Origin of the sequence: Rhizobacter sp. SG703, assembly GCF_012275445.1 — a bacterium.
Taxonomy (GTDB): domain Bacteria; phylum Pseudomonadota; class Gammaproteobacteria; order Burkholderiales; family Burkholderiaceae_C; genus Rhizobacter.
Map to the genome: position 1 here is coordinate 1 of NZ_JAAZQK010000007.1, position 55,867 is coordinate 55,867.

A 55,867-nucleotide genomic window follows, 5' to 3' on the forward strand; every position below is an offset into this window, starting at 1 on the left:
CGCCGTCTTGCTTTGCTGTTCGATCTGTCTCGTTCAGCGCAGCCTTAGACTGTAGCACCTTTTTGCTCGACTTCAACAACTTGTTTTGATTTTTTTCCGCTCGCCGCTTTCGCCGCCCGCCGAAACCCAATCTGTTGTCTTGGTCGCTTCGTTGATTTGTCATCAGCGAAGCCCACGATTATGCACAGACCCTTTTGAATCGTCAACACCATCAACCCTCTGATTTAGTCGGGATTCTCTGAAATGCCGCGACACACCGAGAGCCCCTCGATTCCGCATCCGGGGCTTCGCAGGCGGCGAGCCATCGGCGAGAATCCGCGCCCTGCCCCCGTTGGGAGGCGCGTCCGGCCGTCTGGTGGCAAACAGCGGTCGGCGTCGACAGAGCCAACATACAAGAGAAGACCCCGATGTACGACACGACCTACGTCAACAACCCCTTCGAATCGACCATTGACCCCGGTACCGTCCTGCAACGCGTTGAACAGTCGGCTGGCATCGCCCAGCTGCAACGCCGCGTGTTCGCGCGTGCCGACAAGCTCCGCGGCGTCGCCGCCGACCTGATGGAGCACGACGCCAAGATCGAGGCCCTGTTTGCCAACGGCCCCCGCGCCAGCACCGCTGCCAAGAAGACTACGAAGACGAAGGCCGAAGCCTGATCCGTCTCACCCCCGCACGGGCCCGGTTCACCCTCGAACCGTGGCGCCCGGCGGACCCCAGGGCAACAATGCGGGAGCATGACGGCCCTCTCCTCTTTCTCCACCCCTGCTAGAGATCCCGACGACGCGCCAGCGATGCCGCGTCTCGCCTTCGGCATCGCCTGGGGGCTGTTCTGGGCGCTGATGCTGACCATCGGCGTGCAGGACCACCTGCGCCAGGGCGGCACCGCCGTCTGGAAGCCGCTGCTCTGGGAAGGCAGCTCGATGCTGGTGTCCAGCCTGATCGTCTGGCTGCAATGGCGCCGCGCCGGGCGTCTCGATGCGCTGCTGAACCGCCCGTGGCGCTGGTTCGCCGCCAGCCTGGCATGGCTGCCGCTCGCCGCGCCGTGCTTCATCGCCGCGGTGTTCGCGCTGCGCCATGCGGTCCATGCACTCGCCGGCGAGCCTTACATGCACGACCCGTGGCCGGTGGTGTTCCGCTACGAGACGCTGAAGTTCTCGATGTTCTACCTGCTGTTCGCCGCGATCGTGTTCGGGCTGCGCTCGCATGCGGCGCTGGCCTCGGCGCGGCTGCGGCTCGAACGCGAACGGCGGCTCGCGCAAAGCGCGCAGCTGCTGCAGCTGGCGCAGCAGATCGAGCCGCATTTCCTGTTCAACGCGCTCAACACGATCGCCTCCACGATCCACACCGACCCGGCCCTGGCCGACACGCTGCTGATGCGCCTGGCGGCGCTGCTGCGCGCCGCGACCGACCTGGCGCGCCACCCCGAGAGCACGCTGGCCGACGAACTCACGCTGCTCGAAGCCTACGCGTCGATCATGCGCGAGCGCTTTGCCGAACGCGTCGACATCGCCTTCGACGTCGATCCCGCCACCCACCCGTGCAAAGTCCCGTCGCTGCTGCTGCAGCCGCTGCTCGAGAACGCCTTCCGCCACGGCGTCGAGCGCCGCCTGGCCCCCACCCGCATCGTCGTGCGCGCGCGCCGCGCCGATGCGCGCCTGCACCTGGAGGTCGAGGACGACGCCGGCGAGCTGCCCGCTGCGCCCGCGGGCTCCACCTGGGGCGTGGGCCTCGGCAACCTGCAGCAGCGCCTTCGGACTCACCATGGCGACGGCGCCTCGCTGACGCTGCAGCCGCGCGACGGCGGCGGCGTGCTGGCCCGCGTCGAGCTGCCATGCGTGTGCTGATCGTCGACGACGAAACGCCGGCACGCGAGCGCCTGCGCCGCCTGCTGCTCGCGTTCGCCGACGTCGAAGTGATCGGCCAGGCGCGCGACGGCGAAGAAGCGCTGGCGGCGATCGCCGCGCAGGCGCCCGATGCGCTGTTCCTCGACGTGCAGATGCCGGGCGCGAGCGGCCTCGACATTGCCGCGTCGTTGCCCGAGCCGGCCCCCGCCATCGTCTTCGTCACCGCACACGACCGCTATGCGGTGCAGGCCTTCGACGCCGCTGCGGCCGACTACCTGCTGAAGCCGGTCGAGCCGCAACGCCTCGCGCAGGCGCTGCAACGGCTGCGCGAGCGGCTCGGCGCGGCGCGCCCGCCGCTGCAGCCGGCGCAGCTGCTGGTGGCCGACCGCGGCCGCACGCAGGTGGTCGCGGTCGCCGACATCCTGTGGCTGGAAGCCGCCGACAACTACGTCGTGCTGCACACCGCCGATCGGGCGCCGCTGCTGCGCCGCACCTTGTCGGGCCTGCTCGCCGACCTGGGCCCCGGCTTCGTGCGCACGCACCGCGGCGCAGCGGTCGCGCTGGCCCACGTGACGCAACTCGAACCGCTCGGCAAGGGCGATGCGCGCATCACGCTGCGCGGCGGGCAGGCCGCACCGTGCAGCCGCCAGTACCGCGAAGACCTGGTTGCCAGCCTGGCCGCCAGGCGCTGATCCGCTTCGCCCCGCGTCCGGGGCGCTTCGTCCCGCCGCGCTGTCCGCCTGCGCCGCCTGGCCCCAGCCTTGTCGCACTCTCCCGCGAAAGGCTTGCCATGACGGACACCCCGACCCCACCCGCGCACCCGTACCACCGCCAGTACCACCTCGACTGGCTGCGCATCGCCGCCTTCGGGCTGTTGGTGCCGTACCACGTGGGCATGTACTACGTGAGCTGGGACTGGCACGTCAAGAGCTCGCAGTGGCACACCGCGCTCGAGCCGTGGATGATGCTCAGCTCGCCCTGGCGCATGGACCTGCTGTTCATCGTCTCCGGCGCCGCCACCGCGCTGATGCTGGGCAGCGGCCGCCCGCCCTCGTTCGCCTGGCTGCGCCAGCGCAGCGCCCGCCTGCTGCTGCCCCTGCTGCTCGGCATGCTGGTGATCGTGCCGCCGCAGTCCTGGCTGGAAGTGCAGCGCCGCTACGGCTACGCCGGCAGCTACCTCGACTTCATCCCGCTCTACCTGCGCGGCGGCAGCGGCTTCTGCGATGCGGTGCACGGCTGCCTGGTGCTGCCGACCTGGAACCACCTGTGGTACCTGCCCTACCTGTTCGCCTACACGCTGCTGCTGTGGGGGGCGCTACGCTGGCGGCCGGGGCTGCTGCAAGGCATCGCGCAAGGCGGCGCCCGCGCACTGGCCGGGCCGCGCCTGCTGTGGCTGCCGCTCGCGCTGCTGTTCGGGTGGCGCCTGCTGATGGCGCGCCGCTTCCCGGCCACGCATGCGCTGCTCGACGACTGGTTCCTGCACGGCCAGTACCTGGCGATATTCGCGTTCGGTGCCGCCTTGGCGCACGCCGGCAGCCTGTCGCAGGACGCGCAGCGCTGGCGCTGGTGGGCCCTGCTGTCGGCCGTGACCGGCTGGCTCGCGCTGCAAGGGCTGCTGATGTCGGGGGCCGGGTGGCCGTGGCTGCGCGGGCTCGCGTTCTCGGTGCTGCAGTGGGGCGCGCTGGTCGCCGCGATCGGCTTCGCCCGCCGGCACTGGAACGTCGACCATCCATGGCGCAAGACCCTCGCCGAAGCGGTGTTTCCGCTCTACCTGCTGCACCAGACGCTGATCATCCTGCTGGCGCACGCACTGCGGCCGTGGGCGCTGCCGTTCGAGGCCGAGGCGCCGCTGCTGGTCGCCGCGACCTTCGCGCTCGGCTGGCTCGGCTACCGCCTCGCGCTGCGCAGCGGGCCGCTGCGGATCGGGTTCGGGCTCAAGCCGGCAGCAGCAGTTCGCGACGCTCGCCAAACTGGCGCCACCCGCCGCGCGTGAAGGCCCGGGCCATGCCGGTGTTCGCGCGGTCGGTGTCCGCGACCAGTCGCGGCAGGCCGGCATCGCGCAGCAGGGCCGTCGCGACGGCCAGCAGCACATCGACATGGCCGCGCCCCCGGTGGGCCGGCAGCACGCCGATGTAGCCGATGCTGCCGAAGTCAGCGCCCGCCACCGGCAACACCAGGCCGACGGCGGTGCCCTGCGCGTCAAACGCGATCTGCCACCAGCCCGGGTCCACGCGCATGCTGCGCAGGTCGGCGATCAGCTCGGCTGCATGGGCCTGCGCACCGCGCGCCGCGACGGCCTCGATGTCGATCTGGTCGCGCGAGGCCATCGCCACCGCGGCCACCATCTGCTGCAGCAACGCCTCGTCATCGGCGGTCGCCGCGCGCAGGCGCAGCGCGCCGGTGTCGACCGCGCCCGCCGGCACCGGCGCGGTCTCGAAGCGAAGCGTGTCGCGCTGGGTCCGAAACCCCATGCCGGCCAGCCAGGCCAGGCGCGCGTCGCCGTGCGTCTGCCATTGCGGCGCGCGCGGCGGGTGGTCGTGGCAATGGCCCACGGTCGTCAGCCCCGTGGGGATCATCGCCTGCCGCGCGGCCTCCAGCAGCGCCCGTCCGATGGCATCGGCATCGCCGTCCCATGGCAGGTTCAGCAGCACGATGTCGAGCGGCCGGCCGACCCGGGGCAAGGCCCAGAACGCGACACGCCCGCAGGGCCGGCCGTCGCGCCATGCGACGAAGCACCACTCGGGGCGCGAGGACCCCGATGCGAACAGCCCTTCGAGGTAGCGCGCGGTGTCGTCGACGTGTTCATCCGCGGTCTCCACTGCCGCGAACTGCCGCACGCCGTCCGCGAGCCGGATCTCGATCGTCATGCAGCGGCCCCCTCGAAGCCTTCCAGCACGTTGACCGCGTTGACGCCGACCTCGGCCACCGCATAGCCCCCCTCGAACACGAACACCGTCGGCAGCCGCAGGCTCGCGATGTCGCGCCCCACCTGCAGGTAGTCGGGGCTGCGCAGCGCGAAGCTGGAGATCGGATCGCCCTCGAAGGTGTCGACGCCGAGCGACACCACCAGCGCCTGCGCGCCGAAACGGCCGACCGCCGCCATCCCGGTGTGCAACGCGGCACGCCAGCGCGCGAAGTCGGTGCCGCGCGGCAGCGGCAGGTTCAGGTTCGCGCCGGCGCCGGCGCCGTCGCCGCTGCCGCGCTCGTCGGCATGGCCGAGGTAGAACGGGTACTCGGTGCGCGGATCGCCGTGCAGCGACACCGTCAGCACGTCGCCGCGCGCATAGAAGATGCTCTGCGTTCCGTTGCCGTGGTGGTAGTCGACGTCGAGCACCGCCACGCGGTCGATGCCGCCGTCGCGCAGCGTCTGCGCGGCCAGCGCCGCGTTGTTCAGGAAGCAGTAGCCGCCGAAGAAATCGGCCCCGGCGTGGTGGCCCGGTGGGCGCGTCAGCGCAAAGGCGCTGCGCTGTGCCCCACCCGCCACCGCCCGCGCCGCCTCGACCGCGCAGGCCGCGCCGGCGCGCGCCGCCTGCCAGGTGCCGGCCGTCAGCGGCGTGCCGGCATCGAACGAGAACAAGCCCATGCGCGCCGCGAAGTTGTCGGGCAGCACGTCGTCGCGGAACCCGCGCACCGGCCACACCGACGGCAGCGCGTCGACCTGCGCATTCGCCGGATCGAGCGCCACCCAGTCGTCCCACGCACGCGACAGGAAATCGAGGTAGCGCCCGCTGTGGATGCGGCGCAGCACGTCCATCGGCACCTCGCCCGGCGCGCGCAACGCGCCGAGCGGGCGCCGCCGCAGTTCGGCCAGCACGTGGTCGAGCCGGTCGGGCACCTCGTGGCAGGGCACCAGCCGGCCGCGGTACATCTCCTGGCGCCCGGCGTGCAGGTGGTGGACCGGGTTGTGGATCGTCAGCATTCAGCCACCCTCCTTCGGCGCGCCATCGGACAGCGGCTTGAACAGGTCGTCGAAGTCTTCCGCATTCAACGCCGCATCGCTCGCCACGCCCTTCAGCAGCAGGTCCGCGAGCCCGGCCTTGCGGGCCTGCAGCTCGATCATCTTGTCTTCGACCGTGCCGCTGGCCAGCAGCTTGTAGACGAACACCGGCTTGTCCTGGCCGATGCGGTACGCGCGGTCGATCGCCTGCTGCTCGACCGCCGGGTTCCACCACGGGTCGTACAGGATCACGGTGTCGGCCGCGGTCAGGTTGAGCCCGACGCCGCCGGCCTTCAGGCTGATCAGGAACAGCGGCACCTCGCCCTGCTGGAACTGCTCGACCAGCCCGGCGCGGTCGTCGGTCTCGCCGGTCAGGATCAGGTAGGGCAGCTTCAGCCGCGCCAGCTCGGTCTCGATCAGCGCCAGCATCTCGGTGAACTGCGAGAACAGCAGCACGCGCCGGCCGTCTTCGACCAGCGTGGGCAGCAGGTCGAGCAGCAGCTCCAGCTTGGCCGACGGCGCGGCCTTGCCGGCAGCCGCCTGGGCCTCGCGCGCATCGCCCTTCAGCAGCCGCGGGTCGCAGCACACCTGGCGCAGCTTCAGCAGCGCGTCCAGCACCATGATCTGGCTGCGCGCCAAGCCCTGCTTCTCGATCGCATCGCGCAGCTTCTCGTCCATCGTCGCGCGAACCGTCTCGTACAGGTCGGCTTGCGCACCGGACAACTCGACGCGCAGCAGCGTCTCGGTCTTCGCCGGCAGCTCCTGTGCCACCTGCTGCTTGGTGCGGCGCAGGATGAACGGCCGCACGCGCCGCGCGAGATGCTGGGCCTGCAGCTGGTCCTGGCGCTTCTCGATCGGCTGGCGGTAGCGCTCGCGGAACTGCAGCTCGCTGCCGAGCAGCCCCGGGCAGACGAAATCCATCAGGCTCCACAGCTCGCCCAGGTGGTTCTCCAGCGGCGTGCCGCTCAGGCACAGCCGGTGCTGCGCGCGCAGCCCCTTCAGCGCGAGCGCGGCCTGGCTGCGGCTGTTCTTGATGCGCTGCGCCTCGTCGAGCACGACGTAGTGCCAGTCCTGCGCGGCCAGCACGTCGATGTCGCGCACGGCCAGCGGGTAGCTGGTGATCACCAACTGCGCCTGGCCGAGGCGTTCGAAGTGCTGCATGCGGCGGGCACCGTGCAGCACCAGCGTCTTCAACTGCGGTGTGAAGCGCTGGGCCTCGGTGTGCCAGTTGTCGACCAGGCTGGTCGGCACGACGACGAGCGACGGCTTGTCGAGCCGGCCGGCATCGAGCTCGCCCTGCAGCAACGCGAGCGTCTGCAGCGTCTTGCCGAGGCCCATGTCGTCGGCCAGCACGCCGCCGAGCCGCGCCCGGCGCAGGAAGTCCATCCACGCCAGGCCGTCGAGCTGGTAGTGGCGCAGCGTCGCATGCACGTTCGGGGACGGCTCGACCGGCGGCAGCCCGTTGCCGTTGCCCAGCCCGCGCAGCTCGCGGATCAGCGCATCCAGGCTCGGCGGCGCCACCACGCGCGCGCCGGTGGTCAGCGCATCCAGCGTGCCGAGGTCGAAGCGCGACAGCTGCAAGCTCGCGTCGGCGGCCTTCATCGTCGGCTTCTCGAACACGCCGCGCAGCCAGTCGAGCAGCGGCGCGATGCGCTGCACCGGCACGCGCAGCAGCCGCTGCCGCGCCGGGGCGCCGAGCGGCAGCGGCGCCGACGGCGGCGTCTCGCCCGGCCACGGCACCAGCACCTCGCCGGTGCCGGCGCGCAGCGCGCTGTCGACCTTGAGCCAGCCGCTCTGCACCAGGCCGACCAGCAGCGGCACCAGGTTCACCGGCTGGCCTTCGACCGTCAGCTTCAGGCCGAGGCGGAACCACTCGCTGCCCGGGTCCTGCTGCAGGTCGACGGTCCAGTCGTCGGCCTCGTGCAGCTCGAACGGGAAATCGTCGTCGATCTCGACCAGCCAGCCCTGCTCCTTCAGGCGTGGCACCTCCTGCGTCAGCAGCTGCGGCCACTGGTCGCGCTGCTGCGGCACGAAGATCATCGGCTGCCCTTCGAGCGCCACGCCATACCCGGCGCTGACGATGCGGCCGCTGCCGAAGCTCGACTGCCGCTGCATCGCCGCGCCTGCCGCCAGGCTCCACGGCCGCAGGCGCAGCGGGTCGACCATCGTGCGCACTGCCGCGGACTCGGCGTCGGCATCGCGGTCGAAGCGCGTCAGCTGCGCGGTGGTGGCACCGCTGACGCGGGTCGCGTCGAGGAAGGTCGTCTCGGCATGCCCGGCCGGCAGGTGGTAGTCCACCGGCGGCATGCCCGGCACCCGGTAGCGCAGCAGCAGCTGCACCGAAGCCTGGCGCGGCGCGTGGTCGCTGACCAGCGGGCGGCTCGCGCGGGTGCCGAAGCGCTGGTGCAGCATCGCCTCGGAGGCAGCGTCGACACAGGTGCCCAGCCGCAGCACCGGCACCAGCGCCAGCGTGCCGAGGTTGCGCAGCGCGCGCGCCTGCTCGTCGGGCACCGGCAGCTGCACCCCGCGCTGCACCGCGATGCCTTGCAGCCGCTCGGTGAAGCTCGACAGCAGCTCGGCTGGCACCGGCGGCATGCGCGCCAGCCAGTCGATCACCGGCGCATCGGGCGACACGCCTTGCAGCGCGGCCGGCCGCAGCGTCAGCCCGCCGAGGTCGATCGCCTGCGGCTCGGGCAGCATCACGATGACCACAGGCTCGTCGCCGGGACCGCGCCACTGCGTGTGCCAGTCGCCCATCTCGTCGGCGAACCAGTGCAGCGAGACCGGCAACGGCTCGTCGATGCGCCGCGCGACCGCGCCGGGCGGATGCGGCAGCTCGCCGAGCAGCGGCGGCACGATCCAGGCGCGCCCGCTGCGCAGGATCAGCTCGACCACCGCCAGCGCGTCGCGGCCGCGCATCGGCAGCGACCCGGTATTGACGTTCGGCCCGAGCAGCGGCAGCAGCGCGGCGAGGATCTCCAGGTCGGCCGGCACCAGGTAGGCGGGCCGGTTGCGCAGCATGTCGATCACGCTCGGCGAATGCGGCCGGTGCGAGCCGAGCTCGCCGGTGCGGCGCAGGCTGCCGAGGTGCAGCGTCAGCACCAGCGTGCCGCCGCGCGCATTCAGCACGTACATCAGCGTGCGCTGCGGCGCGCTGGCGGTGCTCGGTGGCGGCACCGGCCGGCCGGCGATGTCGGCCAGCTCGGCCAGCCACAGGCGCACCGGGCGCGGCCAGTCGTCGGCCGTCGGCACCGGCGCGGCGCGCGCCGCCGGGGTCGGAATCGGGTCGAGCCGGTGCGGCGGCGCGAGGTCGGGGTTCTTGCGGCGGCGCAGCTCCAGCGCCTCGAAGGCCATCAGCGCGGCCGCCACGTGCTTGCAGTTCAGCCCGACCGGGCACGAGCAGACGCCGCGCACCTGCAGGCCGAGGCGCCGGTCGATCGGCAACTCGATGCGCTGCTCGTACACGTGGGCGCCGCTGCCGCGCATCCGCGTGAGCAGCGCCTGGCCGTCGATCTGCATCGCCAGCAGCGCCTGCTCGGGTTGGAGCGCCATCGCCCGCGTCAGCGTCACGCGGTCGAACTGCTGGCCGAAATCGAACTCGGGGGGAATGAAAAATTCGGTCATGGGCTGCGGGACATTGTCGTTCAGCCGGCGGGCTCAACCATGCGATGCTCGCGCCCCATGCAAAGACGCGAATTCATCGCCATGGCCGGGGCCGCGGTGTCGCCGCTGGGGTCGCCCGAGACGGCCTTCGCCGCCCCGGCCGACACCAGCGTGCGCCCGCGTCCGCTGGTCTTCCCGGCCGACTTCGGCGCCCACCCGGCGACGCGCACCGAATGGTGGTATGCCACCGGCTGGCTGCAGGCGCAGGACGCGGCCTCCGCCGGGAATGCGACGGCGCAAGGCGCGGCGCCCGCGCTGTACGGCTTCCAGGTCACCTTCTTCCGCTCGGCCACCGGCCTGCCGGCATCGCCGAGCCGCTTCGCTGCGCAGCAACTGGTGTTCGCGCACGCGGTGGTCGGCGACGTGGCGGGCCGCCGCCAGCGGCACGACCAGCGCATCGCGCGCGCCGGCTTCGGCATTGCCGACGCTGCCGAGGGCGACACCGGTGTTCTGCTGCGCGACTGGTCGCTGCGCCGCGCGGGCGCCGCCGACGCGAGCCGCTACACGACGCGCGTGGCCAGCGAGCGCGGCGGCTTCGCGTTCGAGCTGGCGTTCGCCGCCACGCAGCCGGTGCTGCTGCAGGGCGAAGCCGGCTTTTCGCGCAAGGGCCCGAAGCCGTTCCAGGCGAGCCACTACTACAGCGAGCCGCAGCTGCGCGCCAGCGGCACGCTGACGCTCGACGGCAAACCGCTCGCGGTGCAGGGCCGGGCCTGGTTCGACCACGAATGGAGCGACCATGCGCTGGCCGACGACGCGGTCGGCTGGGACTGGATCGGCATCAACCTCGACGACGGCAGCGCGCTGACCGCGGTGCGGCACCGGCGCGCCGACGGCACGCAGTTCTACGCCGGCGGAAGCTTCCGCGCGGCGGGCGGGCCGGTGCGCAATTTCGGGCCGGACGAAGTGCGCTTCGTCGCCGGCCGCCGCTGGGCCAGCCCGGCCTCGCAGGCGAGCTACCCGGTCGAGTGGGCGGTCGAGACGCCGGCCGGCCGCTACCGGGTGCGGGCCCTGTTCGACGAACAGGAACTCGACAGTCGCGGCAGCACCGGCGGCTTCTACTGGGAAGGGCTCAGCGAGGTGAGGGACGAGTCGGGCCGCCGGGTCGGACTCGGCTACCTGGAAATGACCGGCTATGCAGGGCGGTTGAGAACGTGATGGGGCGGGCGCCGGGAATTTGTCTTTTGCCGCAAGGAGGCGGGGCACCCCACCTCCTCACGGCGCGAGCCGCTCCTTCACTTCCGAGAAAAAGACGGCGCCCGCTCTCTGAATTTCGCTGAGGGAGAAGTGCGCTGTACCGCGCGGGGAGCTGGGGGGGTTCCTCGGAGGGAAGTAAAGGAGGAGCGCCTTGATGGCCGAGAGGCTGTCAAGGCGCGGGGGACATGACCGCAGAGGAGCCCCCCAGCTCTCCGCGTCGCGCACAGCTCCGTCAGCCCGTCAGCCCGTCAGCGACCGAGGGGCCGGCATCAAAGTTTCTGCGCCTGCATGAAGTCGTCGAACGCGGCTTCGGCAAAGCGGAACCACAGCACCTGGTCGGCGCGGAACTTGTTGTAGTCCTCGTAGACCTTCTTCCACGCCGGGTTCTTGCCCGACAGCTCGGCGTAGTACTCCATCGACACCTTGAAGCAGGCTTCCATCACGTCCTTCGGGAAGCGGTGCAGCTTGGTGCCGGCGCCGACCAGCTGCTTCAGCGCGCCCGGGTTGCGGGCGTCGTACTTGGCCTGCATGTCGACGTGCGCATGCGACGACGCGGCTTCGACGATGGCCTTGTACTCCGGCGTCAGCGCGTCCCAGGCCTTGGTGTTGATGAACAGGTCGACCTGCGGGCCGCCTTCCCACCAGCCTGGGTAGTAGTAGTGCGGCGCGACCTTGTTGAAGCCGAGCTTCTGGTCGTCGTACGGGCCCACCCATTCGGCGGCGTCGATCGTGCCCTTCTCGAGCGCGGGGTAGATGTCGCCGCCCGGCAGGTTCTGCGGCACCGCGCCCAGGCGTTCGACGATGCGGCCGGCAAAGCCGCCGATGCGGAATTTCAGGCCCTTCATGTCGGCGACGGTGTTGATTTCCTTGCGGAACCAGCCGCCCATCTGCGCACCGGTGTTGCCGCCGGGGAAGTTGACGATGTTGTAGTTGCGGTAGAACTCGCGCATCAGCTTCAGGCCGTTGCCTTCGAGCATCCACGCGGTCATCTGGCGCGAGTTCAGGCCGAACGGGATCGATGCGCCGATCGCGAAGGTCTCGTCCTTGCCGAAGAAGTAGTACGGCACGGTGTGCGCCATCTCGACGGTACCGTTCTGCACGCCGTCGACCACGCCGAAGGCCGGCATGATCTCGCCGGCCGCATGCACCGAGATCTGGAACTTGCCGCCGGTCATCTCGCCGACCTTCTTCGCGAAGACTTCGCCGCCGCCGTAGATGGTGTCGAGCGATTTCGGGAAGCTGGAGGCCAGGCGCCAGCGCAGCGCCTGCTGCGCATGCACCACGGCCGGCGCGATGCCGGCGGCCAGCACGCCGGCGAGGCCGGTTTGACGGATGAAGGAACGGCGTTCCATGCGGTGTCTCCTGTGAATTGGGGTGATGCGGGCGAACCGCGGAATTCTAGAAGTCGCCCTGCGCCGCACGCTGCGGTGTTTCCCCGTCAGCGAAACTACGCACGGCGGCCCGGCCGCCTACAGGCCGGCGATCTTCATCTCGGGGATCAGCACCGAGCCGATGGTCTTGGTGCCCATCGTGTACGCATCGGCACCGACCGCGACGATGTTCTTCAGCATCTGCTTCAGGTTGCCGGCGATCGTGATCTCGTGCACCGGGTACGCGATGCGGCCGTTCTCGACCCAGAAGCCGGCGGCGCCGCGCGAGTAGTCGCCGGTCACGTAGTTCACCCCCTGCCCCATCAGCTCGATCACGAACAGCCCGCGGCCGAGCTTGCGCAGCATCTCGTCGAGGTTGTCGCCGGGCTTCGTCAGCCGGCTGGTGAAGGTGAGGTTCTGCGAACCGCCGGCATGGCCGGTGGTCTTCATGCCGAGCTTGCGCGCCGAATAGCTGGACAGGAAATAGCCCTGCACGACACCGCCGGAGACGACGTCGCGCACCCGCGTGACCACGCCTTCGTCGTCGAACGGCGCACTGCCCTTGCCGCCGCGCAGGTGCGGGTTCTCGCGCAGGTCGATGTGCGGCGCGAGCACCTCCTTGCCGAGGCTGTCGAGCAGGAAGCTGGAATTGCGGTATAGCGCGCCGCCGCTGGTGGCCTGCACGTAGCCGCCGAGCAGCCCGGTGGCGAGCGTCGATTCGAACAACACCGGCACCACGCAGGTCTTGATCTTGCGCGACTTCAGGCGCGACAGCGCGCGCTCGGCGGCGTAGCGGCCGATGGCCTCGGGGCTCGCCAGGTCGGCCGGCGAGCGCATCGAGCTGTACCAGGCGTCGCGCTGCATGTCGTCGCCGCCGCGGCCCGGCAGCGACGCGATCGGCGCCACCGACACCGAATGGCGCGAACTGGCGTAGCCGCCGCGAAAACCGCGGCTGTTGCCGGCGAAGAAGTGCGACTGCTGCGCCGACACGCCGGCGCCTTCGGAATTGGTGATGCGGCGGTCGGTGCCGATGGCCGCGGCCTCGCAGCGCTGCGCGATCTCGGCGGCGGCAGCGGCGTCGATGTCCCACGGGTGGAACAGGTCGAGGTCGCGGGTGGCGGCTTCGCCGAGGGCCAGGTCGGCATCATCGGGCAGCCCGGCGGCCGGGTCTTCGGCGGTGAAGCGGGCGATGTCGTAGGCGGCCTTCACCGTCTGCTCGAGCGCGGCCGGCGAGAAATCCGAGGTGCTGGCATTGCCGCGCCGCTGGCCGAGGTAGACGGTGACGCCGATCGACTTGTCGCGGTTGCGCTCGACGTTCTCGATCTCGCCCTTGCGCACCGACACCGACAGCCCCGCGCCTTCGGACACCTCGACCCCCATGTCGCTGGCGCCGAGCGTCTTGCCGAGCGCCAGCGCGTCTTCGACCAGTTGCTGGAAGCGCTCGCGCGAATACGCGAAACCGTGGGTGGTGAGTGCGGGCTGGGTCATGGGATTCGTGTTTTTGGCGGCCCGGCGTGGGGTGGCCCCGCGGGCGCGCAACAGAGGGCGAGGGCTATCATACCGACGCCCTTGCCCGTGCAGCCCTCGTTTCCCCTCATGGCCCCTCGAACTCCCAAGAATCACCTGCCCGACCCCGTTGCCTCCTCCGAAGGCGACGATGAATACGACGGCCCCAGCAAGACGCAGCTGAAGAAGGAGATGCACGAACTGCAGGCGCTGGGCGAGGCCTTGGCGGCCTTGCCCGAGAGCCGCATCGTCGGGCTGGCGGTCTCCGAATCGCTGATCGGCGCGGTGATGGAATACCGCCGCACCCGCTCGCACGAAGGGCGGCGCCGCCAGATGCAGTACATCGGCAAGCTGATGCGGCGCAACGATGTCGAGCCGATCCGCGAGGCCGTCCTCGCGATGCAGCTCGGCCAGGCCAAGGATTCGCTGGCGCTGCACGAGGCCGAACGCCTGCGCGCCGAACTGATCGCGAGCGACGACGCGCTGACCGCATGGACCCAGAAGCACCCCGGCAGCGACCTGCAGCAGCTGCGCAGCCTGATCCGCGCGGCCCGCAAGGATGCCGCGGTGGCGCCGGAGCAGCGCAGCGGCCGCGCGTACCGCGAGCTGTTCCAGTTCATCAAGGCGCAGACGCTGGCCGATGACGGCGCCGATGGCGCCGGAGATGGCGCGCAGGACGGTGACCGCGATGACGAATGAAGCCGCCCGCGCACCGCTCGACACGGTGCGGATCGGCCTGGTGTCGATCAGCGACCGGGCATCGAGCGGCGTCTACGAGGACAAGGGCCTGCCCGCGCTGCAGGCCTGGCTGGGCCGGGCGCTGCGCAACCCGATCGAATGGGAAACGCGGTTGATTCCCGACGAGCAGGCGCAGATCAGCGACACGCTGAAGGCGCTGGTCGACGCGAAGCACTGCCACCTCGTGCTGACCACCGGCGGCACCGGCCCGTCGCCGCGCGACGTCACGCCGGAGGCGACGCTGGCGGTGGGCGACCGCGAGATGCCCGGCTTCGGCGAGCAGATGCGCCAGATCAGCTTGCGCTTCGTGCCGACCGCGATCCTGTCGCGGCAGGTCGCGGTGCTGCGCGGCAAGGCGCTGATCATCAACCTGCCGGGGCAGCCGAAGTCGATCGCCGAAACGCTGGAAGGGCTGCCGACGGCCACGCCGCCGGCGCCGGGGATCTTCGCGGCGGTGCCGTATTGCATCGACCTGATCGGCGGGCCGTTCATCGAGACCGACGAGGCGGTGTGCCGCGCCTTCAGGCCGAAGCGCTGACGGGATTCACTTGACGAGTTGGTTCATCCGCTCGGCGTCGAAGTGCTCGGTCTTCTGGGCATCCGTCGGCACGCAATCCGGCTTCGTCGGCGACAGCTTCTCGATCGCCGCCCACAGCAGCGCGATCTGGTGCTCGTGGCCCGACGCGTTGTCGATCAGCCCCTTCATCGCCTGCGACACCGGGTCGTCGCCCTGGGTCACGCCGTAGGCGGAGAAGCCCTTCGCGTTGTCCGCCGCGGCATGCGACGGATCGTCCTTCGCGAGGATGATGCGCGCCGGATTGCCGACCGCGGTCGCGCCCGGCGGCACCGGCTTCGTCACCACCGCGCCCGATCCGACACGCGCGCCCTCGCCGACCGTGAAGCCGCCGAGCACGCAGGCGTTGGCGCCGATGATCACGCCGCGCCCGAGCGTCGGATGCCGCTTCGCGCCCTTCACCAGCGAGGTGCCGCCGAGCGTCACGCCTTGGTAGATCGTGCATTCGTCGCCGATCTCGGCCATCTCGCCGATCACGACGCCCATGCCGTGGTCGATGAAGACGCGCCGGCCGATCGTCGCGCCGGGGTGGATCTCGATGCCGGAGAAGAAGCGCCCGAGGTGCGAGATGAAACGCGCCAGCCAATGCCAACCGTGCTTCCAGCAGGCGTGCGACCAGCGGTGCATCAGCAGCGCATGCAGGCCCGGGTAACAGGTGAGGACCTCCCAGGTGCTGCGCGCGGCGGGGTCGCGCTCGAGGATGCAGGCGATGTCTTCTCGGAGGCGGTCGAACATGGGGGTGGGGTGAGACCGGGGCGGACCAGTTTATCTGGCAGCTTGAAAGTCCATGGCCGTCAGGGGCAAGCGTGCACGCCCCGGCGAATGCTCAGCCGCGCCGCTGCATCGCGCGGGCGATGCCGCGCAGCAGGTGCACCTCTTCCGCGCTGAGCCCGGCGCGGTTGATCAGCTGGTGGAGCCGCGGCATCAGCTTCTTCGGCGCTGCCGGGTCGAGGAAGCCGATGTCGGCCAGCGCCCGCTGCCAGTGGTCGAGCAGGCCCTGCACCTGTGCGCCGTCGGCCAGCGTCGGATCGGGCACGCGCGGCAGCACGTCGAAACCGCCGAGCGCCTGGCGCCAGTCGTAGGCCAGCAGCTGCACCGCCTGCGCGAGGTTCAGCGAGCCGTAGCCGGGGTGGGTCGGGATGCTGATGCAGGCGTGGCAGCGGTAGACATCGTCGTTGGCCATGCCGAAGCGCTCGGAGCCGAACACGAAGGCCACCCGGTGCTCGCTGCGCGCCAGTTCGGCGAACAGCGGCCGCGGCGCGTGGGTGGGCGGGCCGAAATCGCGCGGCGTCATCGCGGTGGCGCAGGCGTAGCTGACGCCGTCGAGCGCCTCGGCCAGGCTCGCGACGACGCGGGCGCGCACCAGCACGTCGGCCGCGCCGCTGGCCATCGCAACGGTGTCCTCGTGCACCAGCGCATCGGCGAAGCGCGGCGCGACCAGCACCAGGTCGGAGAAGCCCATCGTCTTCATCGCGCGCGCGGTGGCGCCGATGTTGCCGTAGTGGCTGGTGTTGAGCAGGATGAAGCGGGTGGGATCGGTGGGCATCGGGCGGGCAACGCCAGCCGCACGGGCCAGCGGCGAAGGCGAGCGGCTAAAATCGCGGATTATCCGCAGCGCTTCGCGCGCCGCACGCTCTTTCTCATCTTCGTCTGCCTCTTCCCACCTTCAGGGCGCCTCATGTCGCAAGCACTGCATCCCATGCTCAACGTGGCCATCAAGGCCGCACGCGCCGCCGGCGCGATCATCAACCGGGCCTCGCTCGACCTCGACCTGCTGAAGGTGAACACCAAGTCGCCGAACGACTTCGTGACCGAGGTGGACCAGATGGCCGAGCAGGCCATCATCGAGACGCTGCTGACGGCCTACCCCGGCCACGGCATCCTGGCCGAAGAGTCCGGCCGCACGCACGGTGCGAAGAACAGCGAATACGTCTGGATCATCGATCCGCTGGACGGCACCACCAACTTCATCCACGGCTTCCCGGTCTACGCGGTGTCGATCGCGCTCGCGTTCCGCGACCAGATCCAGCAGGCGGTGGTCTACGACCCGACGCGCAACGACCTGTTCTATGCGTCGAAGGGCCGCGGCGCGTTCCTGAACGACAAGCGGCTGCGCGTGTCCAAGCGCACGCGCATGCAGGACTCGCTGATCGGCACCGGCTTCCCGTTCCGCAAGGGCGACAACTTCAAGCGCTACGTGAAGATGTTCGAGGAGGTGATGCAGAACTGCGCCGGGCTGCGCCGCCCGGGTGCTGCGGCCCTTGACCTGTGCTACGTGGCGGCCGGCTTCTACGACGGCTTCTTCGAGACCGGCCTGAACCCGTGGGACATCGCCGCCGGCTCGCTGCTGATCACCGAAGCGGGCGGGCTGATCGGCAACTTCACCGGCGAAGCCGACTTCATGTACCAGCGCGAGGTGGTGGCCGGCAACCCGAAGATCTACGGGCAGATGGTCGGGATCCTGGCGCCGTACACGCGGGTGATCAAGGCGGATGACGGCGCCGCGGCAGCGGTGGCAGCCGTCGCAGACGGCGTGCCCGAGCATGCGCTGACGCCGGAGTCGGTGTTCGCTGCAACAGCCAAGCCGGTGGAGCCGGAGAAGAAGAAGGCCGTGCGGATCCGCAAGGCCGACTTGAAGGGCTGATCGGTCGCGTCAGTTCCACGCCGTCCACTTCGCGGCAGACCGGCTCGACTCCACCGTCTTCTCCATGAACTTCACCCCGCGCGCGCCATCGGCAAGCGTCGGGAAGTCGCCTTCCAGCGGGGCAAGCGCCCGCCCCTCTTCCTTCGCGAGGATCGCCTCGGCCACCCCGAGGTAGAGGTTCGCGAACGCCTCGATGAAGGCCTCCGGATGGCCGGTCGGCAGCCGCGACGCCTTCTTCGCCGCATCGCACAGCCACGGCGAGCCGCGCGTCAGCAATCTCTTCGGGCCGTCGAGCGAGGCATGCACCAGCAGGTTCGGATCCTCCTGGTGCCAGGTCAGCGACCCCTGCGTGCCGAACACCCGCAGCCGCAGGTCGTTCTCGCCGCCGATCTCGATCTGCGACGCGATCATCACGCCGCGCGCACCACCCTTGTAGCGCAGCAGCAGGTTGCCGTCGTCATCGAGCCGGCGGCCCGGCACGAAGGCGGTCAGGTCGGCGCACAGCGATTCGATCTCCAGCCCACAGACGCTCGCGACCAGGTTCTCGGCATGCGTGCCGATGTCGCCCATCGCGCCGACGATGCCGCTGCGTGCCGGGTCGACGCGCCAGTCGGCCTGCTTGTGGTCGCCGGCCTCCAGCTGCGTCGCGAGCCAGCCCTGGTTGTACTCGACGATCACCTTGCGGATCTCGCCGAGCTCGCCGCTGCGCACCATCTCGCGCGCCTGCCTCACCATCGGGTAGCCGGTGTAGTTGTGCGTGACGCCGAACACCGTGCCGCTGCGCTCGCAAGCCGCGACCAGCGCCTGCGCCTGCTCGCTGGTGTGCACCAGCGGCTTGTCGCACACCACGTGGATGCCGGCGTCGGTGAAGGCCTTCGCCACCTCGAAGTGCACATGGTTCGGCGTGACGATGCTGACGAAATCGATGCGCTCGCCACGCGGGCGTTTCAGCTCGTCGTCGAGCAGCGCCTGCCAGTTGCCGTGGTTGCGCGCGTCGGCCAGCCCGAGGTCGCGCCCCGACGCGCGCGCGCGCTCGGCATCGGCCGACAGCGCACCGGCCACCAGCTCGATCTGCCCATCCAGCGCCATCGCCTTGCGGTGCACCGCACCGATGAACGCGCCCCGGCCGCCACCGACCATCGCATATCGCAGCTTGCGCATCAGCAGCCCCTCATTTCTCGAACGACGCGTCGAACGCACGCGCCGACGGCTTGAAATCGAGCCGGCGCGAGAACGCCGCGCTCTCGGTGGCGCCGTGCACCCGGTCCATGCGGCTGTCTTCCCATTCGACGCTCAGCGGCCCGGCATAGCGGATGTCGTTCAGCGCGACGATGATCCCCTCGAAGTCGATCATGCCGCGCCCGACGCTGCGGAAGTCCCAGAAGCGCCGCGCGTCGCCGAAGCTGGTGTGGCCGCCGAACACGCCGACCGTGCCGTCGCCCTTGCCCCACCACACGTCCTTCATGTGCACGTTGAAGATGCGTGGGCCGAAGGTGCGCAGGAACTTGACGTAGTCGACGCCCTGGTACCCCAGGTGGCTCGGGTCGAAGTTGAAGCCGAAGCGCGCATGGCCCTTCACCGCGTCGATCGCGCGCTGGCTGCTCGCGACGTCGAACGCGATCTCGGTCGGGTGCACCTCGAGCGCGAAGTTCACGTCGACCTCCTCGAACATGTCGAGGATCGGCGTCCAGCGCGCCGCGAAGTCCTCGAAGCCCCGGTTCCAGAACGCCTGGTTCGTCGGCGGGAACGCATACAGCGCATGCCAGATCGACGAGCCGGTGAAGCCGGTCACCGTCTTCGCGCCGAACTTCGCGGCGGCGCGAGCGGTGTCCTGCATCTCCTTCGCGGCGCGCCGGCGCACGCCCTCAGGCTCGCCGTCGCCCCACACATGGGCCGGCAGGATCGCCTTGTGCCGCTCGTCGATCAGGTCGCACACCGCCTGGCCGGTCAGGTGGTTGCCGATCGCGAAGCACTGCAGGCCGTGCTGCTCCAGCAGCCGGCGCTTGTCGGCGACGTAGCGTTCCGACTGCAGTGCTTCCTGCACGTTGAAATGGTCGCCCCAGCAGGCGAGCTCCAGCCCGTCGTAACCCATGGCTTTCGCGAGGGGTGCCAGTTCGGCGAGCGACAGGTCGGCCCACTGGCCGGTGAACAGGGTGACGGGTCTGGCCATGGTGGTCTCCTCGAAGAAAAGTCAGAACGGAGAGTCGGGCACGTAGTACTTCGCCGCGTTGTCCTTCGTGATCAGCACCGACGGGATGATGGTGGTGGCCGGCATCGCCGCACCCTTCACGCGCGCCTCGGCCGTCATCTTCATCGCGTCGGCGATCATGCTCGGCGAGTAGGTCACGTCGGCGCTGACGATCTTGTCGCCGTCCATCACCTTCTTGATGTAGTCCTTCGAACCGGCGCCGCCGATCACGAGCTTGACGTCGCTGCGCCTGGCCTGCTCGATGGCCTTCTGCACGCCCACGGCCATGTCGTCGTCCGACGCCCACACCGCATCGATCTGCTTGAAGCGCGTCAGGTAGTCCTGCATCACCTTGAAGGCATCGTCGCGGTTCCAGTTGCCGTGCTTGGCGTCCAGCACCTTGATGTCCGGATGCGTCTTCATCACCGCGTTGAAGGCGTCGACGCGCTGGTTGTCGATCACCGTCGGGATGCCGCGCAGGATCACCACGTTGCCCTTGCCGCCCATCGCCTTGGCCATGTATTCGGCGGCCACCTTGCCGAAGCCGGGGTTGTCGCCGGCCACGTAGGCGTTCTGCGCGCTGGTGTCGGTCAGGCCGCGGTCGACCACGGTGACGTACACGCCCTTGGACTTGACCTGCGCCACCGGCTGCGTCAGCGGCGCCGACTCGAACGGCAGGATCACCAGCGTGTTGATCTTGTTCACCGTCTGCAGGTCCTGCACCTGGTTGGCCTGCTCCGAGGCCGAACCGGCGGTCTTCACGATCACCTGCAGGCCGGGGTGGGCCTTCTCGAGCTCCGCCTTGGTGCGGTTGGCCCAGTAGACGACGCCGCCGGCCCAGCCGTGCGTGGCCGCCGGGATGGACACGCCCATCACGACCTTGTCCTGGGCGAATGCGCCGGTGCCGGCCGCGAGGGCTGCGAGCGCGATGACGATGCGGGGAATGAACTTCATGGAACTTGTCTCCTGTTGTCGATCTGGTCTGGTGGAACGGGCCGTTGCGGGCCCAGGGGTATCGGGGGCTTGTGTCGTGGCACTACCCTCCTCTAGCGGCGGCCGCGCTGCAGGAACGCGACGATGATGATCACGACGCCCTGCACGGCGGCGTTCAGGTACACGCTGATGATGCTGGTGAGGTTCAGGATGTTGCTGATCACCGAGAGCAGGATCGCGCCGACCACGGTGCCGGTGATGCGGCCTTCGCCGCCCTTCAGCGCGGTGCCGCCGACGATCACCGCGGCGATCGCTTCCAGTTCCCACAGCAGCCCGGTGGTCGGCGAGGCCGAGCCCAGCCGCGGCACGTACAGCACGGTGGCCACGCCGACGCACACGCCGAGCAGCATGTAGGTCAGCACCTTGATGCGGTCGACGTTGACCGCCGCATAGCGCGCGACCTGCTCGTTCGAGCCGATCGCCTGCACGTAGCGGCCGTAGCCGGTGCGGTTCAGGATCAGCGCGCCGACCAGCGCGACCGCGGCGAACACCCAGATCGGGAACGGCACGCCGAGCAGGCTGCCGTAGTAGACCGGGCTGTAGGCGTCGGACAGCTTGCCGTCGAGCGTGATCGCGCCGCCGTTCGCCAGGTAGGTGAGGTACGCCCGGAAGATGCCCAGCGTGCCGAGCGTGACGATGAAGGGCTCGATGCGCCCCTTCGTGACGAGCAGCCCGTGCGCAAGACCGAAGACCGCGCCGAGCGCGAGCGCGAACACGATGCCGATCGCCACCGTCAGCAGCGGCGAGCCGACCTGCGCGGCGATGCCGTTCATCAGCAGGATCATGCTGCCGGCGATCAGCGCCGCCATCGAGCCGACCGACAGGTCGATGCCGCCGCCGATGATCACGAAGCACATGCCGACCGCGATGATGCCGATGAAGGCGGTGCGGGTCAGCACGTTCATCGCGTTGTCCCAGGTCGCGAAATCGCCGTTCAGCAGCGTGCCGGCGATGCACAGCAGCACCAGGCCGAGCCACGGGCCCGCCGATCGCAGGCGCACACGCCAGGCGGCCGTGACAGGCGAGGCCGGGCCGCCCCAAGCCGGCCCGGTCTCGCCCGGGGGATCGGCCGGCGTACCCGACGGACGAGGGGTCGTCATCTCAATGCGTTCCGGTGGCATGCGCAATCAACTCCTCTTCGGTCAGGTGCTCGGCCGACAGCGTGGCCTGCAGCCGGCCGGCGCGCATCACCGCGACGCGGTGGCACAGCCCGATCAGCTCGATCAGCTCGGATGAAATGACGACCACGCCGCGGCCCTGCTCGGCCAGGCGCTGGATCAGGAAATAGATGTCGCGCTTGGCGCCGACGTCGACGCCGCGCGTCGGCTCGTCGAGCACCACCACGCGCGGCTGCGGCTGCAGCACCTTCGCGATCGCGAGCTTCTGCTGGTTGCCGCCGGACAGCGACGACGCCCGGCTGCCGAGGTCGCGGGTGCGGATGCCGAAATCCGCCACCGCCTGCTGCAGCGCCCGCTCCTCGGACGCCGGGTCGAGCAGCGGATGCGTGTGGCGCGCCAGGTCCATCAGCGTCAGGTTGTCGCGCAGCGAGAGCCGCACGTGCAGGCCCTTGCCCTTGCGGTCTTCGCTGAGGTAGGTCAGGCCATGCTGCGCGGCGTCCCGGGGGCTGCGCAGCGAGTGCTGCTGGCCATTCAGCACGATGCGCCCGGCGCTGCGCGGGCGCAGCCCCAGCAGGCCTTCGAACATCTCGGTGCGGCCGGCGCCGACCAGCCCGGCGAAGCCGAGGATCTCGCCGGGGCGCACCTCGAAGCTCACGTCCTGCGCCCAGCCGGGCACGCTGAGGCCCTCGACCTTCAGCAGCGGCACCGGCGCACCGGCCACCGGCAGCTTCACCGGGAACATGTCCGACAGCTCGCGGCCGACCATCAGGTTGGCCATCTGCTGGCGCGACAGCCCGGCGGTCGGCGCCCGGGTGACGAAACGGCCGTCGCGCATCACGACGATCTCGTCGGTGATGCGCTCCACCTCGTCGAGCTTGTGCGAGATGTAGACGATGGTCACGCCGTCGGCCTTCAGCTGCGCGATCAGCGCGAACAGGCGCTGGGTTTCGCCGGGGGTCAGCGTCGCGGTCGGCTCGTCCATGATCAGCAGCCGCGCCTTGCGCGACAGCGCCTTCGCGATCTCGACCAGCTGCTTCTCGGCGACGATAAGCTCGCGCACCCGCGTGTCGGGGTCGGCCTGCAGTCCCACTTGCTGCAGCACGCGGCGCGCTTCGTCGCGCATCGCCGCATCGTCGAGCAGCCAGCCGCGGCGACGCTCGTGGCCGAGGAAGATGTTCTGCGCGATGCTCAGGTCCTCGGCCAGGTTGAACTCCTGGTGGATCAGCACGATGCCGCAGCGCTCGGCATCGCGCGAATTCGCGAATCGCTGCGGCGTGCCGTCGATGCGCAGCTCGCCGGCGCTCAAGGCTTCGTAACCCGACAGGATCTTCATCAGCGTCGACTTGCCGGCGCCGTTCTCGCCGAGCAGGCCGACGACGCGGCCCGGTTCGAGTTCGAAGCTGACGCCATGCAGCACGCGCACCGGGCCGAAGTCCTTGGTCACGTCGGCGAAATCCACGCGAAGGCTCATGCCCGCAGCCCGGATGCGAATCCGGGTCTCTGCGAATCGCCGGCATCCCGGACCGGCATCCGGGCGACGGGTGTGCGCATCGCTTCCTGCAATGCGAGGACGCCGGCGCCGATCACCCCGGTCCGCTCGCCGAGCGGCGCGTACTGGATGTCCAGGTGGCGCGTCGACAGCGCCAGCGAGCGGTGATAAACGCTCTGCCGGATCGACGCCAGCAGCAGCGGCCCGATGCCGGTGATGCCGCCGCCGATGAACACATGCGACGGGTTGAAGAAGTTGACGATGGACGCCAGCATCTGCCCGATCCGCGTGCCGGCCTTCTGCACGATGCCGTGGGCGGCGGCGTCGCCGGCCCGGCTGGCCTGGCCGACGTCGACCGGCGAGATGCTGCCCTGGGCCGCCAGCACCTGGCCCAGCAGCGCGCTCTGGCCCGACTGCGCCGCCTCGACCGCCATGCGCGAGATCGCCGGCCCGGCCGCCATCGCCTCGACGCAGCCGAGGTTGCCGCAATGGCAGCGCGGGCCGTCGGGGTCGACGCAGATGTGGCCGACGTCGCCGGCCGAACCGTCGGCCCCGCGGTAGACCTCGCCATGGCAGACGATGCCGCAGCCGATGCCGGTGCCGATCTTGACCACCAGGAAGTTCGGCAGCTGCCGGTGCAGCCGCCACAGCTCGCCGAGCGCCATCACGTTGACGTCGTTGTCGATGAAGACCGGCGCAGCGTAGTCCTCGCCCAGCACGTCGCGGATCGACAGGCCTTCCCAGCCCGGCATCAGCGGCGGGTTGACCAGCAGCCCGCTGCCGAAGGCGACCGGCCCGGGCACGCCCATGCCGATGCCGATCACGTCCTTGCGGGTCGCGCCGCAGCGCTGCAGCAGTTCGCGCAGCAGCTCGCGGATGCGCGACAGCAGCACCGCCGGGCTGGCCCGCACGTCGGCCGGCTCGGCATGGTGCGCGAGCACGCCCATGTCGGGCGACAGGATCGCCACATCGAGGCTGGTCGCGCCGAGGTCGATGCCGGCCAGCACGCCGACCGCGCGGCTCATGCGCAAGGCCTCCGGCCGGCGACCGCCGGAAGAAGCCTGCAGGCCGATCTCTTCGAGCAGCCCGCGCTCGACCAGGCCGGCGACGGCGGCGTTGGCCTTGCTTTTCGAGAAGGTCGACGCGGCGGCGAGCGCGCTGCGCGAGCTGCTGGCCGACCAGAACACGGTCTCCAGCACGGCCAGTTCACCCGGCGACAGATCGTCCCAGCGGATCACCTTGCTTGTCTCCTGTGCGGCCGTGGTCGGCCGGTCTGTGGTCGTCTTCGGACCGGAATGTCCGGGCCGAGCGCGTTGGGGCCGATGCTAAGAAGAGCACTTCGGCGCAGCAAGTGCGATCTTTGACCAAATTCAGGCCGAAGGTCCCAAGACCTTGCGCACCAGCCGCAGCAGCTCTTCCAGCGTGTTCTGCTTGCGCATCAGGGCGCGCACGCCCGCTTCGGCCGCCTGGGTGCTCAGCGCTTCGGTGATGTAGCCCGAGCTGATCACCACCGGCAGGTCGGCGCGGACCATGCCCAGCGCCTGCGCGACATCCAGGCCCGAGTAGCCGGGCATGTTGAAGTCGGTGATCACCAGGTCGAAGGCGAACGGCTGCGCGCCGATGGCGGCCACCGCCTCGTGCCCGTCGCGGAACGAGGTGACGCGATAGCCGGCCTGCCGCAGCAGCCGCTCCACCATCAGCGCGATGACCTCGTCGTCGTCGATGTAGGCCACATGCTGCCCGGCACCCTGCAAGGCCCCGGGCGCGGTGACCGGCAAGGGCTCTTCGGCCGGCGCCGCATCGGTGGTCGGCACGTAGAGGTGCATCGTCGTGCCGCGCCCGGGCTCGCTGTCGACGCGGATCGCACCGTGGTGCGCCGCGACGATGCCGTGCACCACCGACAGCCCGAGCCCGGTGCCCTGCCCGGTCGGCTTGGTCGTGAAGAAGGGTTCGAAGATGCGCGCCTGCGTGGCCGCGTCCATGCCGGAGCCGCTGTCCTGCACCCACAGGTGCGCGTAGTGGCCGGCGGCCAGCGGCGGCGTGGTGCGGGCCGCGCGCTCGGCGCCGGGCTCCACCTCATGCGGCTCCAGCCCGACCTCGATGCGCCCCGGCCGCCCGTGCAGCGCATGCCAGGCGTTGGTGCACAAGTTCATCAGCACCTGCTGCACCTGGGTGCCGTCGGCATTGGCGTGCAGCGGCTGCGGCGTCATCCGGCAGGCGAGCGACACCCCGGCTGGCAAGGTGGAGCGCAGAAGCCGGACCGATTCCTCGACCAGCGGCTGCAGCGGCTGGTTGACCAGCGCCTGCGGCTGGCGGCGGCCGAACGCGAGGATCTGCTGCACCAGGTCGCGCGCGCGCACGCTGGCCTTGTGGATCTGCTCCAGGCTCGCGAGCGCCGGGTGGCCGGCGCCGATGTCCTCGCGCGCCAGCGCGACGTTGCCGAGGATCGCCGCCAGGATGTTGTTGAAGTCGTGCGCGATGCCGCCCGCCAGCGTGCCGATCGACTCGATGCGCTGCGACTCGCGCAACTGCGCCTCGAGCGAGCGGCGCTCGCGGTCGCTGCGCCACAGCCGGCGGATCATCAGCGCCATCAGCAGGTGCAGCAGCCCCCAGGCCAGCGCGGTCAGCAGCGCCAGCCGCCGCCAGTTGGCGAGCACGTCGTCGTGGCTCAGCGCCACCGTCAGGAAGAACGGGTAGCCCTTCACGACCACGGTGCCCGAGATGCGCCGCACGCCGTCGGTGAAGGCGACGTACTCGTTGACGGTCTCCTGCTGCCCCGAGCGCACCGCCTGCAGGATCGGCTGGCCGGCCGGCATCGGCTTGTTGACCTCGGCGTCGATCTGCGGCCAGCGCAGCACCAGCTGCCCGGCGTCGGTGCGGCGCAGGAACACCGCGCCGTTGCGACCGATGTCGAGCTTGCGGAACTGCTGCTGGAAGTAGCTGAGGTCCAGCGGCGCCAGCGCCGCGCCGTAGAAGCGGCCCTGCGGGTCGCGCAGCGCGCGGGTCATCACCATCGTCGGGCGCTGGCTGACGCGGCCGGTCACGACCTCGGAGAACAGCAGGTCGGCCTGCGGATCGCGCTGGTAAGTTTCGAAGAACGACCGGTCTGCATAGTTGACCCGCGGTGCGCTGGACGAGGAGGTCACGTAACGCTGCTCGCCGCCGGCGTCGATGATGCGCAGCGCGATCAGTTCGTCGAAATCGCGCAGCATCGCATCGAGTTCGCCATTGATCGGCGGGGCGTAAGCCAGCTCGCCCTGCGGCGCGAGCGCCTCGGGCGGCACCTGCTGCGCCAACGCGCGCAGCACCGCATCGGTGCGGCGAAAGGTGCCGTCCATGCGCACCTCCAGCGTGCGGGCGTAGTTCAGCGCGGTGGTCTGGGCCGACTGGATGGCGTCCTGACGGGCCGTCCACAGCAGCCAGCCGATCAGTCCGGAGGCGGCCAGCGCCGAGCCAACCAGCACCGCAGCGAACTTGCGGCGCGGCGGATTCGGCAGGGGGTTCGCCGGCGGGGTGATGGGCATGGCATGGCTTGTAGCCCGGCGCGGCGGGCGGCGCAATCTGGGGTTTCGGCAGGGGCCCGGCCTCGAACGACTGCATTGCCGGTGGCGGTGCTCGAACTCGCGTGAAAACCGACCGGTAACGTCCTCAATTGCCCTCCAGCGATGCCGATATCCTGCGCAAGTGGACGTCCGTCAGGGGAGGCGCGTCGCCGCTGTGAAATTGTGCACACGCCTGAAAGCCGCGCTTGATCAAGAAGATTCCCGTTGGACAGTTGAGGATGGGCATGCACGTCCACGAGTTCTGCGGCTCGTGGATGGACCACCCGTTCTGGCGCTCCAAGTTCACGCTGAAATCCGACGCCGACTTCGAACGCATCAAGTCCGGCGGCGTCACCGAGCTGTGGATCGACACCGGCAAGGGCCTGGATGTCGAAGGCCTCGCGGCGACGGCAAGGGCCATCACGCAGGAAGCCGTCGCCGACGAGGTCGAGCGCGAACTGGAATTCGTCGCGTCGATGCCGATGGAATTCGACGCGCTCAACACGGGCGAGGCCGCGATGGCCAAGGCTGCCGCGCTGTACCGCCGCTCGGTCCCGAAGATCGCGTCGATGTTCGGCGAGGCCCGGCTGGGCAAGGCGATCGACGCCGGCCAGTGCGAGGAGCTCGTCGAGGAGATCTCCGAATCGGTGCTGCGCAACCCCGGCGCGCTGATCAGCGTCGCGCGGCTCAAGCGCGCCGACGAATACACCTACATGCATTCGGTGGCCGTCTGCGCGCTGATGGTCTCGCTCGGCCGCCAGCTCGGCCTGCAGGGCGAGCAGCTGAAGAAGGCCGGCCTCGCCGGCATGCTGCACGACCTGGGCAAGGCAGTGATGCCGCTCGAGGTGCTGAACAAGCCGGGCAAGCTCACCGATGCCGAGTTCGACATCATGAAGAGCCACCCCGAGCGCGGCCACGAGATGCTGCTCGAAGGCGGCAGCGCCGGCGCGGTGGTGCTCGACGTGTGCCTGCACCACCACGAGAAGGTCGACGGCAGCGGCTACCCGCACCAGCTCGCCGGCGAGCAGATCAGCCTGTTCGCGAAGATGGGCGCCGTCTGCGACGTGTACGACGCGATCACCTCGGTGCGGCCCTACAAGAGCGGCTGGGATCCGGGCGAGGCCTTGCGCCGCATGGCGCAATGGAAAGGCCACTTCGAGCCGCGCGTGTTCCAGGCCTTCGTCAAGACGGTGGGCATCTACCCGGTCGGCTCGCTGCTGCGCCTGCAGTCCGGCAAGCTCGCGGTGGTCACGGCGCAGAACGCGCAGAACCTGCTGGCCCCGAAGGTCAAGGCCTTCTTCAGCACCAAGTCCAACATGCGCATCGAGCCGATGGAGCTGGACCTGGGCAGCGCCTGGTGCCAGGACAAGGTGCTGCGCTGCGAATCGCCGGACGACTGGAAGTTCAAGGACCTCGACATCCTGGCCGGCGTGCAGCGCAACTGAGCGCGGATCGGCCGGCTACAGCGCCAGCATGTAGGCCGTCAGGGCCTCCTTCTCCTGCGGGTTCAGCCGCAGGCCGAGCACCAGGTTGAAGAACTCGACGGTGTCGTCCAGCGTCAGCAGCCGGCCGTCGTGCAGGTAGGGCGGCGAATCCTTGATGCCGCGCAGCGTGAAGGTCTTGATCGGCCCGTCCGGCACCGGCACCAGGTCGTTGCTGGCCACGCCGGTGCGGTAGAAGCGCTCCAGCTTCAGGTCGTGCATCTGCTGGTCCATGAACGCGGTCGCCGGCACATGGCATTCGGCACAGCGCGCCTTGCCGGTGAACAGCTTCTCGCCGGCCAGTTCCTGCGGCGTCGCGCGCGCCGGGTCGAGCCGGCCGGCCGCGTCGAGCTTCGGGGCCGGCGGGAAGTCGATGATGTTCTGCATCTGCGCCATCATCGCGACCTGGCTCGCGCGGTCGGGCAGGTTGACGCCCTTGCGCGCGGCACTCACGTGGTCGCCGTTGAAGTAGGCGGTGCGCTGCTCGAATTCGGTGAAATCCTCGACCGAGCGCAACGAACGCTTGGAGCCGTGGATCTGCTGGTTGAACAGCCCGCGCAGGCTGGTGGTGTCGAGCCGGAAGCGCGACGCCTGCGGCCGCAGGTCGGGCGTCAGGTGGAAGGCCGCGTTGGTGTTGAAGTTGACGTGGCAGTCCAGGCAGGTCACGCCGCGGCTCGGCGCTGCCACCTTGCGGTCCTCGGTCTGGTTGAACTCCTCCTGCGGGAACGGCGTCAGCAGCAGGCGCATGCCTTCCATCTGCACCGGCGTGACGATGCCGACGAGCGCATCGTAGTAGTTCGCCAGCGTCAGCACCTGGCCGCGCGAGACGTCGCCGAGCTCAGGGTGCGTCGTCAGGTAGATCGGCGACGGGAACTCCGGCGTCAGGTGGTCCGGCAGGTCGAAATCCACATCGAAGCGCCGCAAATCGCGTTGCTCCTGCCGCGCGATCTCGTTGATCTGGTGGTCGGGAAACACCTGGCCGCCGCTGGCCTGCTTGACGTGCGGCAGCGGCCGGAAGCCGGCCGGCAGCAGGTTGCGCTCGCGGATGTCGGCCGGGGTCATGCGCGCCAGCGAATCCCACGACTGGCCGGCCGGCAGGCGCACCCGCACGCCGTCCTGCACCGCGCGCCGGCCGCCCGACATCATCACGCCCGGCATCGGCCGGTTCGCGAGGTCGTAGCGCTGGTTCAGCAGCGCCGACTGGCGCTGCATCACCGCCGGCTTGGCCGCCTCATCGGCCGCCTTGACGGCAGAAAGCGGCTGGGTCGGCAAGGGCCGGTAGGTGGCATCCGGCGGCAGCGGGTCGGCGGCGCCGGCCTGCAAGGCGAGGGCAAACAATCCGGCGGTGGCAACCAGCCGTTCGAGTGTGGACATGGTGGGCTCCCTGTAGCGTCACGCGACGCGAGAGCGGCGGGCAATCGGTGTGCCCAGCGAACCTTCGCCGTCGCCGCACGGCACCGGCAGCGGAACGTCGATTGCCGCGTTCAGGGCAGCTCGGGTTCCAACCTCAACCACTACGCAAGGAGATCCCCATGACCCGCATTGCCGATGTGATGACGCGCAACGTGCGCACGCTGTCGCCGAGCGACAAGGTCGTGATCGCGGCGAAGCTGATGGCCGAGATGGACGTCGGCTCGCTGCCGGTGTGCGACGCCGACCGGCTCGTCGGCATCGTGACCGACCGCGACATCGTGCTGCGCGCGGTGGCGTCAGGCCGCGCCGTCGACGACACGTCGCTCGACGAGGTGATGACGCGCGACCCGCAGGCCTGCACCGAAGACCAGCCGGTCGAAGACGTGCTGGAGTCGATGCGCGACGCGCAGGTGCGCCGCATGCCGGTCGTCGACGCGGAACGTCACGTGGTCGGGCTGGTGAGCCTGGGCGACCTGGCCGTCAAGCACGACCAGGGCGAGGCCGGCGATGCGCTGGAAGGCATTTCGGAGCCCGCCGAACCGGCCACCGAGCGCGTCAAGACGACGGACCCGAATGTCCTCGCCGCGGTGCGCGAGCGCGACGATCCGGCGTCGCCGCCCGCAGCTGCTCAATGACAGCAGCTGCCCGACGCCCACAGCGCCTGGCTGCCCAGGTAGACCACCAGGTTGCCGTCGTTCTGCAGCGTCAGGTGCGCCCCCGGGTGGCCGGAGGTGTTGCTGGCCCAGAACGGCCGGTTGGCCGGGTCGTAGATCACCAGGTTGCCGTCGCCCTGCATCGCGATCTTGCCGACCGCCTTGCCGGCGGTGCCGCTGGACCACAGCGGCTGGTTGCCCTGGTACAGCACCAGGTTTCCGTCGGACTGCATCCACAGCTGGAAGCGGCCGTCGCAGGAGTTCAGCGGCCGGTTGACCGGCAGCAGCGTGTTGGCGGGCACCACGCCGCAGCCTGAGACCGGCGGCGGGGGTGGTGGCGCAGGCGGCTCGGTCGTCGACCCCGGGCCGGGGTTGGCCGGCATCGTCGCGCCGTTTGCCACCTGGCCGCTGTAGACGCGCGCCACCTCGTAGGCCAGCCGCAGGTACCAATCGCTCGGCAGGTCGCGGCCGTCGGCGTCCAGCGTCAGCCAGTAGCCCTGGTCCGGCGCCGCGCTGCGCTTGCTCGCCACCTTGAAGATCGCCGTCGATTCGTTGACCTCGTCGAACATCGCGATCTTCACCGCCACCGCGCCGGCATCGCGCGCATTGAAGGCCTGGCGCCACAGGAAGCGGCCGCCATCGCGCGGGATCTGGTTCTGCGGCGCGTTCTTCATCAGGTTGTGCCACGAGAAGCCGGGGAAGATCACCGGCAGGTACAGCTGCTTGTTCGCACGCGCCTGCGCCAGGTCCGGCTGCAGCACCTGCGCCTTCCAGTTGTCGGCGCCAGCCGCATCGCCGAACGAGCCGACAGCCCACGGCTGCACGACGTCGAGCGACGCATACACCGCGGCCCAGCCCGGATCGGCCGAGCTCGAACGTCCGCCCACCTTCCAGCCGCCCGGCACACCGCCCATCACCGTGACCTGCGCCTGCGTCTTGAACCAGTCGACGATGCGCTGCCCGAGCGCCGGCCGGTTCACATGGTTCGCGTCTCCGAAGCCCAGCCCCCACAACGAGACGATCGGTTTGCCGCCCTGCTTCAGGTAGGCCGGGCTGGCGGTCAGCTTCAGCTCGTTCGCCAGGTGCTGCCAGTCCTCCTGCAGCTTCGCCATCAGCGCGTCGTCGCTGACCTGGGTGTAGTCCATGCTCAGGTCGTACTCGATCGCGAACGTTCGGCCGTATCGTTCGGCCGCGTTGCGCAGGTTCTGCAGCACCACGTCCTTCTCGCTGCGCAGCCACGGGATGTCGCTGACGAAACGCTGCAGCAGCGCGCCGTCGATGCCGTAGCTGCGCATCCACTGGAAGTGCGTGTCGGCCGTCTCCTTCGGGTACGACGAGAACAGCCGGGCAGGCTGGCCCTGCACCGTCATGCCGGGCACAGTGCACAGCGAGGCCTGGGGCAGCCCGCCCAGGTCGGGATAGGCATCGATCGCCAGCGTGCCGGCCGACGGCGCGCCGTTCGACCAGTGCGACCAGCCGTTGCCCGGGCTGCCGTCGCCCGGGCAGCGGAACCAGGCCTGGTAGCCGACGAGGACCTTGCCGACCAGCGTCGACGAATCGACCGTCTGCGCCTGCGCCGGCGTCATCAACGGAGCCGCCAGGATGACGGATGCGGCGACCGCGCGCCAGCGTTGGAGGATGTTCATGGGCGGCAGCGTAGCCGCTCGACGTCAAAAAAGTGGAATCGTTTCCAGTCGAAACGTCTCTGACACTTCGGTCACCGGCTCAGGGCCGGTTGAAGAACTCCCACATCAGCGCGTTGGCCGACAGCGCCTGCGAAGGCGCCTCGCCGCGCGCCTTCTGCCCGCCCGGCCATGAATGGCCGCCGGTCTCGGTGACGCACAGCTCCAGCTGAGCGCCGCCGCCGCACGACGGCCAGGCCTCGCAGCGGGCGCCCGCCACCGCCAGCACCTGCTGCGGTGTCGCGGCACAGGCATCGTGGCGCGCCCAGCGCGCCATCGTGTCCGGCACCGACGCGAACTCGCCGGTCGCCGCGCGCAGCCGCGTGTTGCTGCTGTAGCCGCCGTCGAACGGCACCATCGGGTCGTTGCGTGCGTGGATGTGCAGCACCCGCACCGGCCGCGCCGGCGCGCACTGGCGCGTGTTGTCGGTGCCGGCCACCGCGGCGATCGCGCTGAACACGTCGCTTGCCTCGCAGGCGAGCCGGTAGGCCATCATCGCGCCGTTGGACATGCCGGTCGCGAAGACGCGGTGGCGGTCCACCGCCATCTGCTGCCGCAGGTTCGCGACCACCTGCCGGATGAAGCCGACATCGTCGACCTCGCGGTCGCGTGCGGTGCCGCAGCAGGTGCCCGCGTTCCAGGTCGCGAGCGTGCCGCGGCGCAGCCGGCTGAAGCCGTTCGGGAATACCAGCACCACGCCTTCGCGTTCCGACAAGCCGATCAGCCCGTAGTTCGCGTCGTCGGCCTGGTAGTCCATGCTGCCGCCGCCACCATGCAGCGCGACGATCAGCGCCTGCGGCTTCGCGGCATCGAAGCTCTTCGGCACGTGCACCCGGTAATGGCGGTCGAGTTCGCCGTGCCGGATGGTGTAGCGGTAGTCGCCCGGCGCGGCGATGCGGGCGCGCGCATCGTCCTGCGCCAGGCACAGGCTGTTGCACAACGGCAGCACCAGGGCCGCGGCGAACGCGCAAAGGCGGCGCATAGTTTCCCTTTCCGTCAACGACGGTCGCGCCGAAGCTTACGACCCTGGCTCCGGCGCGGATCGCCGCATCTGCTACGTTTCATTTCGGTTTCGTCACAGGAGAACGCCCATGCACAAGCTCTCGTCCTGCCTCGGCGCCGTCGCGCTGGTGGCCTGCGCCTCGCAACCGGCCGGCATCGCGGTGCCGTCCAACCTGGTGCCGGCCGGCGAACACGTCGTCGAACGGCTGGCCGCCCGCGGCGTGCAGATCTACGAATGCCGCAACAAGGTCGGCGGCACCGGCACCGAATGGGTGTTCGTCGCGCCCGAAGCCGACCTGCTCGACACGCAGGGCGCGCCGGCCGGCCGGCACTATGCCGGCCCGCACTGGGAGGCGGCCGATGGCAGCCGCATCATCGGCACCGTGAAGTCGCGCGCCGATGCACCGCTGGCCGGCGCGATCCCGTGGCTGCTGCTGTCGACGCGCTCGGTCGGCGGTCCGGGGCGGCTGGCGAAGATCACCAGCGTGCAGCGCGTCAACACCGCCGGCGGCGCGGTGCCGGCTGCGAGCTGCGATGCCGCCAGCCTGGGCCGCACCGAGCGGGTGCCGTACACCGCCGACTACATCCTGCTGGCGCCCTGAGGGTCGGCGAAGCTCAGGCTGAATTCGGCGCCGCCCGGCGCATTGGCGGCCGCCAGCGTCCAGCCGTGGGCCCGCGCGATCTCGCGGCAGATCGACAGCCCGAGCCCCGCGCCCTGGTGCGCGCTGCCGCTGCCGCGCCAGAAGCGCTCGAACAGCCGCGGAAGCTCGGCCGCCGGAATGCCCGGGCCGTGGTCGCGCACGCGCAAGCCCTGCGCATCGACCGCGAGCGTCACGACCGCGCCGGGCGGCGAATGCAGGATCGCGTTCTCGGCCAGGTTCTTCACCAGGATGAACAAGGCCCCGGCGTCGGCCTGCAGCCGCACCGCCGCGTCCGGCCGCTGCACCTGCAGCGCCACCGCATGGCGCCCGGCCAGCCGCTCCAGCTGCCCGGCCGCATCGGCCACGGTGCTGGCCACGTCGGTCGGCTCGAAGATGTAGTTCTGCGCCTCGCTGACCTCGGCCAGGTGCAACAGCTGGTGCACCTGGCGACCCATGAAATCCAGGTCCCTCAGCAGCAGCTCGCGGCGTTCGCCGCCCGCGTCGTCGAGCTCGACCTCGGCGCGGATCAGCACCAGCGGCGTCTTCAGCTCGTGCGCCGCCGCGGCGAGGAAATCCTGCTGCACGCGGTACCCCGTTTCGAGCCGCTGCAGCGCCTGGTTGAAGGCGTCGATCAGCGGCGACAGCTCGCGCGGCAGCCGCGTGCCGTCGAGCCGCGCCTTCAGGTTGTGCGGACCGATGCGCGCCGCCGCGGCCGACGCGGCCCGCACCGGCTCCAGCAGGCGGCGCAGCGTCAGCAGCACCACGCCGGTGAAGACGCCGACCGCGAGCACCGCGGCGACGACGCCGCCCTTCACGAAGATGCCGCCGCCGACCCGCCGCAGCACGGTTTCCAGCCGGTCGCTGCGCGCCACCTGGATCACGTAGTCCTGCCCGTCGTGGTGCACCGGCCGGTTCAGGATGTGCAGCGTGACTTCGCCGGTCGACGCGGCGCTGACGGTCTCGCCGGCGGACACCGGCTGCATCGCCAGCACCTGCGCGGCCGGCCCGTCCTCGCCGGACATCAGCACGCGCCCCAGGCCGTCGAGCACGCGGTAGCTGAAATCCTTCGGCAGGCCGTCGACCATCGCCTGGTGCTTCTCGCTCAGCACCAGGTACGCCGGGCGGCCCTGCGCATCGAAGCGCAGCCCGCGTTCGAGGTGCTGGGCGGTGTCTTCCAGCCCCTGGCGCGTCGCGTCGGCCGGGCCCTGCATCAGCAGCGCGGCCAGCACGGCACCGGCCATCAGCATCACCACCAGCAGCCCGCCGCTGGCCGCCAGCAGCAGCTGGGCCGCGAGGCTAGACGGGATCCGCAGCGCGAAGCGCATAGCCATGCCCCCTGACGTTGACGATCTCCAGCGCCGAGCCGATCGCCGGCAGCTTCTTGCGCAGCCGGTGCAGCGCGACATCGAGTGCGTTCGGCGTCACCGCCTCGTCGACGCCCCAGGCCGCGCGCTCCATCGCGCTGCGCCGCACCGTCTGCCCGGCCGCGCGCACCAGGCTGAGCATGATCTGCAGTTCGGCCGGCGGCAAGGTCACCGATTCGCCGGCGCAGCTCATGCAGCCGGCCTCGGGCCGCAGCTGCAGGTCGCCGAAGGCCGGCGACAGGCTCTGCAGCTGCGCCGGCCGGCGCATCAGCGCACGCACGCGGGCCACCAGCTCTTCCATCGCGAACGGCTTGGCCAGGTAGTCGTCGGCGCCGGCCTCCAGCCCGGCCACGCGGTCGTGCAGCGCATCGCGCGCCGTCAGCATCAGGCAGGGCACGCGCTGCCCGGCCGCGCGCAACCGGCGCACCAGGTCGAGCCCGTCGCCGTCGGGCAGGCCGCGGTCGACGATCACCGCGGCATAGTCGGCCTCGCCCAGCGCATGCCAGGCCGGCTCGATGCGCTGGAAGGCATCGACCTCGATGCCCGCGCCGGACAAGGCCTTGCCCACCAGCGCCGCCAGGCGGCTGTGGTCCTCGACCAGCACGACACGGTTCATCGACGGCAGATCCTCGTTCAGAAGCGGTAAAGGTAACCCAGCCGCACGGCCGGCAGCGTGCGGCGGTCGACCAGCGGGCTGTCCTTGATGCCCGAGCCGAGCGCGGTGGCGCTCACGTCGAGGAACACGCCGTCGCGCGGCGAGATGCCGTAGAAGGTGCGCAGGCCGAGCTCGGCATTGGTGGTCGCAGTGCCCTCGTAAGCGGGCCGCGTCGCGGTGGCTTCCTCCGGCCGCACGCCATAGTAGTAGTCGATCGCCTTCGCATCGCGCCAGACCGCGACGGCGCGCGGCGTGAACATGAAGCGCCCGGCCCGGAAGTCGTGCTCGACGCCGAAGCGCACTTCGGTGCCCTTGCTGTGCGACGACGCGTCGCCGGCCACGTCGAACGACAGCTTCGCGTACTCGGTGCGCCACTGCACGGCACCCCCGAGCCAGAAACTCGGCTTGCGCTCGGCCATGCCATTGAGGACCGGCGAGTCATCGGCCTCGTAGCCGTCGCCCAGCGCATAGCGCGCGCGCAGCGCGAACGACACCGGGCCGAGGCTCGGCAGCTTCAGGTCGGCGCCGAGGCCGAGCACGCGCACGTACTCGTTCTCGAAGCTGATCAGCGGCAGCACGCGGGTCTTGTTGTCGAAGCCGGCGTAGGCCGGGCGCTGCCAGCCGGCACCGATGCCCAGGCCCCAGCCCGACGGCGGGGGCGGGTCGCTCGGCTGCGCCCGCGCCAGCGGAGCGGTACCGAGGGCCAGGGCGGACAGCAGGAGACTGCGCAGCAGGGGAGAGTTCAGCATGGTCGGATCGCTTCAGTAGGAAAGCCGCGATGGTTCGGTCAGTCGACTTACCAGCGACTTACGCGGGCGCCCCGATACATCGTGTGACGGCGGAGCGTCTCACAGCAAGGGCCGCAGCGCCTGAGCCGCCTCGTGCAGCAGCGGCAGCAGTTGCGCCCGCATCTGCTCCGGCGTGTACGAGACCGACTGCAGCGTCATGCCGACGGCGCCCTTGCACACACCCTTGCGGTCGCGCAGCGCGGTCGCGATGCCCGACAGGCCCAGGTCGCGCTGCTGCGCGGTGATCCAGTGGTCCAGCGCGCGCGCCGCGCGCACGTGCTCGCGGAACACGTCCGCGGTGCTCACCGTGTGGGCGGTGAACGCATGGAAGTCGTGCCCGGCCAGCCAGGCTTCGAGCTCCGCATCGCCGAGCGCCGACACCATCACGATGCCCGGCGTCGCCACGTGCGCCGGCGCGCGCGCCCCGACGTGGTAGCCGATCGACACCACCCGCGGCGCATTGCTGCGCGCGACGTAGACCACCTCGTGGCCGTCGAGCACGCTGACGTTGACGGTTTCGCCGCATTGCATCGAGACCCGTTGGATGAAGGGCTGCACCAGCCGCGGCAGCCGGGCCGCGCCGATGTAGCTCTGGCCGAGCCGCAGCACGCGCGGCGCCAGCCAGAAGCGCTTGCCGTCGGTGCCGGCATAGCCGAAGTGCACCAGGCTCAGCAGGTAGCGGCGCGCCGCGGTGCGCGTCAGGCCGGTGAGCTGCGCGGCCTCGCTCGGCGTCAGGCGCGGGTGGTCGTCGTCGAAAGCCTCGATCACGCGCAGGCCCTTGCCCAGGCCGTCGATCAGGTCCTTCTTGTCGATCTGGAACGGCGTGTCGTCCATTGGCGCCTGCGGGGCCGCAGCCCGAGTTAACCCGATTTGGCGCGATCATCGCGCTGCCTGAGCGACTATCGCGCATTTTCGGGTCAGCACGCTTGTGGCCGGCCCGGCGGCTGCCTACGCTCGCGCCGATGACCCTCTCTGGCCATATCCCGGACCATATCCCGGGCCATATCCCGGGCCCCACCCCGGGCCGCATTTCCGGCAGCACGCGCGTTTTCCTGATCCTCGGCGACCCGGTGGCGCAGGTGCGCGCGCCGGAGCTGTTCAACCACTTGTTCGCCCGCCACGGCGCCGATGCGGTGCTGGTGCCGGCCCAGGTGGCGGCGGGCGATCTCGCCGGCTTCGTGCGCCACGTGCTGAAGGCCCGCAACATCGACGGCCTGTGGCTCGCGATCCCGCACAAGACCGCGATGGTCGACCTGCTGGACCGCTGCGACCGGCTCGGCCGCAGCGCCGGCGCGGTGAACGCGGTGCGGCGCGATGCCGACGGCACGCTCGAAGGCGCGCTGTTCGACGGCGTCGGCTTCACGAAGGCGCTGGCCCACTTCGGCCTGCCGGCGGCGGGCCGCAGCGCGCTGGTGGTCGGCGTCGGCGGCGGCGGCGTGGCGATCGCGACCTCGCTGGCCGCGGCCGGGGCGTCGCGCATCGCGCTGTTCGACACCGCGCCGGGCCGTGCCGCGGCGATGGCCGGGCGGCTGGCCGGCGAGTTCGGCGTCGACGTGGTGTCGCTCGCGCGACCGGACCCGGCCGGCTTCGCGCTGGTCGTCAACGCAACGCCGCTCGGTCTGCGCCCCGACGATCCGCTGCCCTTCGACACCGCGCGGACCGATGCCGGCGCGGTGGTGGTCGATATCCTGATGAAGAACCAGCCGACGCCGCTGCTGCGCGCCTGCCGCGCCCGCGGCATCGTCGCCCACCCCGGCTTCGAGATGCTGGTGCAGCAGGTGCCCGAGTACCTGTCCTTCTTCGGCTTCGACCGCATCGCGCAGGCGGTGCAGGACGACGCCTCCGAGCTGCGCGCGCTGTTCGGCGCGCCCTGATGCCCCCATTCGAAAACCAGGAGACAAGCCATGAAACCGTCCACCCGCCGCGTGCTGTTCGCCGCGATCCTCGGCACGGCCGCCTTCGCCGCGCACGCCCAGCAGACCGTCAGGCTGGCGGTGATCCAGGAGCTGTCCGGCACCGGCGCAACCGCCGGCACGAACGCGAAGAACGGCATCGAGCTCGCGGTGAAGGAGATCAACGCGGCCGGCGGCATCCTCGGGCGCAAGCTCGAGACGCTGGTCAACGACACCCAATCGAACCCCGGCATCGCGAAGGGCCTGGCCACCAAGGCGGTCGACGACGAGGTGTTCGCGGTGTTCGGCCCGACCTTCTCCGGCTCGGTGCTGGTCAGCATGGCCGAGACGCGGCGCGCCGAGGTGCCCAACTTCACCGGCGGCGAGGCCAGCTCGATCACGCAGCAGGGCAACCCGTACATCTTCCGCACCAGCTTCACGCAGGCCTCGTCGATGCCGAAGGTCGCGCGCTACATCGCGACCACGCTGAAGGCGAAGACGGTGGCGGTGATGTTCGTCAACAACGACTTCGGCAAGGGCGGGCGCGACGCCTTCGTCAAGTCGGCGGAGGCCGCCGGGCTGAAGGTGGCAGCCGACATCTCCACCGAATCGGGCCAGGTCGATTTCGCGGCGCCGGTGCTGCGCGCGAAGCAGAGCAACGCCGACCTGCTGTTCGTCTACACGAACGAGGAGGAATCGGCGCGCGCGCTGCGCGAACTGCGCAAGCAGGGCTGGAGCAAGCCGGTGATCGGCGAGACCACGCTGACCGGCCAGAAGGTGATCGACCTGGCCGGCGAGGCGGCGAACGGCGCGATCGCGCACGTCGGCCTGACGGTGGACGCGCCGACGCCGGCGATGCGCTCGTTCCGCGCGAAGTTCGAGAAGGAATACAAGTACGTCTCGGACCACAACGGCATCAAGGGCTACACCAGCGTCTACATGCTGAAGGCCGCGATCGAGAAGGTCGGCAGGTTCGACCGCGTCGCGGTCGCGAAGGCGCTGCACGGGCTGAGCATCGCGGTGGCGAAGGAGCCGGGCGTGCTGATGGACGTCAGCATCGATGCCAACGGCGACCTCGACCGCGAGAGCTTCATCGTCGAGGTGAAGAACGGCAAGCAGGAGGTCAGGGAGACCTTGCCTGCGTTGGGGAAGAAGTGACGCACGGATCCCGGATCGTCGATCCGTCATGACCGATGTCCTGCAACTCGTGCTGTCGGGCATGGCGACCGGCAGCATCTACGCGCTGGCCGCGCTCGGCTTCACGCTGCTGTGGCAGGCCTGCGGCACCATCAACTTCGCGCAGGGCGAGTTCGTGATGCTGCCGGCCTTCGCGATGCTGGGCTTCATGGGCCTGGGCCTGCCGCTGTGGGCCGGCTTCGTGCTGACCTGCGTGCTCGCGGTGGGCGTGCTCGGCTGGGCTTTCAAGCGCGGCGTCGCCGACCCGCTGCTGCGCTTCGGGCTGATGCCGGTGGTGGTCGCGACCATCGGCCTGGCGATCGCGATGCGCAACGGCGTGCGTGCCGGCTTCACCGCCGAGGCGCACCCGTTTCCGAGCCTGTTCGCCGACACGCTGTTCCACGTCGGCGGTGTCACGGTGACACTGGTCGACCTGGGCACGCTCGCGATGGCACTGGTGCTGGTGCTCGGCACCCAGGCCTTTCTTGCGAAGACGGTGACCGGCCGCGCGATGCAGGCGGTGGCCCAGAACAGCGAGAGCGCCACCGTGCTCGGCATCGACGTGCCGCGCATGGTGTTCTACACCTTCGCGATCAATGCGCTGCTGGCCTGCGCCGCGGCGCTGCTGATCACGCCGACCTACCTCGCCAAGTTCGACATGGGCGAGCCGCTGGGCACCAAGGCCTTCTTCGCGGCGATCATCGGCGGCTTCAACAACTCGCGCGGCGCGCTGCTCGGCGGCCTGATCGTCGGCGTGGCGGAGAACCTCGCGTCGGCGTATGTCTCGGCCGCCTACAAGGATGCGGTCGCGCTGGTGGTGTTCATGGGGGTGATCCTGTTCAAGCCGCAGGGGCTGCTGGGCCGCCGCGAGGAGCGCAAGGTATGAGCCCGAGCAAGGCGTTCGTGCCGCGGCTGGCGGGCCTGCTCGGCCTTGCACTGCTGGTCGCGCTGCCGCCGTTCCTGAAGAGCTACGGGCTGTACCTGCTGAGCTACTGGCTGGTGTTCGTGATCGCCACGATGGGGCTGAACCTGACCGTCGGCTACGCGGGGCAGAAGTCGCTCGGCCACGCAGCCTTCTTCGGCATCGGCGCGTACACGCTGGCGATCGTGATGAAGGCCGGCTTCAGCTTCTGGTTCGGCCTGCCGCTCGCGATGGCGGGCTGCTTCGCGGTCGGGCTCGCGCTCGGCTTCCCGGCGCTGCGGGTGCAGGCCATCTACCTGGCGTTCGCGACGCTCGGCTTCAACACCGCGGTGTGGCTGGCGATGCGCAACGAGGAAGGGCTGACCGGCGGCACCTTCGGCATCAACAACATCGCGCGGCCGTCGTTGTTCGGCTTGTCGCTGGAGCGCAGCCTGCCGTATTGCTACTTCATCCTCGGCTGCACCGTGGTGCTCGGCGCGCTGCTGTGGAAGCTGCTGCGCTCGCCGTGGGGCAAGGCCTTCACCGCGCTGCGCGACAACCCGATCCGTGCCGAAAGCCTGGGCGTGCACGTCCAGGCCTACACGCTGCTGTCGTTCGCGATCGGTGCGGCGTATGCCGGCGCGGCCGGGGCGCTGTTCGCGTCGCTGGTGCAGTTCATCGAGCCGGCGCCGTTCACCGTGGGCGCGTCGATCATGATGTACCTGATGGTGGTGGTGGGCGGTTCCGGCCGTTTCTCCGGCCCGGTGGTCGGCTCGGCGGTCGGCGTGCTGCTGCCCGAGTGGCTGCGCTTTGCACAGGGCTGGTACCTGTTCGTGTTCGGCAGCGCGGTGGTGCTGCTGATGCTGTGGCTGCCCGACGGGCTGCTGAGCCTCCCCGACCGGCTGCGGGCGCGGCGCCGGGCGCGCGAGGCGTCGGCCGCGCGCGCGGCCGCGGCGACCTCGATCGGAGCGCAGCCATGAGCGCGCCGCTGCTGAAGGTCACCGGGCTGCGCAAGTCGTATGGCGCGATCGCCGCGGTGGCCGGCGTGTCGTTCGAGGTGATGCCGGGCGAGATCTTCGGCGTGATCGGGCCGAATGGATCGGGCAAGACGACGATGTTCAACAGCGTGCTCGGGCAGATCCGGCCGGACGGCGGGCGGGTCGAGCTGAAGGGCCGGGACATCACCGGCCTGTCGCCGCTGCAGCTGAGCCGGCGCGGCGTCGGACGCACGTTCCAGACGCTGCAGGTGTTCGGCAGGATGAGCGTGCGCGACAACCTGCTGGTGGCCGCGCAGGAGCACCACGGCAGCATGGCGGGCCGGCTGTTCGCGCCGGCCGATTCCGGGCTCGGTGCGCAGGCCGATGCGTTGATCGAGAAATTCCGCCTCGGCCCCGTGGCGCAGCAATTGGCCGGCGAACTGAGCTATGGCCAGCAGAAGCTGGTCGACATCGCGATGGCTTTCATGAGCGAGCCCGACCTGGTGCTGCTCGACGAGCCGTGCGCCGGCGTCAACCCGAGCCTGGTCGGCGGCATCGGCGTGCTGCTGAAGGCGCTGAACCGCGAGCGGGGCGGCAGCTTCATCGTGATCGAGCACAACATGGATTTCGTGATGGACCTGTGCCACCGGATCCTGGTGATGGTCGAGGGGACGGTGATGGCGGTGGGCACGCCGGCGGAGATCCGGGGGAATCGGGAGGTGCTGGATGCGTACCTCGGCAACTGAGTCGCTGGTCAGATTCGAGCGGCAAACGGAAGCGACGGCATGACGGACACGGCGATCGAGTTCGAGGACGTCGTCGCCGGCTATGGCGAGTTCATGATCCTCAACCAGCTCAGCCTGCAGGCCGGGCGCGGCAGGATCACGCTGCTGCTCGGCCCGAATGGCGCCGGCAAGTCGACCGTGCTGAAGGCGCTGTTCGGCCTGCTGAAGCCGCGCCAGGGCCGCATCCGGCTCGACGGTGTGGACATCACCGGCACCACGCCGAAAGACCTGCTGTGCAGGCACGGCGTCGCCTTCGTGCCGCAGGGGCGCAACCTGTTCGGCCAGCTGACCGTGTGGCAGAACCTGGAGCTCGGCGGCATCACGCTCGGCATGAAGGCCACGCATGCGCGCATTCCCGAGGTGCTGGCGCGCTTTCCGCGCGTGCAGGCGCGCATCGGCAGCCAGGCGTCGGCGCTGTCGGGCGGCGAGCAGAAGCAGCTGGAGATCGCCCGCGCGATGCTGCTGCGGCCGCGCGTGCTGCTGATCGACGAACCGTCGATCGGGCTGTCTCCGATCGTCGTGGCCGATGTGTTCAAGCTGCTGCGCGAACTGGCGCTGCAGGGCACCACGGTGCTGATGGTCGAGCAGAACGTGAAGAGCGCGCTGAAGGTGGCCGACGAGGCGATCGCGCTCGAATCGGGCCGCCTCGTGCTGCACCGCCCGGCCGGCGAGTTGCTGGCCGATCCGCACATCGAGCGGCTGTTTCTTGGCGGTGCACAGGCGATCGATGTGCCCGCTGCCGCGGCCTGACTCACGGCATGACCGCCACGAAGATCACGGCGACGAACCACTTGAATGAACATCCGGATCGCTTGACCTCGCCGGGAAGGGAGTCAGGAGATCACTGCATTTTCGACCTGCAAAGTGGGCGTGGCGGAGCACCGCCGTCCCCGCTCTGCAGGTACGAAGCACTGCCGCCCAGCCCGCGTGACGCCCGCTAGAATCCGCAGCCCCTCGCCGTAGTTCAATGGATAGAACGGCCGCCTCCTAAGCGGCAAATACAGGTTCGATTCCTGTCGGCGGGACCAGTGCACAGTCCAGTCGACGGGCCTCCACAAAAGCCGGGGCGATTGGCGTCCCCCACGGGCTCGTTGCCCAGTTCGGTCACTCGGAGTCCGAGCTCGGCTCGGCATCCGATGAATCTGGCTCCGCTCGTGCCAATGCAGCGGCAATCCAGCCCCGTGCCGTATCAATGGAAATTGCCGTATTGGGATGGGTGAACTCGACGTCGTAGTTCCCGCCGACGTGATCCGTCTGGTTCACCGTGACGGTATAGGCCGCTGGACACCCCCATCGCAGGATGAGCGTCCGAAGCGCGTAGGCACTGCCGTCGAAGCGAACATTCCGGACGTTGCGCTTCCGGACCATCTGCACGACCTCCGCCCGTTGCACCGTTGTGCCGAATGCGGATTCGATCTGCTCGCGCTGGGCAATCATCCGCGGGCTGTGATCCAGCGGCGAATGCGGCGCCTCGGCGCGTGTTCGCCGCTGCACGTCGAGCCGCCGCTGGACGCGGTCAGGTGCGGGATCCAAGGGGTGTTTCATCGACTTGTCGCAGGTTGATGTGCCGGCGAATCTAGAAGCCCTCGCACCCCGACGCCATCAGCTCCAGGCTGAAACCCGTTGGCATGAAGTCTGAGCCAGGCTCGCAAGCCGCCCGGCGCACCACCGCTGATTCGCTTGTAGGATAAATTGCGAACGAAGTTTGCCGCATGGTAAAGTTTTGTGAACACAATCCGATCGCGATGCGACGGCAAGGCCTGAGGAGACCTGAAGATGTTCGCGAACGCCGCGCCTGGGACGTGGAGAGGGAGTTCGCTGTTCTCGCGAATCGACGATGGTGCCGGCGGGCGCTGGGCCACCGTCCGCAGGGCACTGAAGTTCTATGCCAGGCTCGCCCTGCGCCGGTCCAGTGTCGACAGCTGCATCCGTTATTTCCATGCGCTGTCGGCCGAGACCGCCCAGCAGTACCCCATCGAGCTCCATCTGAGGCCCCTTCGGCCCTACCTGTGCGCCAACCTGCCCGTGCGCAGACGGGTCGATTGCGTGGTGTGGCACTTCAACTGGCTGCACAACCATTTGCCGCCGGCGTTCTTGCGCGGCGCCCCGATCCTGCTGCCGCTGCCCGAGCCGGAGTTTCCCGGCGTCAGCCTGGTGCTGCGCCACTCCGCGTCGCAGAGCCGGGAGGGCGAGCTCAGCCTCGACCTGATGTTCACCGGACGTCGCGTCATGTCGGCGAATTTCAGCATCGTCAGCGGGTTTGTCGAAGAAGGCCTCCGACCCGGGCAGAGCGCCATGCTCGTCGGCGGCTTCCAGGGGGTTCGAGGAACCGAGCACGAGGTGCGCGAGATCGGTGCGGCGATGCAGAAGCTCAGGCCCGGCGCGCTGCTGATCTGCGCACTGCAAGGCCTGTGCGCCGGATGGGGGCTGCCGGCCCCGCTGACGGTATCGAGCAAAGGGCACGTGACGGCCCGCTATGGCCGGGCATGCAAGATCCAGCTCGACTACGACGAGGTCTGGCGCGATGCCGGTGCGAGCCGCCTCAGCGAGCGATGCTGGCGACTGCCGGCCGTCCCGCAGATCAGGCCCGAGCACGAGGTCGCGTCGAAGCACAGGGCACAGCACCGCCGACGAAGCGCGTTGAAGCAGCGCCTGTTCGAGCTGGTGCACGCCGCCGGACAAGAGGCACTCGTTCGCCCCAGCGCGCCGGCGACCGATGTCGACAGCGCCGGGCGGCGTTGAGTGACCTTCGCGTCGTAGCGGCCCTCGCCGCCATCGGTCGGGGGCGCGATGACGTCGCCGATCTCAGGCCCCGATCTGCCCGTAGGTCGGCTTCCCGCTGCGCTCGAGCCGGTGGTAGGTCGCTCCCTTGCTGCTGGTCGCCGACTCGACCTGCCTGAACGCCGCCGGCACCGTGCCGCTGCCGAAGAGCCGTTTGCCCGAGCCCAGCACCAATGGGAAGATGAACAGCCGGTACTCGTCGATCAGGTCGTTCTTCAGCAGCGTCTGCATCAGGTCGGTGCTGCCCCAGGTCTGCACGGTCTGCCCGGGCTGCTCGCGCAGCTTCCGCAGCTCGGCGACCACGTCGCCCCGGACCAGGCGGGCGTTGTTCCAGCCGACACGGTCGAGGCTGCGCGACACCACGTGCTTCGGTCGCGAATTGAGCGCGGCCGCGATCGGGTTGCCCGGATCGGTGATCTTGGGCCAATAGTTGGAGAAGATGTCGTAGGTCTTGCGGCCGAGCAGAAAGCCGTCGGCGTCCGAGAACCCCTCGGCGATCAGCCGCCCCATCACGTCGTCGGTGTAGGGGCCCTGCCAGCCGCCGTGCTCGAAGCCCCCCTCGCGGTCCTCGTCGGGGCCGCCGGGAGCCTGCATGACACCGTCCAGCGTCAGAAATGCGTTCACGATGATCTTGGGCATGAGTGTGTCCTTTGAATGTGTGCTGCCATCAATACGACGAACCACACCGACCCGGATCGACACGACCTGCCATCACGGCCCTGCGGTCTCCAGCGCGCGCTCGGGCTGCACGCCAAGCGGCAGTACGCACAGCCTGACACCGTCCAGCGCGAGCACCAGCCCCAGCTGCCCACCCACCTGCACCACGGCGCTGGCGATCGCAGCCGGCGCCGGTACGGCGTTGGCCGCGACGGCCGACATCCTCGTCGACGCACTGACGGGCGGCTGGCGCAGCACCGCCCACAGCGCCTGCGGATCGCGCAACTGCAGCGACTGCAGGTACAGGCGGAAGACCGCCTCTTCGCTCGAATCGAGCTCCGGCGCGGCGCGGCGCTTCGCTGCGGCAGCCGCCTCGCGCAGCCGCAGCAGCGCCCGCCGCAACTGCTGCCGGCTGCCCGGCTCGGACCTGCCGCCGGCCCGTGCGATCTCGGCGTGGCCGACCTCGAACACTTCGTGCAACAGCACGGCGGCACCGTCCGCCGGCGTCAGCTCGGCGGCCAGCAGCCGCAACGCACGGGCGGCCTCTTGCGAGCGCGCCGCCTCCGTCTCGGCCGACGGCGATGCGCCCGCGGTCTCGTCGTCGGCCGTCTGCGCCAGCCAGTGCTGCATCCAGTCTCGTCGCCGCAGGCGGTCGATGGCCAGGTGGCGCACCACGGTGTGCAGCCAGGCCTGTGCAACGTCGAGCTCCGGCGCGTCGGCCTCGAGCGCGCGGACGCAGGCGTCCTGCACGGCGTCCTCGGCCTCCGCCGGTCCCAGCAGGCGGGTGGCCGCACGCACCAGCCGGCGGCGGTCGGCATCGATCAGGGCCAGCTGGCGTTCGTCGTGCATCCGCGCAGCTTGCCACAGCCCGACCGCAGGCCGGTGTCACGAAAGCCGCGCCTCGTTCGTCAAGGCAGTTCAACCACCAGGACCCCTCGATGGAAACCCCCGACACCGCCACGCCCTCCAGCGCCACCGAGCCGCGCACCTCCTACCTGGAGGAAAAGGCCTTCAAGGCGCGCACCCTGCTGATCTTCGGCACCGTCACCGACGTGACGGCCGCCGACGTGACGCGCCGGCTCATCGCACTCGACGCCGACAGCGCCGACCCGATCGACGTGCTGGTGAGCTCGCCCGGCGGCCACCTGGAATCGGGCGACGCCATCCACGACATCCTGCGCTTCATCGCCGCGCCAGTGAACATGATCGGCACCGGCTGGGTCGGCAGCGCCGCCACCCACCTCTACCTGGCAGTGCCGCGCGAGCGGCGCTACTGCCTGCCCAACACGCGCTTCCTGATCCACCAGCCCAGCGGCGGCGCCGGCGGGCCGGCCACCGACATCGCGATCCAGGCCGTCGAGATCATCAAGGCCCGCGAGCGCATCGCCCGCACGATCGCGCGCGAGACCGGCAAGTCGCTCGAAGCGGTGCTGGCCGACATCGAGCGCGACCGCTGGATGTCGGCCGAGGAAGCGGTCGAGTACGGGCTGGTGTCGCGGATCATCGAGCGCAAGACCGAGCTCAGGTCCGCCTGAGGCGGGGGGCGATACGGTGGCCCTGGGGAGAACCCCCGGGCTCGTCGATCCCGTGCGCGGCTATGCTGGCCGCAAGCCGGGACCCGCCGGAACCGGCGGTCCGAGCGAGTTCACCGATGATCCTCCAAGAACCTGCATCGGATTCCGCGCCCCCGCGGCGCGGCTGGCTGGCTTCGGTGTCCCGGATCCCGGGTGGCGGCATCGCGATCGCGCTGCTGATCCGCGTGCTGCTGTTCAGCACCGTCGTCACGCTGGTGCTGACCATCCTGCAGCTGACGCTGAGCTACCGCAGCGAGCGCGCCCGCCTCGAAAGCCGCTTCGGCGAGATCGACCAGGCCAGCTCGCGCAGCCTCAGCGAAAGCCTGTGGGCCCTCGACTCCAAGCAGCTCGAGGAGCAGCTCGAAGGCATCGTGCGCCTGCCGTCGATCCGCGCCGCCGAGGTGCGCGAAACGGCGTCGTCCTCGCATGCGCTGACGGTGCTGCGCGGCGAGCGGCAGGCCAGCCAGTCGGTGGTGAAGGAGTTTCCGCTCGCCTGCTGCGGCGACCATCCGCAGGTCATCGGCGTGCTGCACATCGAAGCCACGCTGGCGGACATCTACCGCGACCTGGCGGCGCAGGCCATCGTGATCCTGCTCAGCAACGCCGCCAAGACCTTCCTGGTTGCGCTCTTCATCCTGTTCGTCGTGCACCGGCTCGCGACCCGCCACCTGCTGGACATCGTCGCGTCGATCGGCCGCGTCACGCCGCAGGCGCCGGCACCGCCGCTGCAGCTGCGCCGGCAGCGCGGCCGCGGCGACGAACTCGACCAGCTGGTCGATGCGCTGAACGCGATGCGCGAGCGGCTGGCCCAGCATGCCGCCGAACTTGCCAATGCCAATGCGCGCATGGCGATCATCCTCGACAACATCCCGGACCTCGCGTGGGTGAAGGACGCCGATGGGCGCTACGTGGCCGTCAACCGCGCGCTCGCCACCACGCTCGGGTTCGAGCACCCGTCCCAGATGCTCGGCAAGACCGACTTCGACGTGCACCCGCCGGAGCTCAGCCGCGCGTACCGACTCGACGATGCCGAGGTGATGGCATCGAGCACCAGCAAGCGCATCGAGGAGCAGCACGTGCGCGCCGACGGCAGCAGCGCGCGGGTCGAGACCGTCAAGACGGCCTTGCGTGACCGCGACGGCCGCGTGACCGGCACGGTCGGCATCGCGCGCGACATCACCGCGCGGCAGCAGGCCGAGGCCGACCGGGTGGCGCGCCGCGCCGCCGAAGCGGCCAACCAGGCCAAGAGCGATTTCCTGGCCAACATGAGCCACGAGATCCGCACGCCGATGAACGCCATCCTCGGCATGTCGTACCTGGCGCTGCAAAGCGGGCTCGACCCGCAACAGCTGAACCAGGTGCAGAAGATCCACGGAGCCGCCGAATCGCTGCTCGGGATCATCAACGACATCCTCGACTTCTCGAAGATCGAAGCCGGCAAGCTCGACATCGAGTCGATTGCGTTCGACCTCGGCGACGTGCTCGAAGGCCTGGGCCACCTGGTCGGCATGAACGCCGAAGAGAAAGGGCTGGAGCTGCTGATCGCGCTGCCGCCGAAGCTGCCGCGCGCGCTGGTGGGCGACCCGTCGCGGCTGCGCCAGGTGCTGCTGAACCTGGGCTACAACGCCGTCAAGTTCACCGAGCGCGGCGAGGTGGTCATCGCCATCGTCCTGGCCGGACGCGACGCCGAGACCATCGACCTGCGCTTCGAGGTGCGCGACACCGGCATCGGCATGACGCACGAGCAGCAGCAGCGCCTGTTCCAGCCGTTCACGCAGGGCGACGCGTCGACCAGCCGGCGCTACGGCGGCACCGGCCTGGGCCTGTCGATCAGCCGGCGCCTGGTGGAGCTGATGGGCGGCGAGATCGGCGTCAGCAGCACGACGGGCGGAGGCAGCAGCTTCCACTTCACGCTGCGTTTCGCGCTGCAGCCGCAGCAGGACGACACGCCGGCGTCGCACGAGGCGGCGCTGCGCGGCCGGCGCGCGCTGGTGGTCGACGACAACGCCTGCGCGCGCGAACTGCTGGCCGACATGTGCAGCTCGCTCGGCCTGGACATCGACACCGCCGCCGACGGCCACGCCGCCTTGCGCATGGCGCAGCAGGCGGACGCCGACGGCAAGCCGTACGACCTGGTGCTGCTCGACTGGAAGATGCCGGGGCTCGACGGCGTGGAGTGCGCGCGCCTGCTGAGCCAACAGGAAGGCCGTCGCCATGCGGCGCCGACGGTGCTGATGGTGACCGCCTTCAGCCGCGACGACGCGCAACGGCAACTCGCGCAGAAGCAGGTCCGCGTCGGCGCGCTGCTGACGAAGCCGGTCTCGCCGTCGACGCTGTTCGACGCCTGCGGCGAGGCGCTGGGCCTGGCGCTGCCCCGCGCACCGCGCGTGGCACTGCGCCAGGAGGCCTTGCATGCGCACCAGGCGCAGCTGCGCGGCGCGCGCATCCTGCTGGTGGAAGACAACCCGATCAACCGGGAGATCGCGCTGAGCATCCTCGGCCGCGCCGACATCGTCGTCAGCGTGGCCTGCGACGGCCGGGAAGCGCTGCAGGTGCTGGCGGACCGGCAGGTCGACGGCGTGCTGATGGACTGCCAGATGCCGGTGATGGACGGCTACGAGGCCACTCGCGCGCTGCGCGGGCAGCCGCAATGGCGAGAGCTGCCGGTGATCGCGATGACGGCCAACGCGCTGGTCGGCGACCGCGACAAGGTGCTCGCGGCCGGCATGAACGACCATGTCGCGAAGCCGATCGACGTGGACCAGTTGTTCGCGACCCTCGCCCGCTGGATCCGCCCCGCGGCCGCGGCGACGGACGAGGCGCCGGCGATCGACCGCGCGGGCGGCCTCGCCGCGACGATGGGCGACGAAGACCTGTACCGGCGCCTGATGCGCATGTTCCGCGACCGCGAGACCGACTTCGTGCGGCGCTTCCGGGCCGCGCGTGCGGCTGGCGAGAGGGCCGCCGCGATGCGCATGGCGCACGACCTGAAGAATGTCGCCGGCACGCTGGCCGTGCGCCGCGTGCACCAGGCGGCGGCGGAACTCGAGCGCGCCTGCATCGACGAGATCGACGACGCGGGGATCGAGCCGCTGCTGCGCGAGGTCGAGCGGCGGCTCGACCCGGTCATGGCCGAGCTGCAGGCGCTAGGCTGAACGCGGCGGGTCAGCGTCCGCGTCTGGCGTCGTACCAGAGTTCCGCCCGGTCGGACGGCGTGCCGGGTGTCAGCAGCGGGTTGCGCAACTCGATCACGGTGCGGGTCTCGAGCTGCGCCTTGCGCAGCCATTCGCCGAAGTACTGCTGGAACAGCTTGTCGAACGAGCCGTCGGCGATCGCCTTCTCGAGGCCCGCGCGGATGTCCTGCGCGAGCCGGATGTTCTTGCGGTTCACCATGAAGTAGGCGTCGTAGAAGTAGTGCAGCGCGAGGTGCGGCTCCACTTCCAGCGTATCGGCATTGAGCGCCTGCTCTTCCCAGATCTCCATCATGCTGCGCGGGAAGTAGTCGAAGCGCTGGCCGGTGAGCATCTTGAACAGGCCCTCGTAGCGCGGCGCGGTGATCACGTCGATGCCGTTGGCGCGCAGGATCTGCGTGTCGGGCCACTCCTGCCCCTGCGCGATCCGCAGCCGCTTCAGGTCGGCCAGCGTGTCGACGCCGGCGACGCGGCCCTGGTCGCCCCTGCGGATCAGGCCCAGGCGCCAGCCGAGCAGGCCCTTGTTGATCGGGATGTAGACCGGCAGCAGGCGCGCCTCGCGCTCGGCGGAACTGGGGATCGGCCCGACATCGATGCTGCGACCAGCCTCGATCTCCAGCACCTGGCGCTCCTGGTTCATCGCGGTCTCGGCCGGCTGGGTGCGGTAGTCGGTGCCGCTCTTCGACAGCGCGAGCTGCAGCAGCTGCAGCGCGTAGTCGTAGCGGTGGTCGCCTTCGAACTCGGGCTTCGGAACGCGGACCACCTCCACCGCGGAAGCGGCCAGGTGGGCGGCGAACAGCAGGCAGGCCAACAGGCGAGACGCCATTTGCATGATCATCTCCTCGACTTGGGGGGGGCGAATCGATGATACGCCCGGCCCTCGCTCCAGCCTCACTCCGCCTGCGCGCCCCCCGCCTTCACCGCCTCCGCGCAGCGCGGGATCTCGCGCGCGCGACTCACGCGTCCGGCGCGGTCGCGATCAGCCGGACCCCGAGCCCGAACAGCACGACCCCGGCCGTGCGGTCGACCCAGGTCTTGCAGCCGAGGTAGACCTTGCGCGGCCCCTGCGACGACAGCAGCAGCGCGACGAAGGCGTACCAGCTCGCCTCGACCGCGAACACCGCGGCGACCAGCGCGATGCCGAAGCCCACCGAGTAGCTGTGCGGCAGGAAGGCCGCGAAGACGCTGCCGTAGACGATGGCCGTCTTCGGGTTGCTGAGCTGCGTGGCGAGGCCTCGCCACAGCGAGCGGCCGAACTGCCGCGGCTCGTCGGCGCCGCCGGACTGCAGCGCAAGCGGTTCGCGCGCGCCGCGGAAGATCAGGAAGCCGAGGTAGCACAGGTACAGCCCGCCGCCGAGCTTCAGCGCGACGTACAGCGTCGGCACCGCCATCAGCACCGCCTGCAGGCCGAGCAAGGCCATCGTCGCGAACGCCATGCCGCCGAGACCCATGCCGAGCGCGGCTGCGACGCCCTGCGAACGCGAGCCGGCCACCGCCATGCGCGCCACCATCACGAAACTGGGCCCCGGGCTGACGACGCCGACGGACAGCGCAGCGACGATGCCCGCCAGGGCAATGAGTTCTTGCACGATTCGGATCTCCTGTTGAAAAGAAAAGGTGGCGAGGAACCCCTCGACGCCGGATTGTCGCGGCCCGCGATAGGCCGCGGGAAGGTCAGGTCTTGCGATTGGTCAGCATCACGCCGAGCACGCTCAGCGCGCCGCCCATCCCCATCGACGCGGTGATGCCCTCGCCAAGCAGCAGCGCCGCCAGCGTGACGCCGAACACCGGCACCAGGTTGTTGAACACCACCGTGCGCGACGGGCCGATGGCCTTGACGCCGTCGCCGTACCAGACGAAGCCGAGCACGGTGCCGAACGCGCCGAGGTAGACCACCGCCGCCCAGACCGGCCAGGGCAGCTGCCGCCACGCGAGCTCGGCCAGATCGCCGGCCGACCCGAGCAGCAGGAACGACAGGCCCCACAGCGCGGCCCAGGTCGTCGCCACCAGCGGGCTCAGCCCGGCGAACGCGATGCGGCCGATCACCGTGTAGGCGGCCCAGCTGAGCACCGCGCCGAACATCAGCAGCTCGCCGGCACCGATCGATTGGCTGATGTCGTGCAACGCGGCGAGCGGGCTGCCGCGGGTGATCACGACCACGGCGCCGGTCAGCGCCAGCGCAATGCCCCACCACTGCAGCGGCCGCAGCCGCTCGCGGAACACGAGGCTCGCGGCGATGGCCGTGACGACCGGGTTCAGCGCGACGAACAGCGCGGTGCGGCCGGCCGGCATGCGCGAGAGCGCCGAGAAGAAGCACAGGTTGTAGAGAAAGATGCCGGTGAGCCCGAGCCCCGCGGTGGCCAGCGCCTGCCGCCAGCTCAGCCGGGCCAGCCCGCCGGCCGAGCGCCAGGCGAGCGGCAGCAACAGCAGCACCGCGACGCCGAAGCGCAGCACCGCCGCGACCGCTGGCGGCATCGCCTGCGCGAGCGCCTTGCCGGCGATGAAGGTGCCGCCCCAGAACAGCGCGACCATCACCAGCTTGGCGTAGACGAACGGGAGGTTCGGCTGCTCGCGCGCGGACAGAGCGTCAGCAGGAACGGGAACGGGAACGGGAACGGGAACGGGAACGGGAACGGCGGTCATGGCGGGGCGAGGGAGCGTGGTTCGGCGCGAATGCTAGTTTTCATGAGCGGTCATGGTCAAATGAGCAAACGCTCATGCCACTCGTGGAGCCGCCGATGACCTTCACCCAGCTCGAAGTCTTCGCGCTCGTCGCCGAGCTCGGCGGCTTCACCGCCGCGGCGTCGCGCCTCGGGATCACCCAGTCGGCAGCCTCGCATGCGCTGAAGGCGCTCGAGAAGGAGCTGCGCGTCTCGCTGATCTCGCGCCACCCGACGGCGCTGAAGCCGACCGAGGTCGGCCGACAGGTGCTGCTGCGCGCGCGAGAGATCCTGAACCTGGCCGAGGCGCTGAAGCAGGAGGCCGCGGCCGCCGGCGGCCTGAGCCAGGGCGTGCTGCGCATCGGCTCGTTCGGGCCGACCTCGTCGGTGCGGCTGCTGCCCGGCATCCTGGCCGAGTTCCGCAGCAGCTTTCCGGGCATCGAGGTCCGTGTCGACGAAGGCGAGGACAGCGTCGTCGCGCGCTGGATCCTCGAAGGCCGCGTCGATGTCGGCTTCGTGGTGCTGCCCGACGAGCGCTTCGACACCACGCCGCTGCTGGTCGACGAACTGATGGCGCTGGTCCCCGCGGCCCACCCGCTGTCGAAGGCGCGCAGCATCGCGCTGGCCGACTTGGTCGGCGTGCCGTTCATCCTGACGCAGGCGGGCAGTTCGTCGCTGGTCGAGAGCCGCTTCAGCGCGCTCGGGCTGCGCCCCGACATCCGCCACCGCGTCTCGCAGATGGTCACGATCCTGTCGATGGTGGACCGCGGCGAAGGCGTCTCGATCGTTGCCGAGCATGCGCTGCCCGACCGGCTCGACAGCCACTACCCGGGCGTGGTGGCGCGGCCGCTGCGGCCGGCCGCCCGCCGCCAGATCGGCCTCGCGGTGCGCAGCCTGCGGCAGGCCTCGCCGGCCGCGAAGGAGTTCCTGAGGATCGCGACCCGCGTGTGCCGACCGAAGCCGGCCGCGAAGAAGGCGTCCGGCTGACCGGGTCAGCGGCGCAGCCGCCCGGTCGAATCGACGATCGACAGGTCGACGAAATCGAGCCCGGTGTGGTCGCTCGTGCTGTAGTTGATGCGCAGGCCGCCGAGGTCGTACGCGGCCATGCCGTTCAGCGCGGCCAGCACCGAGGCGCGGTTCGGCGCGCGGCCGGCGCGGCGGATCGCCTCGACCAGCACCTTGGCGTCGGCGAACCCTTCGACCAGCGCCGGCGTGATGTTCTCGACATGTGCCGCCTTCGCGAACTCGAGCACCTCCTTGATCAGCGGCGACGAGATCGCCCGCTCGTTCGGGAACACCTGCGCGATGATCGTGCCGTGCGCGTTGGACGCCATCAGGTCGATGAAGCCCTTCGACGCGTTGTTCGACAGCGTGACGATCTGCGCCTGCAGCCCCGCTGCGCGGATCAGCGCGGTGCCGCCGGCCACCGCCTGCGCCGAGCCGACGAACAGAATCGCCTGCGGCTCGACCTTCTTCAAGGCCTCGACCGTCGATCCGAACTCCGGCTTCTGCTGGTTGAACTGGCCGGCGAACACCGGCTTGATGTGGCCGGCCTCGAAGCCGGCGTTGGCACCGGCCAGCGCATCGAGCCCCGACGAATCCTCCGGCGTCACGACGGCGATGCGGCTCACGCCGACGCCCATCAGGTGCTCGATCGCCCGCTGGGCCTCGCGCGACGACGACGCCCGCACGTTGAACACATAGGGCTGCACCGGCTTGCGCAGCACCGCGGCGCCGGTCAGCGGCGCGACCAGCGCGATCTTCGATTGCTCGAGCACCGGCAGCATCGCCTGCGTCTGCGGCGTGCCGCGGCTCAGGAACAGCGCGACCACCTTCGGGTCGGCCGCCAGCGTCTTCGCGTTCTTCGCGGCCAGCGGCGGCTGGAACTGGTCGTCCAGCGACACCAGTTCGAGGCGCTGGCCGTCGATGCCGCCACGGCTGTTGATGGTGTCGAAGTAGAGGGTCGCGCCCGCCGTCATGTCCCGCACGCCGGCGGCGACCGGGCCGGTGAAGCCGGCCGTCTGGCCGATCTTGATCTGGGCGTGGACCGGTGCCAACGCCATCAAGCTGGCGGTCAACGCCAGCACACTCTTCCACATGTGCATTCAAGCTCCCTTGGAGTGGAAAGGCTCCACTTGTCGTACAAGTCTAGAGATCCAAATCACGAATCCAGGGCGTCCACACCGGCATTCAGTGGGAAAAATCACGGTTCGACGAGGCGGGTCATCGCTTGACATTGCCACCGTGGAAGCCCCTAGACTCGCGGCCAGCCTGAATACCCACCTGCCTTGAGAACCGCCCGCGCCCTCCTCTTGATCGTCCTTGCGCTGCTGATGCCCCTGCGGGCCGCGGTCGCGGGGGCGATGCTGTGCCCGACGGGGGGCGACGCGGTGTCCCACCAACAGCACGAGCCGCATCCCGACAGGTACGACGACTCGGCTGCCGCGCAGGCGCATCACGAGGGCATGCACCACGACGCCGCACCACCGTCCCCCGCGTCCCACGCGCACGACGGCGGCTGCAACCTCTGCGCGAGCTTCTGCTCGATGACCCCGCTGCCCAGCAGCGCGCCGACGGTCGAGCCGTCGATGCTCGCGGCCACGGTGAGCTTCCCGGCGCTGCGCGCGCCGGCCCCCAGCTTCCAGTCCGACGGCCCCGACCGTCCTCCCCGAAGCCGCTGACCCCACCGGGGCCCGTCGACCGGGCCCGAGGGTGCCTGCGCGTCCGCCGCGCAGGCTGTTGCCGACCCCGCCTTGCGGGCGCCGGCGATTCAAACGACTTCGAACCATGAACC

General features: G+C 70.1%; 51 protein-coding genes and 1 tRNA gene (1 of these 52 cut by a window edge). 24 read left to right on the plus strand and 28 right to left on the minus strand.

Annotation, left to right across the window (positions count from 1 at the left end; all coding sequences use genetic code 11):
* Positions 1–407 precede the first annotated feature (407 nt).
* The 4 genes from FHT26_RS15610 to FHT26_RS15625 all read left to right on the plus strand — a co-directional run bounded on the left by FHT26_RS15610 (position 408) and on the right by FHT26_RS15625 (position 3,837).
* Positions 408–656 carry a hypothetical protein gene (locus FHT26_RS15610; RefSeq protein ID WP_056807323.1) on the plus strand — a complete coding sequence of 83 codons (249 nt, stop codon included), beginning with the start codon at positions 408–410 and terminating at the stop codon, positions 654–656.
* A 135-nt stretch (positions 657–791) separates the two neighbouring features.
* Positions 792–1,844, plus strand: a complete 1,053-nt coding sequence (locus tag FHT26_RS15615; RefSeq protein WP_168561053.1) for a sensor histidine kinase — start codon at positions 792–794, stop codon at positions 1,842–1,844.
* Positions 1,832–2,536 carry a LytR/AlgR family response regulator transcription factor gene (locus FHT26_RS15620; RefSeq protein WP_168561054.1) on the plus strand — a complete coding sequence of 235 codons (705 nt, stop codon included), beginning with the start codon at positions 1,832–1,834 and terminating at the stop codon, positions 2,534–2,536. The genes FHT26_RS15615 and FHT26_RS15620 overlap by 13 nt, the downstream gene beginning before the upstream one ends.
* Positions 2,537–2,634: 98 nt before the next feature.
* Positions 2,635–3,837 (plus strand): acyltransferase family protein, encoded by a 1,203-nt coding sequence (locus tag FHT26_RS15625; RefSeq protein ID WP_168561055.1) that lies wholly within the window; start codon positions 2,635–2,637, stop codon positions 3,835–3,837.
* On the opposite strand, the gene FHT26_RS15630 is transcribed toward FHT26_RS15625, so the two are convergent.
* Genes FHT26_RS15630 through FHT26_RS15640 form a run of 3 tightly spaced genes read right to left on the minus strand, consistent with a single transcriptional unit; the run spans position 3,779 to position 9,405 of the window.
* Complete coding sequence (locus FHT26_RS15630) at positions 3,779–4,711, minus strand: GNAT family N-acetyltransferase (protein ID WP_168561056.1); 933 nt, start codon at positions 4,709–4,711, stop codon at positions 3,779–3,781. The genes FHT26_RS15625 and FHT26_RS15630 overlap by 59 nt on opposite strands.
* Positions 4,708–5,763, minus strand: coding sequence for a histone deacetylase family protein (locus FHT26_RS15635; RefSeq protein ID WP_168561057.1), 1,056 nt, complete (start codon positions 5,761–5,763; stop codon positions 4,708–4,710). The genes FHT26_RS15630 and FHT26_RS15635 overlap by 4 nt, the downstream gene beginning before the upstream one ends.
* A complete protein-coding gene (locus FHT26_RS15640; protein ID WP_168561058.1) occupies positions 5,764–9,405 on the minus strand; it encodes a DEAD/DEAH box helicase in 3,642 nt (1,213 codons plus the stop codon). It abuts the gene before it with no gap.
* Between the two features lie 57 nt (positions 9,406–9,462).
* Between FHT26_RS15640 and FHT26_RS15645 the strand changes: the two genes are divergently transcribed.
* Complete coding sequence (locus FHT26_RS15645) at positions 9,463–10,599, plus strand: lipocalin-like domain-containing protein (protein WP_168561059.1); 1,137 nt, start codon at positions 9,463–9,465, stop codon at positions 10,597–10,599.
* Between the two features lie 308 nt (positions 10,600–10,907).
* On the opposite strand, the gene FHT26_RS15650 is transcribed toward FHT26_RS15645, so the two are convergent.
* Together FHT26_RS15650 and pmbA are read right to left on the minus strand one after the other, a co-directional pair.
* Positions 10,908–11,990: a TRAP transporter substrate-binding protein gene (locus FHT26_RS15650; RefSeq protein ID WP_168561060.1), complete on the minus strand. Its 1,083-nt coding sequence runs from the start codon at positions 11,988–11,990 to the stop codon at positions 10,908–10,910.
* A gap of 117 nt (positions 11,991–12,107) precedes the next feature.
* Positions 12,108–13,496, minus strand: a complete 1,389-nt coding sequence (pmbA, locus tag FHT26_RS15655; protein ID WP_168561061.1) for a metalloprotease PmbA — start codon at positions 13,494–13,496, stop codon at positions 12,108–12,110.
* Between the two features lie 108 nt (positions 13,497–13,604).
* Between pmbA and yjgA the strand changes: the two genes are divergently transcribed.
* Together yjgA and mog are read left to right on the plus strand one after the other, a co-directional pair.
* Entirely contained in the window at positions 13,605–14,213 is a 609-nt protein-coding gene (yjgA, locus tag FHT26_RS15660; RefSeq protein ID WP_168561062.1) for a ribosome biogenesis factor YjgA, read from the plus strand.
* Positions 14,203–14,790 carry a molybdopterin adenylyltransferase gene (mog, locus tag FHT26_RS15665; RefSeq protein ID WP_168561403.1) on the plus strand — a complete coding sequence of 196 codons (588 nt, stop codon included), beginning with the start codon at positions 14,203–14,205 and terminating at the stop codon, positions 14,788–14,790. The genes yjgA and mog overlap by 11 nt, the downstream gene beginning before the upstream one ends.
* A gap of 6 nt (positions 14,791–14,796) precedes the next feature.
* Here the strand turns inward: mog and cysE are convergent, their stop codons facing one another.
* Positions 14,797–15,561: a serine O-acetyltransferase gene (gene cysE, locus FHT26_RS15670; RefSeq protein WP_168561063.1), complete on the minus strand. Its 765-nt coding sequence runs from the start codon at positions 15,559–15,561 to the stop codon at positions 14,797–14,799.
* A 91-nt stretch (positions 15,562–15,652) separates the two neighbouring features.
* On the minus strand, positions 15,653–16,372 hold the full coding sequence (locus tag FHT26_RS15675; protein WP_168561064.1) for an RNA methyltransferase: 720 nt from the start codon (positions 16,370–16,372) through the stop codon (positions 15,653–15,655).
* Between the two features lie 132 nt (positions 16,373–16,504).
* On the opposite strand from FHT26_RS15675, the gene FHT26_RS15680 reads away from it, so the two are divergent.
* Complete coding sequence (locus tag FHT26_RS15680; RefSeq protein WP_168561065.1) at positions 16,505–17,470, plus strand: inositol monophosphatase family protein; 966 nt, start codon at positions 16,505–16,507, stop codon at positions 17,468–17,470.
* A 9-nt stretch (positions 17,471–17,479) separates the two neighbouring features.
* Here FHT26_RS15680 and FHT26_RS15685 read toward each other — a convergent pair whose 3' ends face one another.
* The 7 genes from FHT26_RS15685 to FHT26_RS30360 form a co-directional block, all read right to left on the minus strand.
* Positions 17,480–18,631, minus strand: a complete 1,152-nt coding sequence (locus FHT26_RS15685; RefSeq protein ID WP_168561066.1) for a Gfo/Idh/MocA family protein — start codon at positions 18,629–18,631, stop codon at positions 17,480–17,482.
* A gap of 10 nt (positions 18,632–18,641) precedes the next feature.
* Positions 18,642–19,640 carry a sugar phosphate isomerase/epimerase family protein gene (locus tag FHT26_RS15690; protein ID WP_168561067.1) on the minus strand — a complete coding sequence of 333 codons (999 nt, stop codon included), beginning with the start codon at positions 19,638–19,640 and terminating at the stop codon, positions 18,642–18,644.
* Positions 19,641–19,661: 21 nt separating this feature from the next.
* Positions 19,662–20,612 carry a substrate-binding domain-containing protein gene (locus FHT26_RS15695; RefSeq protein WP_168561068.1) on the minus strand — a complete coding sequence of 317 codons (951 nt, stop codon included), beginning with the start codon at positions 20,610–20,612 and terminating at the stop codon, positions 19,662–19,664.
* A 92-nt stretch (positions 20,613–20,704) separates the two neighbouring features.
* Positions 20,705–21,751 carry an ABC transporter permease gene (locus FHT26_RS15700; protein WP_168561069.1) on the minus strand — a complete coding sequence of 349 codons (1,047 nt, stop codon included), beginning with the start codon at positions 21,749–21,751 and terminating at the stop codon, positions 20,705–20,707.
* Between the two features lies 1 nt (position 21,752).
* Entirely contained in the window at positions 21,753–23,240 is a 1,488-nt protein-coding gene (locus tag FHT26_RS15705) for a sugar ABC transporter ATP-binding protein (protein ID WP_168561070.1), read from the minus strand.
* A complete protein-coding gene (locus FHT26_RS15710) occupies positions 23,237–24,463 on the minus strand; it encodes an ROK family protein (protein WP_168561404.1) in 1,227 nt (408 codons plus the stop codon). Before FHT26_RS15710 ends, FHT26_RS15705 begins: the two co-directional genes overlap by 4 nt.
* A gap of 165 nt (positions 24,464–24,628) precedes the next feature.
* Positions 24,629–26,782: an ATP-binding protein gene (locus tag FHT26_RS30360; protein ID WP_168561071.1), complete on the minus strand. Its 2,154-nt coding sequence runs from the start codon at positions 26,780–26,782 to the stop codon at positions 24,629–24,631.
* A 224-nt stretch (positions 26,783–27,006) separates the two neighbouring features.
* Here FHT26_RS30360 and FHT26_RS15720 point away from each other — a divergent pair, with 224 nt between their 5' ends.
* Positions 27,007–28,245 carry an HD-GYP domain-containing protein gene (locus tag FHT26_RS15720; protein WP_168561072.1) on the plus strand — a complete coding sequence of 413 codons (1,239 nt, stop codon included), beginning with the start codon at positions 27,007–27,009 and terminating at the stop codon, positions 28,243–28,245.
* 15 nt (positions 28,246–28,260) lie between these two features.
* Here FHT26_RS15720 and FHT26_RS15725 read toward each other — a convergent pair whose 3' ends face one another.
* Complete coding sequence (locus FHT26_RS15725; protein ID WP_210427435.1) at positions 28,261–29,655, minus strand: hypothetical protein; 1,395 nt, start codon at positions 29,653–29,655, stop codon at positions 28,261–28,263.
* Between the two features lie 158 nt (positions 29,656–29,813).
* Between FHT26_RS15725 and FHT26_RS15730 the strand changes: the two genes are divergently transcribed.
* Positions 29,814–30,329: a CBS domain-containing protein gene (locus FHT26_RS15730; protein ID WP_168561073.1), complete on the plus strand. Its 516-nt coding sequence runs from the start codon at positions 29,814–29,816 to the stop codon at positions 30,327–30,329.
* Here the strand turns inward: FHT26_RS15730 and FHT26_RS15735 are convergent.
* Positions 30,323–31,993 (minus strand): xylosidase/arabinosidase, encoded by a 1,671-nt coding sequence (locus FHT26_RS15735; protein ID WP_168561074.1) that lies wholly within the window; start codon positions 31,991–31,993, stop codon positions 30,323–30,325. The two genes, FHT26_RS15730 and FHT26_RS15735, sit on opposite strands and share 7 nt — an antisense overlap.
* A 79-nt stretch (positions 31,994–32,072) precedes the next feature.
* Positions 32,073–33,011, minus strand: a complete 939-nt coding sequence (locus FHT26_RS15740; protein WP_168561075.1) for an extracellular catalytic domain type 1 short-chain-length polyhydroxyalkanoate depolymerase — start codon at positions 33,009–33,011, stop codon at positions 32,073–32,075.
* Between the two features lie 109 nt (positions 33,012–33,120).
* Between FHT26_RS15740 and FHT26_RS15745 the strand changes: the two genes are divergently transcribed.
* A complete protein-coding gene (locus FHT26_RS15745; protein ID WP_168561076.1) occupies positions 33,121–33,633 on the plus strand; it encodes a DUF3455 domain-containing protein in 513 nt (170 codons plus the stop codon).
* Here the strand turns inward: FHT26_RS15745 and FHT26_RS15750 are convergent.
* From FHT26_RS15750 to FHT26_RS15765, 4 genes are all read right to left on the minus strand, one after another.
* Positions 33,612–35,003, minus strand: coding sequence for a sensor histidine kinase (locus tag FHT26_RS15750; protein ID WP_168561077.1), 1,392 nt, complete (start codon positions 35,001–35,003; stop codon positions 33,612–33,614). The genes FHT26_RS15745 and FHT26_RS15750 overlap by 22 nt on opposite strands.
* The gene (locus tag FHT26_RS15755) at positions 34,969–35,652 is read right to left on the minus strand and encodes a response regulator transcription factor (protein WP_168561078.1); all 684 of its coding nucleotides are present in this window, start codon (positions 35,650–35,652) and stop codon (positions 34,969–34,971) included. Before FHT26_RS15755 ends, FHT26_RS15750 begins: the two co-directional genes overlap by 35 nt.
* A gap of 17 nt (positions 35,653–35,669) precedes the next feature.
* Positions 35,670–36,440: a MipA/OmpV family protein gene (locus FHT26_RS15760; RefSeq protein WP_168561079.1), complete on the minus strand. Its 771-nt coding sequence runs from the start codon at positions 36,438–36,440 to the stop codon at positions 35,670–35,672.
* A 99-nt stretch (positions 36,441–36,539) separates the two neighbouring features.
* On the minus strand, positions 36,540–37,313 hold the full coding sequence (locus FHT26_RS15765; protein ID WP_168561080.1) for an IclR family transcriptional regulator domain-containing protein: 774 nt from the start codon (positions 37,311–37,313) through the stop codon (positions 36,540–36,542).
* A 128-nt stretch (positions 37,314–37,441) separates the two neighbouring features.
* Between FHT26_RS15765 and FHT26_RS15770 the strand changes: the two genes are divergently transcribed.
* The 7 genes from FHT26_RS15770 to FHT26_RS15800 all read left to right on the plus strand — a co-directional run bounded on the left by FHT26_RS15770 (position 37,442) and on the right by FHT26_RS15800 (position 43,238).
* Positions 37,442–38,353 (plus strand): shikimate dehydrogenase family protein, encoded by a 912-nt coding sequence (locus tag FHT26_RS15770; RefSeq protein WP_168561081.1) that lies wholly within the window; start codon positions 37,442–37,444, stop codon positions 38,351–38,353.
* A gap of 30 nt (positions 38,354–38,383) precedes the next feature.
* On the plus strand, positions 38,384–39,529 hold the full coding sequence (locus FHT26_RS15775) for an ABC transporter substrate-binding protein (RefSeq protein ID WP_168561082.1): 1,146 nt from the start codon (positions 38,384–38,386) through the stop codon (positions 39,527–39,529).
* A 28-nt stretch (positions 39,530–39,557) separates the two neighbouring features.
* Positions 39,558–40,433: a branched-chain amino acid ABC transporter permease gene (locus FHT26_RS15780; protein ID WP_168561083.1), complete on the plus strand. Its 876-nt coding sequence runs from the start codon at positions 39,558–39,560 to the stop codon at positions 40,431–40,433.
* A complete protein-coding gene (locus tag FHT26_RS15785) occupies positions 40,430–41,428 on the plus strand; it encodes a branched-chain amino acid ABC transporter permease (RefSeq protein ID WP_168561084.1) in 999 nt (332 codons plus the stop codon). Before FHT26_RS15780 ends, FHT26_RS15785 begins: the two co-directional genes overlap by 4 nt.
* Positions 41,425–42,171, plus strand: coding sequence for an ABC transporter ATP-binding protein (locus FHT26_RS15790; protein ID WP_168561085.1), 747 nt, complete (start codon positions 41,425–41,427; stop codon positions 42,169–42,171). The genes FHT26_RS15785 and FHT26_RS15790 overlap by 4 nt, the downstream gene beginning before the upstream one ends.
* Positions 42,172–42,210: 39 nt before the next feature.
* Positions 42,211–42,960: an ABC transporter ATP-binding protein gene (locus tag FHT26_RS15795; RefSeq protein WP_168561086.1), complete on the plus strand. Its 750-nt coding sequence runs from the start codon at positions 42,211–42,213 to the stop codon at positions 42,958–42,960.
* Between the two features lie 203 nt (positions 42,961–43,163).
* Positions 43,164–43,238, plus strand: a tRNA-Arg gene (locus FHT26_RS15800).
* A gap of 76 nt (positions 43,239–43,314) precedes the next feature.
* Here FHT26_RS15800 and FHT26_RS15805 read toward each other — a convergent pair.
* A complete protein-coding gene (locus tag FHT26_RS15805; protein WP_168561087.1) occupies positions 43,315–43,755 on the minus strand; it encodes a hypothetical protein in 441 nt (146 codons plus the stop codon).
* Positions 43,756–43,986: 231 nt separating this feature from the next.
* Here FHT26_RS15805 and FHT26_RS15810 point away from each other — a divergent pair, with 231 nt between their 5' ends.
* Complete coding sequence (locus FHT26_RS15810; protein WP_168561088.1) at positions 43,987–44,952, plus strand: DUF535 family protein; 966 nt, start codon at positions 43,987–43,989, stop codon at positions 44,950–44,952.
* A 63-nt stretch (positions 44,953–45,015) separates the two neighbouring features.
* Here the strand turns inward: FHT26_RS15810 and FHT26_RS15815 are convergent, their stop codons facing one another.
* Both FHT26_RS15815 and FHT26_RS15820 read right to left on the minus strand, forming a co-directional pair.
* Positions 45,016–45,693 (minus strand): dihydrofolate reductase family protein, encoded by a 678-nt coding sequence (locus tag FHT26_RS15815; RefSeq protein WP_349238162.1) that lies wholly within the window; start codon positions 45,691–45,693, stop codon positions 45,016–45,018.
* A 9-nt stretch (positions 45,694–45,702) separates the two neighbouring features.
* Entirely contained in the window at positions 45,703–46,497 is a 795-nt protein-coding gene (locus FHT26_RS15820) for a sigma-70 family RNA polymerase sigma factor (protein ID WP_168561089.1), read from the minus strand.
* 89 nt (positions 46,498–46,586) lie between these two features.
* Here FHT26_RS15820 and FHT26_RS15825 point away from each other — a divergent pair, with 89 nt between their 5' ends.
* Positions 46,587–47,183: an ATP-dependent Clp protease proteolytic subunit gene (locus tag FHT26_RS15825; protein ID WP_168561090.1), complete on the plus strand. Its 597-nt coding sequence runs from the start codon at positions 46,587–46,589 to the stop codon at positions 47,181–47,183.
* Between the two features lie 176 nt (positions 47,184–47,359).
* Positions 47,360–50,377: a response regulator gene (locus FHT26_RS15830; RefSeq protein ID WP_168561091.1), complete on the plus strand. Its 3,018-nt coding sequence runs from the start codon at positions 47,360–47,362 to the stop codon at positions 50,375–50,377.
* A 10-nt stretch (positions 50,378–50,387) separates the two neighbouring features.
* On the opposite strand, the gene FHT26_RS15835 is transcribed toward FHT26_RS15830, so the two are convergent.
* The 3 genes from FHT26_RS15835 to FHT26_RS15845 all read right to left on the minus strand — a co-directional run bounded on the left by FHT26_RS15835 (position 50,388) and on the right by FHT26_RS15845 (position 53,056).
* Positions 50,388–51,245: a substrate-binding periplasmic protein gene (locus FHT26_RS15835; RefSeq protein ID WP_168561092.1), complete on the minus strand. Its 858-nt coding sequence runs from the start codon at positions 51,243–51,245 to the stop codon at positions 50,388–50,390.
* A 124-nt stretch (positions 51,246–51,369) separates the two neighbouring features.
* Complete coding sequence (locus FHT26_RS15840; protein WP_056807113.1) at positions 51,370–52,002, minus strand: LysE family translocator; 633 nt, start codon at positions 52,000–52,002, stop codon at positions 51,370–51,372.
* Positions 52,003–52,087: 85 nt separating this feature from the next.
* A complete protein-coding gene (locus FHT26_RS15845; protein WP_168561093.1) occupies positions 52,088–53,056 on the minus strand; it encodes a DMT family transporter in 969 nt (322 codons plus the stop codon).
* 95 nt (positions 53,057–53,151) lie between these two features.
* Between FHT26_RS15845 and FHT26_RS15850 the strand changes: the two genes are divergently transcribed.
* Positions 53,152–54,060: a LysR family transcriptional regulator gene (locus FHT26_RS15850; RefSeq protein ID WP_168561094.1), complete on the plus strand. Its 909-nt coding sequence runs from the start codon at positions 53,152–53,154 to the stop codon at positions 54,058–54,060.
* Between the two features lie 5 nt (positions 54,061–54,065).
* Here FHT26_RS15850 and FHT26_RS15855 read toward each other — a convergent pair whose 3' ends face one another.
* Positions 54,066–55,178: an ABC transporter substrate-binding protein gene (locus tag FHT26_RS15855; protein ID WP_168561095.1), complete on the minus strand. Its 1,113-nt coding sequence runs from the start codon at positions 55,176–55,178 to the stop codon at positions 54,066–54,068.
* Between the two features lie 183 nt (positions 55,179–55,361).
* Between FHT26_RS15855 and FHT26_RS15860 the strand changes: the two genes are divergently transcribed.
* Together FHT26_RS15860 and FHT26_RS15865 are read left to right on the plus strand one after the other, a co-directional pair.
* A complete protein-coding gene (locus tag FHT26_RS15860; protein ID WP_168561096.1) occupies positions 55,362–55,754 on the plus strand; it encodes a DUF2946 family protein in 393 nt (130 codons plus the stop codon).
* 106 nt (positions 55,755–55,860) lie between these two features.
* Positions 55,861–55,867, plus strand: the beginning of a protein-coding gene (locus tag FHT26_RS15865; protein WP_168561097.1) for a TolC family protein. It continues 1,358 nt past the right edge of the window; 7 of the gene's 1,365 nt are visible here — the first part of the coding sequence; its start codon is at positions 55,861–55,863; its stop codon lies beyond the right edge, outside the window.

Bases quoted from the DNA above. Each gene is read 5' to 3' on its own strand.
- FHT26_RS15610 (WP_056807323.1), top strand. From the start codon at position 408: ATGTACGACACGACCTACGTCAACAACCCCTTCGAATCGACCATTGAC.
- FHT26_RS15615 (WP_168561053.1), top strand. From the start codon at position 792: ATGCCGCGTCTCGCCTTCGGCATCGCCTGGGGGCTGTTCTGGGCGCTG.
- FHT26_RS15620 (WP_168561054.1), top strand. From the start codon at position 1,832: ATGCGTGTGCTGATCGTCGACGACGAAACGCCGGCACGCGAGCGCCTG.
- FHT26_RS15625 (WP_168561055.1), top strand. From the start codon at position 2,635: ATGACGGACACCCCGACCCCACCCGCGCACCCGTACCACCGCCAGTAC.
- FHT26_RS15630 (WP_168561056.1), bottom strand. From the start codon at position 4,711: ATGACGATCGAGATCCGGCTCGCGGACGGCGTGCGGCAGTTCGCGGCA.
- FHT26_RS15635 (WP_168561057.1), bottom strand. From the start codon at position 5,763: ATGCTGACGATCCACAACCCGGTCCACCACCTGCACGCCGGGCGCCAG.
- FHT26_RS15640 (WP_168561058.1), bottom strand. From the start codon at position 9,405: ATGACCGAATTTTTCATTCCCCCCGAGTTCGATTTCGGCCAGCAGTTC.
- FHT26_RS15645 (WP_168561059.1), top strand. From the start codon at position 9,463: ATGCAAAGACGCGAATTCATCGCCATGGCCGGGGCCGCGGTGTCGCCG.
- FHT26_RS15650 (WP_168561060.1), bottom strand. From the start codon at position 11,990: ATGGAACGCCGTTCCTTCATCCGTCAAACCGGCCTCGCCGGCGTGCTG.
- pmbA (WP_168561061.1), bottom strand. From the start codon at position 13,496: ATGACCCAGCCCGCACTCACCACCCACGGTTTCGCGTATTCGCGCGAG.
- yjgA (WP_168561062.1), top strand. From the start codon at position 13,605: ATGGCCCCTCGAACTCCCAAGAATCACCTGCCCGACCCCGTTGCCTCC.
- mog (WP_168561403.1), top strand. From the start codon at position 14,203: ATGACGAATGAAGCCGCCCGCGCACCGCTCGACACGGTGCGGATCGGC.
- cysE (WP_168561063.1), bottom strand. From the start codon at position 15,561: ATGTTCGACCGCCTCCGAGAAGACATCGCCTGCATCCTCGAGCGCGAC.
- FHT26_RS15675 (WP_168561064.1), bottom strand. From the start codon at position 16,372: ATGCCCACCGATCCCACCCGCTTCATCCTGCTCAACACCAGCCACTAC.
- FHT26_RS15680 (WP_168561065.1), top strand. From the start codon at position 16,505: ATGTCGCAAGCACTGCATCCCATGCTCAACGTGGCCATCAAGGCCGCA.
- FHT26_RS15685 (WP_168561066.1), bottom strand. From the start codon at position 18,631: ATGCGCAAGCTGCGATATGCGATGGTCGGTGGCGGCCGGGGCGCGTTC.
- FHT26_RS15690 (WP_168561067.1), bottom strand. From the start codon at position 19,640: ATGGCCAGACCCGTCACCCTGTTCACCGGCCAGTGGGCCGACCTGTCG.
- FHT26_RS15695 (WP_168561068.1), bottom strand. From the start codon at position 20,612: ATGAAGTTCATTCCCCGCATCGTCATCGCGCTCGCAGCCCTCGCGGCC.
- FHT26_RS15700 (WP_168561069.1), bottom strand. From the start codon at position 21,751: ATGACGACCCCTCGTCCGTCGGGTACGCCGGCCGATCCCCCGGGCGAG.
- FHT26_RS15705 (WP_168561070.1), bottom strand. From the start codon at position 23,240: ATGAGCCTTCGCGTGGATTTCGCCGACGTGACCAAGGACTTCGGCCCG.
- FHT26_RS30360 (WP_168561071.1), bottom strand. From the start codon at position 26,782: ATGCCCATCACCCCGCCGGCGAACCCCCTGCCGAATCCGCCGCGCCGC.
- FHT26_RS15725 (WP_210427435.1), bottom strand. From the start codon at position 29,655: ATGTCCACACTCGAACGGCTGGTTGCCACCGCCGGATTGTTTGCCCTC.
- FHT26_RS15730 (WP_168561073.1), top strand. From the start codon at position 29,814: ATGACCCGCATTGCCGATGTGATGACGCGCAACGTGCGCACGCTGTCG.
- FHT26_RS15735 (WP_168561074.1), bottom strand. From the start codon at position 31,993: ATGAACATCCTCCAACGCTGGCGCGCGGTCGCCGCATCCGTCATCCTG.
- FHT26_RS15740 (WP_168561075.1), bottom strand. From the start codon at position 33,011: ATGCGCCGCCTTTGCGCGTTCGCCGCGGCCCTGGTGCTGCCGTTGTGC.
- FHT26_RS15745 (WP_168561076.1), top strand. From the start codon at position 33,121: ATGCACAAGCTCTCGTCCTGCCTCGGCGCCGTCGCGCTGGTGGCCTGC.
- FHT26_RS15750 (WP_168561077.1), bottom strand. From the start codon at position 35,003: ATGGCTATGCGCTTCGCGCTGCGGATCCCGTCTAGCCTCGCGGCCCAG.
- FHT26_RS15755 (WP_168561078.1), bottom strand. From the start codon at position 35,652: ATGAACCGTGTCGTGCTGGTCGAGGACCACAGCCGCCTGGCGGCGCTG.
- FHT26_RS15760 (WP_168561079.1), bottom strand. From the start codon at position 36,440: ATGCTGAACTCTCCCCTGCTGCGCAGTCTCCTGCTGTCCGCCCTGGCC.
- FHT26_RS15765 (WP_168561080.1), bottom strand. From the start codon at position 37,313: ATGGACGACACGCCGTTCCAGATCGACAAGAAGGACCTGATCGACGGC.
- FHT26_RS15770 (WP_168561081.1), top strand. From the start codon at position 37,442: ATGACCCTCTCTGGCCATATCCCGGACCATATCCCGGGCCATATCCCG.
- FHT26_RS15775 (WP_168561082.1), top strand. From the start codon at position 38,384: ATGAAACCGTCCACCCGCCGCGTGCTGTTCGCCGCGATCCTCGGCACG.
- FHT26_RS15780 (WP_168561083.1), top strand. From the start codon at position 39,558: ATGACCGATGTCCTGCAACTCGTGCTGTCGGGCATGGCGACCGGCAGC.
- FHT26_RS15785 (WP_168561084.1), top strand. From the start codon at position 40,430: ATGAGCCCGAGCAAGGCGTTCGTGCCGCGGCTGGCGGGCCTGCTCGGC.
- FHT26_RS15790 (WP_168561085.1), top strand. From the start codon at position 41,425: ATGAGCGCGCCGCTGCTGAAGGTCACCGGGCTGCGCAAGTCGTATGGC.
- FHT26_RS15795 (WP_168561086.1), top strand. From the start codon at position 42,211: ATGACGGACACGGCGATCGAGTTCGAGGACGTCGTCGCCGGCTATGGC.
- FHT26_RS15805 (WP_168561087.1), bottom strand. From the start codon at position 43,755: ATGAAACACCCCTTGGATCCCGCACCTGACCGCGTCCAGCGGCGGCTC.
- FHT26_RS15810 (WP_168561088.1), top strand. From the start codon at position 43,987: ATGTTCGCGAACGCCGCGCCTGGGACGTGGAGAGGGAGTTCGCTGTTC.
- FHT26_RS15820 (WP_168561089.1), bottom strand. From the start codon at position 46,497: ATGCACGACGAACGCCAGCTGGCCCTGATCGATGCCGACCGCCGCCGG.
- FHT26_RS15825 (WP_168561090.1), top strand. From the start codon at position 46,587: ATGGAAACCCCCGACACCGCCACGCCCTCCAGCGCCACCGAGCCGCGC.
- FHT26_RS15835 (WP_168561092.1), bottom strand. From the start codon at position 51,245: ATGCAAATGGCGTCTCGCCTGTTGGCCTGCCTGCTGTTCGCCGCCCAC.
- FHT26_RS15845 (WP_168561093.1), bottom strand. From the start codon at position 53,056: ATGACCGCCGTTCCCGTTCCCGTTCCCGTTCCCGTTCCCGTTCCCGTT.
- FHT26_RS15850 (WP_168561094.1), top strand. From the start codon at position 53,152: ATGACCTTCACCCAGCTCGAAGTCTTCGCGCTCGTCGCCGAGCTCGGC.
- FHT26_RS15855 (WP_168561095.1), bottom strand. From the start codon at position 55,178: ATGCACATGTGGAAGAGTGTGCTGGCGTTGACCGCCAGCTTGATGGCG.